The sequence below is a fragment of the Paenibacillus sp. FSL M8-0142 genome (assembly GCF_038597315.1).
GTDB classification, from domain to species: Bacteria; Bacillota; Bacilli; order Paenibacillales; family Paenibacillaceae; genus Paenibacillus_AQ; species Paenibacillus_AQ lactis.
In genome coordinates this window covers 6,452,658-6,510,328 of the sequence record NZ_CP152008.1, presented here as the reverse complement: position 1 = coordinate 6,510,328, position 57,671 = coordinate 6,452,658, and the positions used below count along the sequence as shown (strand labels likewise).

General features: G+C 52.7%; 54 protein-coding genes, 10 tRNA genes, 3 rRNA genes and 1 other RNA gene (2 of these 68 cut by a window edge). 61 read left to right on the top strand and 7 right to left on the bottom strand.

The annotated features are described in order from the left end of the window. From rpoE to trxB, 46 genes are all read left to right on the top strand, one after another. Positions 1 to 288: the 3' portion of a DNA-directed RNA polymerase subunit delta gene (rpoE, locus tag NSQ46_RS29420; protein ID WP_007133134.1), read on the top strand. Its footprint begins 270 nt before the window's first position; the window shows 288 of its 558 coding nt (coding positions 271-558); the start codon falls outside the window, past its left edge; it ends in the stop codon at positions 286 to 288. A 579-nt stretch (positions 289 to 867) separates the two neighbouring features. Then, on the top strand, positions 868 to 2,469 hold the full coding sequence (locus NSQ46_RS29415) for a CTP synthase (protein ID WP_007133133.1): 1,602 nt from the start codon (positions 868 to 870) through the stop codon (positions 2,467 to 2,469). A gap of 292 nt (positions 2,470 to 2,761) precedes the next feature. Next, positions 2,762 to 3,154, top strand: a complete 393-nt coding sequence (locus NSQ46_RS29410; RefSeq protein WP_007133132.1) for a response regulator — start codon at positions 2,762 to 2,764, stop codon at positions 3,152 to 3,154. 168 nt (positions 3,155 to 3,322) lie between these two features. After that, positions 3,323 to 4,177, top strand: coding sequence for a class II fructose-1,6-bisphosphate aldolase (fba, locus tag NSQ46_RS29405; protein WP_007133131.1), 855 nt, complete (start codon positions 3,323 to 3,325; stop codon positions 4,175 to 4,177). Positions 4,178 to 4,391: 214 nt separating this feature from the next. Further along, positions 4,392 to 5,651 (top strand): UDP-N-acetylglucosamine 1-carboxyvinyltransferase, encoded by a 1,260-nt coding sequence (locus NSQ46_RS29400; protein WP_007133130.1) that lies wholly within the window; start codon positions 4,392 to 4,394, stop codon positions 5,649 to 5,651. A gap of 173 nt (positions 5,652 to 5,824) precedes the next feature. Further along, positions 5,825 to 7,150 (top strand): transcription termination factor Rho, encoded by a 1,326-nt coding sequence (gene rho / locus NSQ46_RS29395; RefSeq protein ID WP_007133129.1) that lies wholly within the window; start codon positions 5,825 to 5,827, stop codon positions 7,148 to 7,150. A 35-nt stretch (positions 7,151 to 7,185) separates the two neighbouring features. Then, positions 7,186 to 8,463: a radical SAM protein gene (locus tag NSQ46_RS29390; RefSeq protein ID WP_007133128.1), complete on the top strand. Its 1,278-nt coding sequence runs from the start codon at positions 7,186 to 7,188 to the stop codon at positions 8,461 to 8,463. 266 nt (positions 8,464 to 8,729) lie between these two features. Continuing rightward, positions 8,730 to 8,927, top strand: a complete 198-nt coding sequence (gene rpmE, locus NSQ46_RS29385) for a 50S ribosomal protein L31 (protein WP_028406562.1) — start codon at positions 8,730 to 8,732, stop codon at positions 8,925 to 8,927. A 117-nt stretch (positions 8,928 to 9,044) separates the two neighbouring features. Next, an RNA gene (gene ffs, locus NSQ46_RS29380) (signal recognition particle sRNA large type) lies at positions 9,045 to 9,311 on the top strand. A 392-nt stretch (positions 9,312 to 9,703) separates the two neighbouring features. Continuing rightward, positions 9,704 to 11,431, top strand: coding sequence for a DNA polymerase III subunit gamma/tau (dnaX, locus tag NSQ46_RS29375; RefSeq protein ID WP_007133127.1), 1,728 nt, complete (start codon positions 9,704 to 9,706; stop codon positions 11,429 to 11,431). Positions 11,432 to 11,473: 42 nt separating this feature from the next. Further along, complete coding sequence (locus NSQ46_RS29370) at positions 11,474 to 11,785, top strand: YbaB/EbfC family nucleoid-associated protein (protein ID WP_007133126.1); 312 nt, start codon at positions 11,474 to 11,476, stop codon at positions 11,783 to 11,785. Positions 11,786 to 11,810: 25 nt separating this feature from the next. Then, the gene (gene recR / locus NSQ46_RS29365) at positions 11,811 to 12,410 is read left to right on the top strand and encodes a recombination mediator RecR (protein ID WP_007133125.1); all 600 of its coding nucleotides are present in this window, start codon (positions 11,811 to 11,813) and stop codon (positions 12,408 to 12,410) included. A gap of 339 nt (positions 12,411 to 12,749) precedes the next feature. After that, positions 12,750 to 13,040, top strand: a complete 291-nt coding sequence (locus tag NSQ46_RS29360; protein WP_028407137.1) for a DUF2508 family protein — start codon at positions 12,750 to 12,752, stop codon at positions 13,038 to 13,040. 49 nt (positions 13,041 to 13,089) lie between these two features. Further along, positions 13,090 to 13,356, top strand: a complete 267-nt coding sequence (locus NSQ46_RS29355; RefSeq protein ID WP_007133123.1) for a pro-sigmaK processing inhibitor BofA family protein — start codon at positions 13,090 to 13,092, stop codon at positions 13,354 to 13,356. Positions 13,357 to 13,721: 365 nt separating this feature from the next. Beyond that, a 16S ribosomal RNA gene (locus NSQ46_RS29350) occupies positions 13,722 to 15,275 on the top strand. A gap of 138 nt (positions 15,276 to 15,413) precedes the next feature. Further along, positions 15,414 to 15,530 (top strand): 5S ribosomal RNA (rrf, locus tag NSQ46_RS29345). 9 nt (positions 15,531 to 15,539) lie between these two features. Further along, positions 15,540 to 15,616: transfer RNA gene (locus tag NSQ46_RS29340), tRNA-Ile, on the top strand. Positions 15,617 to 15,642: 26 nt separating this feature from the next. Then, positions 15,643 to 15,718, top strand: a tRNA-Ala gene (locus NSQ46_RS29335). Positions 15,719 to 15,901: 183 nt separating this feature from the next. Beyond that, positions 15,902 to 18,828: ribosomal RNA gene (locus tag NSQ46_RS29330) — 23S ribosomal RNA — on the top strand. The 16S, 23S and 5S rRNA genes sit together here with 10 tRNA genes alongside, the layout of an rRNA operon. Before the next feature lie 210 nt (positions 18,829 to 19,038). After that, positions 19,039 to 19,130, top strand: a tRNA-Ser gene (locus tag NSQ46_RS29325). A 33-nt stretch (positions 19,131 to 19,163) separates the two neighbouring features. After that, positions 19,164 to 19,240 (top strand) — tRNA-Met (locus tag NSQ46_RS29320). Positions 19,241 to 19,249: 9 nt separating this feature from the next. Beyond that, positions 19,250 to 19,325, top strand: a tRNA-Val gene (locus tag NSQ46_RS29315). A 26-nt stretch (positions 19,326 to 19,351) separates the two neighbouring features. Then, positions 19,352 to 19,427 (top strand) — tRNA-Thr (locus NSQ46_RS29310). 10 nt (positions 19,428 to 19,437) lie between these two features. After that, positions 19,438 to 19,514: transfer RNA gene (locus NSQ46_RS29305), tRNA-Asp, on the top strand. A gap of 91 nt (positions 19,515 to 19,605) precedes the next feature. Next, positions 19,606 to 19,678, top strand: a tRNA-Phe gene (locus NSQ46_RS29300). A gap of 12 nt (positions 19,679 to 19,690) precedes the next feature. Further along, positions 19,691 to 19,776 (top strand) — tRNA-Tyr (locus NSQ46_RS29295). Positions 19,777 to 19,783: 7 nt separating this feature from the next. Beyond that, positions 19,784 to 19,856: transfer RNA gene (locus NSQ46_RS29290), tRNA-Lys, on the top strand. 193 nt (positions 19,857 to 20,049) lie between these two features. Further along, the gene (locus tag NSQ46_RS29285) at positions 20,050 to 21,276 is read left to right on the top strand and encodes a helix-turn-helix domain-containing protein (RefSeq protein ID WP_342575760.1); all 1,227 of its coding nucleotides are present in this window, start codon (positions 20,050 to 20,052) and stop codon (positions 21,274 to 21,276) included. A 104-nt stretch (positions 21,277 to 21,380) separates the two neighbouring features. After that, positions 21,381 to 22,505 (top strand): sn-glycerol-3-phosphate ABC transporter ATP-binding protein UgpC, encoded by a 1,125-nt coding sequence (ugpC, locus tag NSQ46_RS29280; RefSeq protein WP_007132960.1) that lies wholly within the window; start codon positions 21,381 to 21,383, stop codon positions 22,503 to 22,505. A 348-nt stretch (positions 22,506 to 22,853) separates the two neighbouring features. Continuing rightward, positions 22,854 to 23,792: an HPr(Ser) kinase/phosphatase gene (gene hprK / locus NSQ46_RS29275; RefSeq protein ID WP_007132961.1), complete on the top strand. Its 939-nt coding sequence runs from the start codon at positions 22,854 to 22,856 to the stop codon at positions 23,790 to 23,792. 19 nt (positions 23,793 to 23,811) lie between these two features. Then, positions 23,812 to 24,966: a prolipoprotein diacylglyceryl transferase gene (lgt, locus tag NSQ46_RS29270; RefSeq protein ID WP_007132962.1), complete on the top strand. Its 1,155-nt coding sequence runs from the start codon at positions 23,812 to 23,814 to the stop codon at positions 24,964 to 24,966. Positions 24,967 to 24,970: 4 nt separating this feature from the next. Then, a complete protein-coding gene (gene ppaX, locus NSQ46_RS29265) occupies positions 24,971 to 25,618 on the top strand; it encodes a pyrophosphatase PpaX (protein WP_007132963.1) in 648 nt (215 codons plus the stop codon). A 14-nt stretch (positions 25,619 to 25,632) separates the two neighbouring features. Beyond that, on the top strand, positions 25,633 to 26,139 hold the full coding sequence (locus NSQ46_RS29260; protein ID WP_007132964.1) for an acyltransferase: 507 nt from the start codon (positions 25,633 to 25,635) through the stop codon (positions 26,137 to 26,139). A gap of 181 nt (positions 26,140 to 26,320) precedes the next feature. Next, positions 26,321 to 27,544, top strand: coding sequence for an acyltransferase (locus NSQ46_RS29255; protein WP_007132965.1), 1,224 nt, complete (start codon positions 26,321 to 26,323; stop codon positions 27,542 to 27,544). 246 nt (positions 27,545 to 27,790) lie between these two features. Beyond that, complete coding sequence (locus tag NSQ46_RS29250; RefSeq protein ID WP_007132966.1) at positions 27,791 to 28,987, top strand: ATP phosphoribosyltransferase regulatory subunit; 1,197 nt, start codon at positions 27,791 to 27,793, stop codon at positions 28,985 to 28,987. 64 nt (positions 28,988 to 29,051) lie between these two features. After that, positions 29,052 to 29,693, top strand: coding sequence for an ATP phosphoribosyltransferase (hisG, locus tag NSQ46_RS29245; RefSeq protein ID WP_007132967.1), 642 nt, complete (start codon positions 29,052 to 29,054; stop codon positions 29,691 to 29,693). A 113-nt stretch (positions 29,694 to 29,806) separates the two neighbouring features. Further along, entirely contained in the window at positions 29,807 to 31,090 is a 1,284-nt protein-coding gene (hisD, locus tag NSQ46_RS29240; protein WP_040740360.1) for a histidinol dehydrogenase, read from the top strand. Between the two features lie 75 nt (positions 31,091 to 31,165). Further along, a complete protein-coding gene (gene hisB, locus NSQ46_RS29235; RefSeq protein WP_007132969.1) occupies positions 31,166 to 31,771 on the top strand; it encodes an imidazoleglycerol-phosphate dehydratase HisB in 606 nt (201 codons plus the stop codon). A gap of 5 nt (positions 31,772 to 31,776) precedes the next feature. Continuing rightward, positions 31,777 to 32,385 (top strand): imidazole glycerol phosphate synthase subunit HisH, encoded by a 609-nt coding sequence (hisH, locus tag NSQ46_RS29230; RefSeq protein ID WP_007132970.1) that lies wholly within the window; start codon positions 31,777 to 31,779, stop codon positions 32,383 to 32,385. Positions 32,386 to 32,704: 319 nt separating this feature from the next. Then, a complete protein-coding gene (hisA, locus tag NSQ46_RS29225) occupies positions 32,705 to 33,436 on the top strand; it encodes a 1-(5-phosphoribosyl)-5-[(5-phosphoribosylamino)methylideneamino]imidazole-4-carboxamide isomerase (protein WP_028406105.1) in 732 nt (243 codons plus the stop codon). Between the two features lie 145 nt (positions 33,437 to 33,581). Then, positions 33,582 to 34,340: an imidazole glycerol phosphate synthase subunit HisF gene (hisF, locus tag NSQ46_RS29220; RefSeq protein WP_007132972.1), complete on the top strand. Its 759-nt coding sequence runs from the start codon at positions 33,582 to 33,584 to the stop codon at positions 34,338 to 34,340. Continuing rightward, a complete protein-coding gene (gene hisIE / locus NSQ46_RS29215; protein ID WP_007132973.1) occupies positions 34,337 to 35,035 on the top strand; it encodes a bifunctional phosphoribosyl-AMP cyclohydrolase/phosphoribosyl-ATP diphosphatase HisIE in 699 nt (232 codons plus the stop codon). Before hisF ends, hisIE begins: the two co-directional genes overlap by 4 nt. A gap of 12 nt (positions 35,036 to 35,047) precedes the next feature. Further along, positions 35,048 to 35,902: a histidinol-phosphatase HisJ gene (gene hisJ, locus NSQ46_RS29210; RefSeq protein WP_007132974.1), complete on the top strand. Its 855-nt coding sequence runs from the start codon at positions 35,048 to 35,050 to the stop codon at positions 35,900 to 35,902. A 173-nt stretch (positions 35,903 to 36,075) separates the two neighbouring features. After that, positions 36,076 to 37,026: a ribose-phosphate pyrophosphokinase gene (locus tag NSQ46_RS29205; RefSeq protein WP_007132975.1), complete on the top strand. Its 951-nt coding sequence runs from the start codon at positions 36,076 to 36,078 to the stop codon at positions 37,024 to 37,026. A gap of 144 nt (positions 37,027 to 37,170) precedes the next feature. Continuing rightward, complete coding sequence (locus NSQ46_RS29200) at positions 37,171 to 38,853, top strand: tetratricopeptide repeat protein (protein ID WP_208604324.1); 1,683 nt, start codon at positions 37,171 to 37,173, stop codon at positions 38,851 to 38,853. 127 nt (positions 38,854 to 38,980) lie between these two features. Further along, positions 38,981 to 39,934, top strand: coding sequence for a thioredoxin-disulfide reductase (gene trxB / locus NSQ46_RS29195; RefSeq protein WP_007132977.1), 954 nt, complete (start codon positions 38,981 to 38,983; stop codon positions 39,932 to 39,934). 288 nt (positions 39,935 to 40,222) lie between these two features. Here trxB and NSQ46_RS29190 read toward each other — a convergent pair whose 3' ends face one another. After that, entirely contained in the window at positions 40,223 to 40,705 is a 483-nt protein-coding gene (locus NSQ46_RS29190; RefSeq protein WP_007132978.1) for a spore coat protein, read from the bottom strand. A gap of 92 nt (positions 40,706 to 40,797) precedes the next feature. Then, complete coding sequence (locus tag NSQ46_RS29185) at positions 40,798 to 41,250, bottom strand: GNAT family N-acetyltransferase (protein WP_007132979.1); 453 nt, start codon at positions 41,248 to 41,250, stop codon at positions 40,798 to 40,800. A gap of 393 nt (positions 41,251 to 41,643) precedes the next feature. Between NSQ46_RS29185 and NSQ46_RS29180 the strand changes: the two genes are divergently transcribed. The 5 genes from NSQ46_RS29180 (at position 41,644) to NSQ46_RS29160 (ending at position 44,962) form a co-directional block, all read left to right on the top strand. Next, positions 41,644 to 41,976 (top strand): DUF2642 domain-containing protein, encoded by a 333-nt coding sequence (locus tag NSQ46_RS29180; RefSeq protein ID WP_007132981.1) that lies wholly within the window; start codon positions 41,644 to 41,646, stop codon positions 41,974 to 41,976. Between the two features lie 319 nt (positions 41,977 to 42,295). Further along, positions 42,296 to 42,799: a GNAT family N-acetyltransferase gene (locus NSQ46_RS29175; RefSeq protein ID WP_007132982.1), complete on the top strand. Its 504-nt coding sequence runs from the start codon at positions 42,296 to 42,298 to the stop codon at positions 42,797 to 42,799. A 2-nt stretch (positions 42,800 to 42,801) separates the two neighbouring features. Then, positions 42,802 to 42,996, top strand: coding sequence for an HAD hydrolase-like protein (locus NSQ46_RS29170; protein WP_007132983.1), 195 nt, complete (start codon positions 42,802 to 42,804; stop codon positions 42,994 to 42,996). A gap of 281 nt (positions 42,997 to 43,277) precedes the next feature. Then, positions 43,278 to 43,685 (top strand): hypothetical protein, encoded by a 408-nt coding sequence (locus NSQ46_RS29165; protein ID WP_007132984.1) that lies wholly within the window; start codon positions 43,278 to 43,280, stop codon positions 43,683 to 43,685. A gap of 149 nt (positions 43,686 to 43,834) precedes the next feature. Beyond that, the gene (locus NSQ46_RS29160) at positions 43,835 to 44,962 is read left to right on the top strand and encodes a VanZ family protein (protein WP_040740355.1); all 1,128 of its coding nucleotides are present in this window, start codon (positions 43,835 to 43,837) and stop codon (positions 44,960 to 44,962) included. A 300-nt stretch (positions 44,963 to 45,262) separates the two neighbouring features. On the opposite strand, the gene NSQ46_RS29155 is transcribed toward NSQ46_RS29160, so the two are convergent. Then, on the bottom strand, positions 45,263 to 45,637 hold the full coding sequence (locus NSQ46_RS29155) for a cupin domain-containing protein (RefSeq protein ID WP_007132986.1): 375 nt from the start codon (positions 45,635 to 45,637) through the stop codon (positions 45,263 to 45,265). A 174-nt stretch (positions 45,638 to 45,811) separates the two neighbouring features. Here NSQ46_RS29155 and NSQ46_RS29150 point away from each other — a divergent pair, with 174 nt between their 5' ends. From NSQ46_RS29150 to NSQ46_RS29140, 3 genes are all read left to right on the top strand, one after another. Further along, complete coding sequence (locus NSQ46_RS29150) at positions 45,812 to 46,015, top strand: DUF4177 domain-containing protein (RefSeq protein WP_007132987.1); 204 nt, start codon at positions 45,812 to 45,814, stop codon at positions 46,013 to 46,015. Between the two features lie 19 nt (positions 46,016 to 46,034). Continuing rightward, complete coding sequence (locus NSQ46_RS29145) at positions 46,035 to 46,793, top strand: DUF3891 family protein (RefSeq protein ID WP_244152806.1); 759 nt, start codon at positions 46,035 to 46,037, stop codon at positions 46,791 to 46,793. 206 nt (positions 46,794 to 46,999) lie between these two features. Continuing rightward, a complete protein-coding gene (locus tag NSQ46_RS29140) occupies positions 47,000 to 47,179 on the top strand; it encodes a hypothetical protein (RefSeq protein ID WP_007132989.1) in 180 nt (59 codons plus the stop codon). A gap of 340 nt (positions 47,180 to 47,519) precedes the next feature. Here NSQ46_RS29140 and NSQ46_RS29135 read toward each other — a convergent pair whose 3' ends face one another. Genes NSQ46_RS29135 through NSQ46_RS29120 form a run of 4 tightly spaced genes read right to left on the bottom strand, consistent with a single transcriptional unit; the run spans position 47,520 to position 50,965 of the window. Then, entirely contained in the window at positions 47,520 to 48,125 is a 606-nt protein-coding gene (locus NSQ46_RS29135; RefSeq protein ID WP_050954105.1) for a response regulator transcription factor, read from the bottom strand. Beyond that, positions 48,052 to 49,269 (bottom strand): sensor histidine kinase, encoded by a 1,218-nt coding sequence (locus NSQ46_RS29130; RefSeq protein WP_007132992.1) that lies wholly within the window; start codon positions 49,267 to 49,269, stop codon positions 48,052 to 48,054. The genes NSQ46_RS29135 and NSQ46_RS29130 overlap by 74 nt, the downstream gene beginning before the upstream one ends. Positions 49,270 to 49,290: 21 nt before the next feature. Then, positions 49,291 to 50,037 (bottom strand): ABC transporter permease, encoded by a 747-nt coding sequence (locus tag NSQ46_RS29125; RefSeq protein ID WP_007132993.1) that lies wholly within the window; start codon positions 50,035 to 50,037, stop codon positions 49,291 to 49,293. A 1-nt stretch (position 50,038) separates the two neighbouring features. Continuing rightward, a complete protein-coding gene (locus NSQ46_RS29120) occupies positions 50,039 to 50,965 on the bottom strand; it encodes an ABC transporter ATP-binding protein (protein WP_028406093.1) in 927 nt (308 codons plus the stop codon). A gap of 406 nt (positions 50,966 to 51,371) precedes the next feature. On the opposite strand from NSQ46_RS29120, the gene NSQ46_RS29115 reads away from it, so the two are divergent. From NSQ46_RS29115 to NSQ46_RS29085, 7 genes are all read left to right on the top strand, one after another. Further along, positions 51,372 to 51,857 (top strand): hypothetical protein, encoded by a 486-nt coding sequence (locus NSQ46_RS29115; RefSeq protein WP_342575740.1) that lies wholly within the window; start codon positions 51,372 to 51,374, stop codon positions 51,855 to 51,857. Positions 51,858 to 52,181: 324 nt separating this feature from the next. Beyond that, on the top strand, positions 52,182 to 53,132 hold the full coding sequence (locus tag NSQ46_RS29110) for an ROK family glucokinase (protein WP_007132996.1): 951 nt from the start codon (positions 52,182 to 52,184) through the stop codon (positions 53,130 to 53,132). A gap of 43 nt (positions 53,133 to 53,175) precedes the next feature. Beyond that, the gene (rapZ, locus tag NSQ46_RS29105; protein WP_007132997.1) at positions 53,176 to 54,084 is read left to right on the top strand and encodes an RNase adapter RapZ; all 909 of its coding nucleotides are present in this window, start codon (positions 53,176 to 53,178) and stop codon (positions 54,082 to 54,084) included. Positions 54,085 to 54,141: 57 nt separating this feature from the next. Then, the gene (locus NSQ46_RS29100; RefSeq protein WP_186311136.1) at positions 54,142 to 55,083 is read left to right on the top strand and encodes a YvcK family protein; all 942 of its coding nucleotides are present in this window, start codon (positions 54,142 to 54,144) and stop codon (positions 55,081 to 55,083) included. Between the two features lie 5 nt (positions 55,084 to 55,088). Continuing rightward, on the top strand, positions 55,089 to 56,018 hold the full coding sequence (gene whiA, locus NSQ46_RS29095; RefSeq protein ID WP_028406089.1) for a DNA-binding protein WhiA: 930 nt from the start codon (positions 55,089 to 55,091) through the stop codon (positions 56,016 to 56,018). A 100-nt stretch (positions 56,019 to 56,118) separates the two neighbouring features. Continuing rightward, positions 56,119 to 56,388 (top strand): HPr family phosphocarrier protein, encoded by a 270-nt coding sequence (locus NSQ46_RS29090; RefSeq protein WP_007133000.1) that lies wholly within the window; start codon positions 56,119 to 56,121, stop codon positions 56,386 to 56,388. Positions 56,389 to 56,638: 250 nt separating this feature from the next. Then, on the top strand, positions 56,639 to 57,671 hold the 5' portion of the coding sequence (locus tag NSQ46_RS29085) for an ABC transporter ATP-binding protein (RefSeq protein WP_213613393.1). The gene runs 761 nt beyond the window's last position; 1,033 of the gene's 1,794 nt are visible here — the first part of the coding sequence; the start codon lies at positions 56,639 to 56,641; its stop codon lies off the right edge, out of view.

The following is a 57,671-nucleotide window of genomic DNA, read 5'->3' as shown; positions in this document are numbered from 1 at the left end:
GAGGATCCGATTGCGAACGCCAAGCGCCCTCGCATCATCAATGATGAAGACGATGACGACGATGACTTCACCGATGAAGAGGATACGTACAGCGTGGATGACGTCGAAGACGATTACGACAGCCTGGATGACGAAGATGACGATCTCTTCGCCGAGGACGACGATGCTGACGCTGACGTTGACGACGATGTCGTGATCGATGACGACGATTTGGACGATGAGGATGCCGAAGCGGAGGAAGAAGAGAATCTGGATGGCGAGGAATTCGAAGAGGAAGATCTGGATTAATCCGTGATCGAATACCTTGGAATATGACTTGCCGAGGCCAGTTTCAGCAGGTCGTGAACGGGATTGGGAAATAGGGGGATTTTAAGCCTGTTTCTTCCCTTGACAAGCAGACAAGGCACAGAGTAAACTATTGCTTGGGCTTATGATTGTGGATTAAAATATGTTTAATATAAAAGTGCCCCGTTACTACTCGGGGTCACTTTTTTTGTTTTTATGAGCAGGTGTAGGGGTGTCTTCGGAAGGAGGACGCATCCTTGCTCATAGGGATGTCTTCTACAAGACCTCATGATCGATCTGGATGTAGTCTTTGCAGAAGACAAGGATGAAGGTATCAGAACCTGTTCCTGCCCGAATACGCATGATCGGAAGATCTGTGTGCTTATCGTGGGCCGCCTGGATGGATTGCCCACGCGAAGAGGCGGGGACGGTTTGTAATAGGTCGGAGGTCAGCTCGCTCACCCTTAGGGAAGCGGGCCGTGCTTTTTGTTGGTCCCCTCTGATGAATCTGGGGAAAACGGGTTAGGATAAACATCATATGTCGCCTGAAGTTATGGAGATTATATAGGAGGGTTTTTAACAGTGACAAAGTATATTTTTGTAACAGGCGGGGTTGTATCATCTCTCGGGAAGGGAATTACCGCCGCTTCGCTCGGCCGATTGCTGAAGAACAGAGGACTCAAGGTAACGATTCAGAAGTTCGATCCGTACATTAATATAGATCCGGGCACGATGAGTCCCTATCAGCATGGCGAAGTATTCGTAACGGACGACGGTGCGGAAACCGACCTGGACCTCGGGCACTATGAGCGATTCATCGATATCAATCTGTCGAAGAACAGCAATGTTACGACAGGGAAAGTATATTCCTCGGTAATCAGCAAGGAGCGCCGCGGCGAATATTTGGGCGGTACGGTACAGGTCATTCCGCATATTACGAATGAAATCAAGGAGCGCGTATTCCGTGCAGGACGTGAAGCCGGCTCGGATGTGGTCATTACCGAAATCGGCGGTACGGTCGGCGATATCGAGAGCCTTCCGTTCCTTGAAGCGATCCGTCAGATCAAGAGTGATGTCGGCCGCGAGAACGTGATGTATATCCATGTAACCCTCATTCCATTTATTAAAGCTGCCGGCGAAGTGAAAACGAAGCCGACCCAGCATAGCGTGAAAGAGCTCCGCAGCATTGGCATTCAGCCGAATGTCATCGTATGCCGTACGGAGCATGAGCTTTCGACGGAGATGAAAGCCAAAATCGCGCTCTTCTGCGACATCGATCCGAACGCAGTTGTGGAATGCCGCGATGCGTCCTCTCTGTACGAGGTGCCGCTGAACTTGCGTGACGAGGGTCTTGACGAGATTGTCGTCAACCACTTGAAGCTGACTACGCCGGCGCCTGACATGAGTGAATGGGAGGCTCTGGTTGAGCGCGTATCCAAGCTGGAGAAGACGGTTGAGATTGCCATCGTGGGTAAATACGTGGCGCTTCATGATGCTTACCTCAGCGTGGTCGAATCTTTGTCGCATGCCGGATTCGATGCCAATGCCGAAGTGAAGATCCGCTGGGTGAATGCCGAGGAGATTACGGACGAGAACGTGGAAGAAGCTTTGAACGGAGTCGGGGGCATCCTCGTACCGGGCGGATTCGGCGATCGGGGGATCGAAGGCAAGATCAGCGCGATCCGGTATGCCCGTGAGCGCAACATTCCGTTCTTCGGCATCTGCCTTGGCATGCAGGTATCGGTAATCGAGTACGCCCGTTCCGTCTTGGGATTGCAGGGGGCGAACAGCTCCGAAATCGATCCGGCCACCGAATATCCGGTCATCGATCTTCTGCCGGAGCAGAAGGATGTCGAGGACTTGGGCGGAACGATGCGCCTCGGCTTGTATCCGTGCAAGCTGGCTCCGGGCTCGCTGGCCGAAGCCTGCTACAAGGACGAGCTGGTGTATGAGAGACATCGTCACCGGTATGAGTTCAACAACCAATACCGCGAGGACATTGAAAAGGCAGGATTGCGCATTTCCGGGACGTCGCCGGACGGACGTCTGGTCGAAATCGTGGAGATGCCGGGCCATCCTTGGTTCCTTGCCGTGCAATTCCATCCGGAATTCACATCGCGTCCGAACCGCCCTCAGCCGCTGTTCCGCGAATTCGTGAAAGCTTCGATTCAGCATCAGGTGTAATCGGCGAGCTATAGCAGACTGCGCCCATTCCAACGCATAATAGTCCCCTTTAAGCAGACCTTGAGGCGGTTTGCTTAAAGGGGATTTTTTATGCTGAGCAGGCATCATACCTTTTAACAGCAATGGGTATTTCTGTGTTTTGGCAGGGCATTATTTTCCAGAAATTTTTCGAAAGTAAGGAAGGATTTCGACTACAGCGGGCGAATACAGATAATGGTCGGTTTATGGGGCGTTAAGGGCTCTTAGATTTGCGTATCATCAATGCCATTTAAGGATCGGGAGGCTTTGAAGAATGAACGAACCAAGCAAACACAAAGTGTTGATCGTGGATGACCAGAACGGAATTCGGATTCTGCTAGTGGAAGTGTTCAGCAGCGAGGGATATGAAACGTTCCAGGCCGCCAACGGCAAGGCGGCTTTGGAGATCGTGAAGCTGCATGCGCCGGATTTGGTACTGCTCGATATGAAAATTCCGGGGATGGACGGGCTTGAGATTCTAAAGCATATTAAACAGATGAATCCGGATATCAAGGTCATCATGATGACGGCCTACGGCGAGCTGGATATGATTAAGGAAGCGACGGATCTCGGCGCGCTGATGCACTTTACGAAGCCCTTTGATATCGACGAGATGCGGCAGGCCGTCAATATGCAGCTGAAAGGCGCGGCGAACAAGATAGGTTAAGCTATGAATTCTGCTTCAATGGCGGAGTTCTTTTTTTTGCCAATATGTGATGCAGGGGATTCGGGAAATGCTTGTTTAGTATTTACGACGCGATGTGGTATAATATATGCGTATGTTATGTCGGCTTTAAACCATAGACAAACTAAGCATCTTTAGGAGGATGAAACCATGCCATTAGTATCAATGACAGATATGCTGAACAAAGCGCTCGAAGGCAAGTATGCTGTTGGTCAGTATAACATCAACAACCTTGAGTGGACTTACGCGATTCTGGAAGCGGCTGAGCAAGAGAAATCCCCGGTTATTCTCGGTGTTTCTGAAGGCGCAGCACGTTACATGGGCGGCTTCAGCACCGTTGTGCACATGGTTAAAGGTCTGATGGAAGACCTGAAAATCACGGTTCCAGTAGCGATTCATCTGGACCATGGATCCAGTGTCGAGAAATGTAAAGAAGCGATCGACGCGGGCTTCACTTCGGTCATGATCGATGATTCCCACAGCCCGATCGACACAAATATTGCAACAACGAAGCAAGTTGTCGAGTATGCTCATGCCAAGGGAGTATCCGTTGAGGCAGAAGTGGGCATGGTAGGCGGCCAAGAAGATGACGTAATCGGCGATGTTATGTACGCGAAGCTTGATGACTGCGTGCGCATCGTGAACGAGACGGGCATCGACACGCTGGCACCTGCGCTTGGCTCCGTACACGGACCATACAAAGGCGAACCAAACCTCGGTTTCAAAGAGATGGAGGAAATTCGCGATGCCGTGAAGCTTCCGCTCGTTCTTCATGGCGGAACAGGTATCCCGACGCATGATATCAAAAAAGCGATCTCGCTCGGTACTTCCAAAATCAACGTCAACACCGAGAACCAAATTTCGTTCACGAAAGTGGTTCGCGAAGTGCTCGCCGCTAAACCAGAAGCTTACGATCCTCGTACGTTCTTGAAGCCAGGCCGTGAAGCGATCAAAGAAACGGTTGTCGGCAAAATCCGCGAGTTCGGCTCCAACAACAAAGCTTAAATTCCATACCTATTCCGAATCCCTTATTGCCCTTGGCGGCTATAACAGTAGATTTGGAATCATCTAAGATATATGTTTAGGCTGTCTTATGCTGCACCTTGAATTGGAAAGGCACCGGTTTTCTTGCGGTGCACTTTCCTTTTCATTTACTTACGAACGACTGCCATCAGAACCATTTCCGGCTGCGAAGTGATGTAGGGGGACCCGAAAGCTTATGGAAAAATTGATGATCAGCGGTGGACGCCCACTGCGAGGCACAGTCACCATCAGCGGTGCCAAGAACAGTGCTATAGCGTTAATTCCTGCCGCAATCCTGGCGGATTCAGAAGTCATACTCGATAACTTGCCGCTGCTCAGCGACGTGGCGGTGTACGCCGAAATGCTGAGAGATATCGGCGGAGAGGTATCATGGGAAGGCAATCAGATGAGAATCGACCCTTCTGATATCAAGTCTATTCCGATGCCCAACGGACCCGTGAAGAAACTGCGCGCCTCCTATTATATGATGGGTGCTATGCTTGGAAGATTTAAAGAAGCCGTGATCGGCCTGCCGGGCGGCTGTAATTTTGAACCTCGCCCGATCGACCAGCACATCAAGGGGTTTGAAGCGCTTGGCGCAACCGTGACGAATGAGCACGGTTCCATTCATCTGCATGCCAAGGAGCTGCGGGGCGCTAAGATCTACCTGGATGTAAGCAGTGTCGGCGCGACGATTAATATCATGCTGGCGGCTGCCAAAGCCAAAGGCTCCACAATTATCGAAAATGCGGCCAAAGAGCCTGAAATCATAGATGTTGCTACCCTTCTAAACTCAATGGGAGCCGTCATTAAAGGCGCCGGAACGGAGACAATCCGGATTGAAGGCGTTACGGAAATGCACGGCTGCCGTCACTCGATTATCCCGGATCGGATTCAAGCCGGCACCTACATGATTGCCGCTGCCGCCACTCGCGGCGATGTTCTCATCGACAATGTTATTCCGAAGCATCTGGAAGCGTTAACCGCGAAGCTGATCGAGATGGGCGTCGGCATCGAGGAGCTGGATGAGAGCATCCGCGTAATCGGCAAAGACCGATACAATCACGTGGATGTTAAAGCCCTGATTTATCCCGGATTCGCAACAGATCTGCAGTCGCCGATGACCAGTCTGCTTACGCAAGCCGAGGGAGTCAGCGTTCTTAGTGATTTTGTATATAGCAACCGGTTCAAGCATGTGCCGGAACTGATTCGGATGGGCGCCAAGATTCGTGTGGAGGGACGCTCCGCGATTATCGAAGGAGGCCCGCTGAATGCAGCGAAGGTCAAAGCGACTGACCTCCGTGCCGGCGCGGCGTTGGTCATTGCCGGGCTTACGGTGCCGGAGGGCGTAACCGAGGTCAGCGGCGTACAATTTATTGACCGCGGCTACGACCATTTGGTCGAGAACCTCCGCATGCTCGGGGCCGACGTATGGCGCGAGACCGAAGAAGAATAATTTTCACCCAGGATGAGGGAAATATGCCGTCTTTACTGCATATCTCCCTCTAATTTGGGTAATGCTTATCTAGTAAAGTGTAAAGTAACTCATAGAATGATAGACTTTTTTTACAATCATATTGAAGGCTTGAACGTGAAAAGACACGAAAAAATTGAATAGGTGGTTATTAAATGGATTTACAAATATCCGATTTGGAAGGCATGAAGCTAACGGATCTATATAAGCTGGCCAAGAAATACCAGATTCCGTACTACGGGCAGTTGAAGAAGAAGGAACTGATTTTTGCCATTCTTCGGGCCCAGGCTGAACAGAGCGGTTTAATGTTCATGGAGGGCGTGCTTGAAATCTTGCCGGAGGGCTACGGATTTCTCAGACCGATCAATTACTTGCCGAGCACGGAAGACATTTATATTTCGGCATCCCAGATCCGCAAATTCGATCTGCGTACCGGTGATCTGGTTTCAGGCAAATGCCGGGCGCCTAAAGAGAATGAACGATACTTCGGTCTGCTTCAGGTGAATGCCGTCAACGGCGAGAATCCTGCGGTAGCGGCAGAACGACTGCACTTTCCAGCCTTGACTCCTCTATACCCGCAAGAAAAGCTTGTTCTCGAAACATCCCCTAATCAGTTGTCCACCCGAATCATGGATTTGCTCGCACCGGTAGGTCTAGGACAACGCGGTTTGATTGTGGCACCGCCCAAAGCAGGGAAAACGCTCCTCTTAAAAGAAATTGCCAACAGCATCTCAACCAATTATCCAGATATCGAACTGTTTGTTTTGCTTATCGACGAACGTCCGGAGGAAGTAACGGACATGCAGCGCTCAGTCAAGGGAGAGGTGGTTGCTTCCACGTTCGACGAGCTGCCGGAGAACCATATTAAAGTGGCTGAACTGGTGCTCGAGCGTGCATTGCGCTTGGTGGAACATAAGAAGGATGTCGTGATCCTGCTTGACAGCATCACCCGTCTTGCCCGTGCCTACAACCTGGTCATCCCGCCATCGGGCAGAACGCTTAGCGGTGGTATTGATCCTGCGGCGTTCCATCGTCCGAAGCGTTTCTTCGGTTCGGCACGGAACGTGGAGGAAGGCGGAAGCCTGACGATTCTGGCAACTGCGCTGGTCGATACCGGCTCGCGCATGGATGATATCATTTACGAGGAATTTAAGGGTACAGGAAACATGGAGCTTCATTTGGACCGCCGATTTGCGGAGCGCCGTATTTTCCCGGCAATCGACATTCGCCGCTCGGGCACACGGCGTGAAGAAGTGCTCTTGAACAAGGAGGAGCTGGATACGATCTGGGCCATTCGTAAGAACATGAACGATTCGGCCGATTTCGTGGAGGGCTTCTTGAAAAAAATGCGTGACAGCAAAAACAACGCGGAATTTTTGGCAGCATTTGATGTCAGTGCGAACAGCAGCGGATCGGGCAGCTCGGGCAATCCGGCCAGACGTCCGTCCCGTGCATCGCAGACGGCTGCCCCTCAAAGCTAATCCCGAGTACGAAAGCCGGAGAATAGGAGATCAACATGTATTTGGTTTACGCAGATGAACAAGGAAACGTCTATGATCATCCCGAGCTGTTCGGGTTAGCCCGCAGCGCAGATATGATCGTTGAAATATTGGAGGATGAATTAATTCCATTGCCGGAAGGGGCAACGCTGGTCGGACTGCCGAACACCCGCGCCATCGGAATGGATCCCGAGAGCGGTGAGATGCTGCCGCTGGAGGAGGGCTATACCGCGGTAGGTGCTCTGCTTCCGCAGGGCTTTACCCGCCTGTGCCTGCCTGGGTATGTAAAGACCGACAAGGAATACAAGCTCCCGCTCTTCGGATATTCCGCCGTCGTGTGGAAAGACGGAGCCTTCTATACAACGGCCCGGCTGTCCGATGATCCGGAGAAGTGGAATCCGGTTAATTGCGATCTGAATGAGCTTGAGCTTGGAGTAAAGCGGCTGACCGAGAAGTATCCTGATAACCGGTTGTACGAGCATCTCTCGAATTGTGCGCTCGGGTATGAATGCCTTACCGCCTCCAACACCTTCCTGAATCGCTGGGAGGGCGCTGTGCCGGTATCCTATTCCTGCAATGCGGGCTGTTTTGGCTGCATATCGGAACAACCGGATGACAGCGGCTTCGTTGCGCCTCAGACGCGGATGAACTTCCGACCACGGGTGGATGAGCTGGTGCAGGTTATGATGGAGCATCTCAAGACGCCGGATTCAATTATCAGCTTCGGCCAAGGCTGTGAAGGTGAGCCTTCCACGCAGGCCAAGATCATTATCGAGGCAATGAGAGAGGTTCGTTCCCGGACCGACATGGGTTATATCAATATCAATACAAATGCGGGTCTGACCGACTTTATCCGCGGCATTGTCGATGCAGGGCTTGATCTTATGCGGGTAAGTACGATCAGTGCGCTGGATGATCACTATAACGCATACTACAAGCCGCGGGCCTACACATTGGCTAATGTGGAAAAATCTTTGCGCTACGCATCCGATCAAGGCGTGTATACGTCGATCAACTACTTGATCTTCCCTGGCGTAACGGATCGCGAGGAAGAGCTTGAAGCGATGATCGAGTTTGCCCGCCGTACCGGACTTCGTCTCATTCAGCTTCGGAATCTGAACATTGATCCGGAGAGCTATCTTGAGCTGATTCCTCCGGCACGGGGAGAGATTCTTGGGATGAAGCAAGCCATTGAAATTATGCAGGCCGAGCTGCCTGATGTCGTGATCGGTTCCTACACGCATGTTCCTCCCGCCGGTCAGGCGCGGCCTAAGAAAAAGCCTTTAATGAGCTAATTAATGTAGCTGTCGGTAGAGATTTGTCCATCTTGTTCGTAGATGAAGGATGGTAAGCCATTCGTAAACGCTGCTTAAAAACGATGCTTGAGCAAGCATGTTTGCGAGGATCTCCTAAAATCAGGTCCTGGATCCAGTTTTGGGCTTGGCTGAGTATTTGTGTGCGGGCTATTGCGCAATGAAAAATGCCGTGATATACTGATTTTATGTGTCCATATAACTCTGGGTCCGCATGAGGCTCAGGGCGGAAAGAGGTGAAAGGTATAATGAAACAAGAGATTCAACCGAAATATCACGTTACTACAGTAACCTGCGCATGCGGTAACACGTTCGAAACAGGTTCTGTAAAGCCGGATCTTCGTGTCGAGATTTGCTCTAACTGTCACCCGTTCTTCACAGGTAAGCAGAAATTCCTGGATGCTGGCGGTCGTGTTGATAGATTCAAAAAGAAATACGGTATCTAATAACAAGCCCTTCGCCTTTACTGGCCGAAGGGTTTTTGTTTTATTATGGCAGGGCGGGGGTTAACAACTTCTTCCGTCGGTTGCATTTTTGGTGCCCATGCGCTATACTAAAGTTCGCCGTGCTAGATGGGGAGGTAGCGGTGCCCTGTAACTCGCAATCCGCTGTAGCGAGGTTGAATTCCTGTTAGAGGTATTGTCGATGTGAGGCTGGTCCCTGCGCACAATGTTGACGGTTGGGTCCTCCGCAATGAGCACTTGTGAACCTGGTCAGGTCCGGAAGGAAGCAGCCATAAGCAAGCCCGCTCTTGTGCCGGAGGAGTGCCTAGCCCGAGTTGCTGTTCAGGATTGCCGCTCGGATCGCAATTATCAATAACAGGTGCACGGTATTACATAGCATCTACTCTAACACCCTTGCCTAAGGCAAGGGTGTTTTTGGTTAGTGGATGAATAGACGATGAAGCTCTGTAAGGATATCCAGTGGAAGAAATGGTATTTTTCCAGGTACGGCGTGCAATTCTAGAACATGTTCTGTGCGTCGATCCATGTCGATTAATTTGGATAAAGATTTCCAATTAAACGTTTTGCTAAGGCAGGGGAAAGTAGTATAGAATGTAGTATAATAATATCCGTCAGCTGATGGCTGTTGATGCGTTGGTCTGATGAATCGAAGTAGCAAACAACGATGCGCGTATGTTTTCGATACGGGTTAGTCCGGATGATGGATCCGTCCGTTCGAAAAACAACGTGAAGTGGAAGTTGAAAGAGGGTAAAGCACAGTGGAACATATCGCGCTATATCGTGCATGGCGGCCGCAGTCGTTCAGCGACATGGTGGGCCAGCAGCATATCATCCAAACCCTGCAGAATGCTATTCGCGAGCAGCGGGTGTCCCATGCCTACCTGTTCAGCGGTCCGCGGGGCACAGGTAAGACCAGTGCCGCTAAAATTTTGGCCAAAGCCGTGAACTGTGAGCATGGTCCGGCTGAGGAACCCTGCAATACATGTGAAGCCTGCCGGCGAATAACCGCAGGAGCTGTCATGGATGTCCAAGAGATCGACGCGGCTTCCAACCGCGGCGTTGAAGAAATCCGGGATTTGCGGGAGAAGGTCAAATATGCACCAACTGAGGTGCGGCGCAAGGTTTATATTATCGACGAAGTACACATGCTGACAACAGAAGCGTTCAATGCGCTCTTGAAGACGCTCGAGGAGCCGCCGGCACATGTGATGTTTATACTGGCCACCACGGAGCCGCATCGGCTTCCTGCCACCATTATTTCGCGTTGTCAGCGGTTTGATTTCCGGAGAGTTTCGCTTGATGAGCAGACGGGTCGGCTGGAGCGGATCTGTACGGAAGAAGGGATTACGGCTGAGCCCGAGGCGCTCTCGTATATTGCCAGACTTTCCGACGGCGGGATGCGCGATGCGCTGAGCATCCTGGACCAGATCGCTTCCTTTACCGGCGGCACGGTATCCTATCAGCAGGTGCTGGACATGACGGGTGGCATCGCCTCCGAACAGTTCGGCCGATTGGCCGCAGCCCTGAAGCAGGGCGATGCGGGACTCGTGCTGCAGATCGTGGAGCAGTTCATGCAGGAAGGGAAGAGCGCTGACAAGTGCATGGAGAACCTTCTGTACTATTTCCGCGACCTGCTGATGATCAAGATGGTTCCGGATGCCGACAAGCTGACGGATCGTGTGCTGAATCCGGCGGAGTTTCAAGAGATGGCAGGCGCCTTTAGCCGTGAAGAGCTGTTTCAGATGATCGATACGCTGAACCGCTATCAGGGGGAGATGAAGTACGCTTCGCAGCCGCAGACGCTGTTTGAAGTCGCTCTGTTGAAGTTATCGGGCATCGCTCAATCGGCAGGAGCTTCGGCTCAGAGCTCCGCGCAAGCCGGCAGTGCTGCTGACGCGGGCGAGGTGGCCAAGCTGAAGCAGCAGGTTGCCGCGCTGGAGAAGAAGCTGGAGCGTGTCATGCAGAACGGAGTGCCTGCTGGTGCCGGACGTGAAGCTGCCAAGCCGGCAAGAACGCCAGCGCCGAAGGTAGCGTCCACCGCCAAAATACCGCAGCATATGGATCAGTATGTCGCTTCCCGAAGCAGTGAGGCCTTTACTGCCGTGCAGCGGCAGTGGCCGCAGATTTTGCAGAATGTTAAGGAAACGAAGGTTACGGTCCATGCTTGGCTGATGGATGGGGAGCCGGTCTCCGTATGGGAAGACAATGTGCTTGTCGGGTTTAAAAACAACATCCACCGCGAAACGACCGAGAAGCCGGCCAACAAGCAGGTGATCGAGAGTGTGCTGGAGTCTTGCCTCGGCAAGCCGTACAGGCTCGTTACGATGATGCTCCGGGACTGGAGTGAAGCGGTGGAGGGCGTAGGAAAGCCCCAGGCCGAAGAGCTGAAGCTGGAGCATGAAGAGGCCGGAGAGAACGGAGAAAAACCTTGGATTGATGAGGCGATCCAGCTTTTTGGTGAAGACCTCGTTGTCATAAAAGACTAGTACGCTTAATCGCGTGCACCCTATATGAAGGAGAGATGACTCATGAATAATATGAACCAAATGATGAAGCAGGTTAAGAAAATGCAGGAGCAAATGCTGAAGGCACAGGAAGAACTCGCCACGAAAAAGGTGGAAGGCACTTCCGGCGGCGGCGTTGTTACGGTAGAGGCTAACGGACATAAGCAAATTCTGTCCATTAACATCAAGCCGGAGGCCGTTGATCCTGATGATGTGGAAATGCTTCAGGACTTGGTATTGACCGCGGTGAACGATGCGCTTGCGAAAGCGGAAGAGCTGGCTAATGCAGACATGGGCAAATTCACAGGCGGCATGAAAATCCCGGGCTTGTTCTAATCTAACCTAGAAGGAGTAGTTACATTTGTACTATCCCGAACCGATCGCGAAGCTCATCGACGCCTTTACGCGACTGCCGGGTGTGGGGCCGAAGACGGCTGCCCGCCTGGCTTTTCACGTTTTGAATATGAAGGAAGACGATGTCATTGATTTTGCCAAAGCGCTGGTGAGCGTCAAGCGGAATTTGCATTACTGCTCGGTATGCTGCAACATTACGGATACGGATCCGTGCCGGGTATGCCAGGACAAGACGAGGGACGCATCCGTGATTTGCGTCGTGCAGGATGCGAAGGATCTAGTGGCTATGGAGCGCACGAAGGAGTTTGACGGTTACTATCATGTGCTGCATGGAGCGATATCGCCAATGGAGGGGATCGGGCCGGATGAAATCCGCTTGAAAGAACTTCTCACCCGGCTTAGCGATGAAAGGGTGAAGGAGCTGATTCTGGCAACGAACCCGAATATCGAGGGGGAAGCCACGGCGATGTATATATCGCGACTGGTTCGTCCTTTTGATATTAAAGTAACCCGGATCGCGCATGGGCTGCCTGTCGGCGGTGACTTGGAGTATGCGGATGAAGTGACGCTATCCAAGGCACTTGAGGGACGGCGCGAGTTGAATTGACCTCATACATTATTATTATGGCTGTCAGCCTGCAGGTTCATCCAAAATGTCATGGTGCCATTTAGCCTTAAATAGGCGGAAGCTGCAGAGCGTTAGTTACACATGCCAAATTAACGGGAGGGGTCCCTAAGGGGTCTCTCCCGTTGGATTGTTGCGATTTTAATACAGGCGGGTATCCGGTTTAAACCGGATGCTCGCTTTTTTTATGTAATTAGGCTGGTTACCGAAGATGGCTTGTTCAAGTGCTCGCAGGTTTATGTTCTAAGTTTGTCCTCCCCTTTATATGAATGTTACAGACGGTCTGATCAAGCTGTGACCAATAACGAAGGGGTGAGCCAGATGAGAGTATGGTGGAGACCAGCGAAGAAAGACGAACAGGAAGTATATATAACGGCTGAGGAGCAGGAGCGGATGTGGCATGTGTTTATGGACGTCCGCAAGTCCCAGATGGAATGGGAGCGGGCACATATGATGTTCCAGGAGGCGACAGGACAGGATCAGATTGATTACGCCATCTATATGCTGGAAGCGGCAGAACGGAAGTATCAGATGAATTTAAAACAGGCTAAGCAGTTGAATATTAACTCTGTATTTATGCAGAAGCTTGAACAGCAGCGGGGGAACGGGTAAAGGTAGGCGCAACCCGAGGATCGATTAAGAGGAAAGGAGTTGGACTTAGATGAAGCTGATTGTTCTAGCTGTGCTGTGCATATCATTACTGCTGCTCGTTTATATCATCTTTCGGAGGAAGCTCGGTTTTGGTTGGATGACGGTATTCGGTGCGCATCTGGCCTTGTCTGCACTAGGGATCTACGTCGTGAATTTCTCAGGGATCTTTACGGAAGTCTATATACCGCTGAATCCGATGACCATTGGTACGGTTATGATATTGGGGCTGCCGGGAGTTGCTCTGCTGATCGGATTAAAATTAACGATATTTGGGTAGTTGACGCGGCGCTCGAATCTATGATACATTAATGTTCGCCCGTTTGATTCGGGTTGCTAGCAGGGTGGATGGCAAGACAAAGATTGGTTATGAAATAATTCAAAAAAAGTCTTGACCAATAGCAAGCTAGTATGATATATTATAAAAGTCGCCGCTGAGATGCGGATGACGAAAAGAAACACTGATTGATCTTTGAAAACTGAACAACGAGTGAGTGAGGATTTTACTTGTAAAATCCATTGCGGCATCATTGGACAGGCTTCGGTTTGTCGGATGGTGAAGCATAAATGAGAATTGAACGAATTCTCGTCAGTTTTTCTAAATGAGCTTAATCGCTCTTTCAATCGATCATCCTCGGATGATCCTTATTGGAGAGTTTGATCCTGGCTCAGGACGAACGCTGGCGGCGTGCCTAATACATGCAAGTCGAGCGGACTAATGGTTTCCTTCGGGAAACCGTTGGTTAGCGGCGGACGGGTGAGTAACACGTAGGCAACCTGCCCTCAAGACTGGGATAACTACCGGAAACGGTAGCTAATACCGGATAATTAAATCTGCTGCATGGCAGAGTTATGAAAGGCGGAGCAATCTGTCACTTGAGGATGGGCCTGCGGCGCATTAGCTAGTTGGTGAGGTAACGGCTCACCAAGGCGACGATGCGTAGCCGACCTGAGAGGGTGAACGGCCACACTGGGACTGAGACACGGCCCAGACTCCTACGGGAGGCAGCAGTAGGGAATCTTCCGCAATGGGCGAAAGCCTGACGGAGCAACGCCGCGTGAGTGATGAAGGTTTTCGGATCGTAAAGCTCTGTTGCCAGGGAAGAACGTCTCATAGAGTAACTGCTATGAGAGTGACGGTACCTGAGAAGAAAGCCCCGGCTAACTACGTGCCAGCAGCCGCGGTAATACGTAGGGGGCAAGCGTTGTCCGGAATTATTGGGCGTAAAGCGCGCGCAGGCGGTTCTTTAAGTCTGGTGTTTAAACCCGAGGCTCAACTTCGGGACGCACTGGAAACTGGGGAACTTGAGTGCAGAAGAGGAGAGTGGAATTCCACGTGTAGCGGTGAAATGCGTAGATATGTGGAGGAACACCAGTGGCGAAGGCGACTCTCTGGGCTGTAACTGACGCTGAGGCGCGAAAGCGTGGGGAGCGAACAGGATTAGATACCCTGGTAGTCCACGCCGTAAACGATGAATGCTAGGTGTTAGGGGTTTCGATACCCTTGGTGCCGAAGTTAACACATTAAGCATTCCGCCTGGGGAGTACGGTCGCAAGACTGAAACTCAAAGGAATTGACGGGGACCCGCACAAGCAGTGGAGTATGTGGTTTAATTCGAAGCAACGCGAAGAACCTTACCAAGTCTTGACATCCCTCTGAATCCTCTAGAGATAGAGGCGGCCTTCGGGACAGAGGAGACAGGTGGTGCATGGTTGTCGTCAGCTCGTGTCGTGAGATGTTGGGTTAAGTCCCGCAACGAGCGCAACCCTTGATCTTAGTTGCCAGCACTTTGGGTGGGCACTCTAAGGTGACTGCCGGTGACAAACCGGAGGAAGGTGGGGATGACGTCAAATCATCATGCCCCTTATGACTTGGGCTACACACGTACTACAATGGCTGGTACAACGGGAAGCGAAGCCGCGAGGTGGAGCCAATCCTAAAAAGCCAGTCTCAGTTCGGATTGCAGGCTGCAACTCGCCTGCATGAAGTCGGAATTGCTAGTAATCGCGGATCAGCATGCCGCGGTGAATACGTTCCCGGGTCTTGTACACACCGCCCGTCACACCACGAGAGTTTACAACACCCGAAGTCGGTGGGGTAACCCGCAAGGGAGCCAGCCGCCGAAGGTGGGGTAGATGATTGGGGTGAAGTCGTAACAAGGTAGCCGTATCGGAAGGTGCGGCTGGATCACCTCCTTTCTATGGAGTACCTCGCTTCCGTAGCGAAGCGGTACAAATACGGTCAGCGCAAGCTGCCGGATAAATAGGCTTTACGAAGTAAAGTCAACCAACTCACTCGTTGGTCAGTTTTGAGAGGTCAATCCTTTCATACATACGTTTGGTGATGATGGCGGAAGGGTTCCACGCGTTCCCATACCGAACACGACCGTTAAGCCTTCCAGCGCCGATGGTACTTGGACCGAAGGGTCCCGGGAGAGTAGGACGTTGCCAAGCGTATGATATGGGCCCTTAGCTCAGCTGGTTAGAGCGCACCCCTGATAAGGGTGAGGTCGGTGGTTCGAGTCCACTAGGGCCCACCATAACAACTTTATATACTTCCTAATATGGGGCTATAGCTCAGCTGGGAGAGCGCCTGCCTTGCACGCAGGAGGTCAGGGGTTCGATCCCCCTTGGCTCCACCATATTTATTCTTAACGCTTCCATAAATTGCAGGTTGTACTGTGATGGAGGTTGTGGTAAGATAGTCTTCCGGTCGAAAGACTGGCATTGATCCTTGAAAACTAGATAACGAAACGAATTTGCGTTTTAGAAATATCCTTTTAGCTGAACTTGTGTCAAAACAAGTTTCAATAAAAGTAGCATAAGGTTAAGCTACTAAGAGCACACGGAGGATGCCTAGGCGCTAGGAGCCGATGAAGGACGTGGCGAACAACGATACTGCCTCGGGGAGCTGTAAGCAAGCTTCGATCCGGGGATGTCCGAATGGGGAAACCCAGCTGGTGTAATAGCCAGTTACCCGTATCTGAATACATAGGATGCGAGGAGGCATACCCAGGGAACTGAAACATCTAAGTACCTGGAGGAAGAGAAAACAAGAGTGATTCCGTCAGTAGCGGCGAGCGAACGCGGAACAGCCTAAACCAGAGAGCTTGCTCTCTGGGGTTGTGGGACGTCTCACATGGAGTTACAAAGGTTTAGATTAGACGAACAGGTCTGGAAAGGCCGGCCATAGAAGGTAAAAGCCCTGTAATCGAAAATGTGAACCCTCCGAGACGGATCCCGAGTAGTGCGGGGCACGTGAAACCCCGTATGAATCCAGCAGGACCATCTGCTAAGGCTAAATACTCCCTAGCGACCGATAGTGAAGCAGTACCGTGAGGGAAAGGTGAAAAGCACCCCGGAAGGGGAGTGAAATAGAACCTGAAACCGTGTGCTTACAAGAAGTCAGAGCCCGTTATAGGGGTGATGGCGTGCCTTTTGTAGAATGAACCGGCGAGTTACGTTCCCATGCAAGGTTAAGGCGAGAAGCCGTAGCCGCAGCGAAAGCGAGTCTGAATAGGGCGACTTAGTATGTGGACGTAGACCCGAAACCGTGTGATCTACCCCTGTCCAGGGTGAAGGTGCGGTAACACGCACTGGAGGCCCGAACCCACGTACGTTGAAAAGTGCGGGGATGAGGTGGGGGTAGCGGAGAAATTCCAATCGAACTCGGAGATAGCTGGTTCTCCCCGAAATAGCTTTAGGGCTAGCCTCGGAATTGAGAGTCGTGGAGGTAGAGCACTGATTGGGTGCGGGGCCCGCAAGGGTTACCAAGCTCAGTCAAACTCCGAATGCCATAGACTTATATCCGGGAGTCAGACAGTGAGTGCTAAGATCCATTGTCAAAAGGGAAACAGCCCAGACCATCAGCTAAGGTCCCCAAGTGTGTGTTAAGTGGGAAAGGATGTGGAGTTGCACAGACAACCAGGATGTTGGCTTAGAAGCAGCCACCATTTAAAGAGTGCGTAATAGCTCACTGGTCGAGTGACTCTGCGCCGAAAATGTAACGGGGCTAAACACACCACCGAAGCTATGGCTTGATGCTTGCATCAGGGGTAGGGGAGCGTTGTATGTAGGTTGAAGGTGTACCGTAAGGAGCGCTGGACAGCATACAAGTGAGAATGCCGGTATGAGTAACGAAAAGATCAGTGAGAATCTGATCCGCCGAAAGCCCAAGGTTTCCTGAGGAAGGCTCGTCCGCTCAGGGTAAGTCGGGACCTAAGGCGAGGCCGAAAGGCGTAGTCGAAGGACAACAGGTTGAAATTCCTGTACCACCGTAAACCGTTATGAACGATGGGGTGACGCAGGAGGGTAGTGACGCGGACTGATGGATGTCCGTCCAAGCAGTGAGGCTGATGTGTAGGCAAATCCGCACATCGTAAGGCTGGGCTGTGATGGGGAGTGAAAATTACAGTAGCGAAGGTCATGATCTCACACTGCCAAGAAAAGCCTCTAGTCAGGTGAAGGTGCCCGTACCGCAAACCGACACAGGTAGGCGAGAAGAGAATTCTAAGGCGCGCGGAAGAACTCTCGTTAAGGAACTCGGCAAAATGACCCCGTAACTTCGGGAGAAGGGGTGCCTCGGTAGGGTGAATAGCCCGAGGGGGCCGCAGTGAAAAGGCCCAAGCGACTGTTTAGCAAAAACACAGGTCTGTGCGAAGCCGCAAGGCGAAGTATACGGGCTGACGCCTGCCCGGTGCTGGAAGGTTAAGGGGAGCGGTTAGGAGGTAACTCCGAAGCTGTGAACCGAAGCCCCAGTAAACGGCGGCCGTAACTATAACGGTCCTAAGGTAGCGAAATTCCTTGTCAGGTAAATTCTGACCCGCACGAATGGCGTAACGACTTGGGCGCTGTCTCAACGAGAGATCCGGTGAAATTTTAATACCTGTGAAGATGCAGGTTACCCGCGACAAGACGGAAAGACCCCATGGAGCTTTACTGCAGCTTGATATTGGATTTGGGTACGATCTGTACAGGATAGGTGGGAGCCTTTGAAGCATGAGCGCCAGCTTGTGTGGAGGCGACGTTGGGATACCACCCTGATCGTATCTAGGTTCTAACCTGGTACCGTGATCCGGTACGGGGACAGTGTCAGGCGGGCAGTTTGACTGGGGCGGTCGCCTCCTAAAGAGTAACGGAGGCGCCCCAAGGTTCCCTCAGAATGGTTGGAAATCATTCGAAGAGTGCAAAGGCATAAGGGAGCTTGACTGCGAGACCTACAAGTCGAGCAGGGACGAAAGTCGGGCTTAGTGATCCGGTGGTACCGCATGGAAGGGCCATCGCTCAACGGATAAAAGCTACCCTGGGGATAACAGGCTTATCTCCCCCAAGAGTCCACATCGACGGGGAGGTTTGGCACCTCGATGTCGGCTCATCGCATCCTGGGGCTGAAGTAGGTCCCAAGGGTTGGGCTGTTCGCCCATTAAAGCGGTACGCGAGCTGGGTTCAGAACGTCGTGAGACAGTTCGGTCCCTATCTGTCGTGGGCGTAGGAAATTTGAGAGGAGCTGTCCTTAGTACGAGAGGACCGGGATGGACGTACCGCTGGTGCACCAGTTGTTCCGCCAGGAGCATGGCTGGGTAGCTACGTACGGACGGGATAAGCGCTGAAAGCATCTAAGCGTGAAGCCCCCCTCAAGATGAGATTTCCCAGTATGTAAGACCCCTTGAAGACGACGAGGTAGATAGGTTGGAGGTGGAAGTGCAGTAATGCATGGAGCTGACCAATACTAATCGGTCGAGGGCTTATCCTAAAAGCTTTACGAAGTAAAGCTCGCTACGGAAGCATGAACATAAACCCACCAAAGTGAAGAAGAGCTTCGAAGCTGATTCCGATTACTTTGGCGGGGCCCGGAAAGATCTGAGGATCTGAAGGGATAACGCTACGGATTCTAAACAACGCAAAGACGTTTCGTATCTAGTTTTCAGGGTTCAATCTCTGAAACTGCATAATAAGTTATGATGGAGAGATACCCAAGTGGCTATAAGGGGACCCTCTGCTAAGGGGTTAGACTGCGTAAGCGGTGCGAGGGTTCGAATCCCTCTCTCTCCGCCATTGATATAACTTGAATGCATAGGAATTTGTTATGGCGGCGTAGCTCAGCTGGCTAGAGCGTACGGTTCATACCCGTGAGGTCGGGGGTTCGATCCCCTCCGCCGCTACCATACATATTCGGAGGCTTAGCTCAGCTGGGAGAGCATCTGCCTTACAAGCAGAGGGTCGGGGGTTCGATCCCCTCAGCCTCCACCATGAATATTTTGTGCGTCCTTATATGCGCCGGTGTAGCTCAATTGGTAGAGCAACTGACTTGTAATCAGTAGGTTGGGGGTTCAAGTCCTCTCGCCGGCACCATCTAAAATGCGGAACTGTGGTGTAGAGGCCTAACATGCCTGCCTGTCACGCAGGAGATCGCGGGTTCGAATCCCGTCAGTTCCGCCATTTTATTTACCAGCATAAAAGTGAATCGGTTTCCACAGATTAAAGTGGGAAGTGTTACACTCCGCACTTTATTTTTATGCCAATTACATATGGCTCGGTAGCTCAGTCGGTAGAGCAGAGGACTGAAAATCCTCGTGTCGGCGGTTCGATTCCGTCCCGAGCCACCTTTATATTTTGGAGGATTAGCGAAGTGGCCAAACGCAGCAGACTGTAAATCTGTTCTCGTACGAGTTCGGTGGTTCGAATCCATCATCCTCCACCAGTATTACGAGCCATTAGCTCAGTTGGTAGAGCACCTGACTTTTAATCAGGGTGTCGAAGGTTCGAGTCCTTCATGGCTCATCTCAAAAGTCGTCAACATTGTTGGCGGCTTTTTTGTTATATTCTCCTATTTTGTTTAGAAAATGAGGCTAGCGATGCTTGGACGGGAAGGGTAAGCTTTCCCGTGATTTGTGGAGGCTTCCGGCATGAAATTGTCGTTCCCGGCGGTTCGTGTGCTAAAATAAGAAAAAACGATAAAGTGGTGGGGACATCAATGGTGGAGATGGAGCACATCGTTCAGCAGCTGGAGCAGACCCTGGGCATATCCCTGAGATTGAAAACATTGAATGAGCAAGAATATGGAGAACTCGCTAAGGCGCTAGCGGCTTCTCAAGATGATGCGGTGAGTATCGGCGGGTCACAAGGCAAGCGGTCGACTCAATCCAAGGCGAAAAGTCCTCAATTTCAGCACGGACAAGCCAGGTCCATGACGCTAACGGCAGCCGGTGCCTATGACAACGAAGCACTCGGTGAGATTTGGATCCCGATCCAAATGCAGAAACCGGGTATCGTGATTGCAGCGGCCCGGGGGGATTTAACCGTTTCGGAAATCCGGCTCATTGAGCTATGGCTCTCCACACTGCGAGGAGCCTCATCTTTAAATGCCAAGAGCGGTTCTAAAGCTGAGGAGGAGCGTTCTGCACAGCAGCTGGGCGCATGGCTGAAGGAGTGCTTGGAAGCAGGTGAGCAGGTTGCCGAGCTGCCTGAAGAGCTGCCGATCCGTTCAAGCCTGTCGGCGGATATGGTGCCGTTTCTGCTCCTGAATGAAAGCGAACATGCCCCGGCCCCGAGCTATAAGGCATTGCAGCGACTATTACGGAGCTATTTTGACGGAGACATTGTACTTGTGCCGCTGCATGAGAAGGAATGGCTCATTCTGGCAGAGCAGCAGCTGCTGGTGGGCATTGTGGATGATAAAGAAGAGCTTACTGCCGAAGGGGAGCAGGACTCGCTGGCCTTATTCTGTATGGGGCTATACGAGCTGATCTCTACGGAATGGGTCGGGGACTTTCATATATCGGCCATACCTTCCGTAAATGCCTTACACGCCCTTCCGCAGGCGGTGAACATGCTGAGGGAAACGATGACCATCGGGCGTACGTTTCAGGTTAAGGAACATATACACCTGTCGACCGGGCTTCATTTAGAACGTTTGGTATACAGTATTCCCGAATACCAGCGCAATTTATTTTTACGAGAGTATGCCGCCGGTCATACCGATCTGTTCGAGGATAGCGAGACGTTATCGACGCTGGAATCCTTCTTCGAGCTGGACTGCAACGTCAGTGAGACGGCCAAGCATCTGTATATCCACCGGAACACGCTGCTGTACCGCCTGGATAAGATCAAGCAGGAAACGGGGCTGGACGTTCGAAGCTTCAGCGATGCGGTATTAGTGAAAATAACACTGCTATTGTATAAAGTGACGAAAAGGAAATAGGTTTTTTGTGCAGATTGTGTATAGCAAGTCAGGTGCCCATCAGGTAATATAATATTATAAATTGTATTCGATTTCATAACTTTCCTAAGAGGGGGCAAATGCACATGGCAGGTGTACGCTTAGAGCATATTTACAAGAAGTATCCAGGTGCGGATAAAGCAACGGTAATCGACGTGAATCTTGATATTAAAGATAAAGAATTCTTGGTATTGGTAGGTCCGTCCGGTTGCGGTAAGTCCACAACGCTGCGTATGATCGCAGGTCTTGAGGAAATTTCCGAAGGTAAACTCTACATTGGCGACCGCGTCGTTAACGATGTAGCTCCTAAAGATCGTGACATCGCGATGGTGTTCCAGTCCTACGCGTTGTATCCGCATATGAACGTATATCAGAACATGGCATTCGGCCTGAAACTCCGTAAAGTGAAGAAAGACGAAATCGACAAGCGTGTACGTGAAGCAGCAAAAATTCTGGATATCGAGCATTTGCTGGACCGCAAGCCGAAGGCTCTCTCCGGTGGTCAGCGTCAGCGCGTTGCCTTGGGCCGTGCGATCGTCCGCGATCCGCAAGTCTTCCTGATGGACGAACCGCTTTCCAACTTGGATGCGAAGCTCCGCGGTCAGATGCGTGCAGAAATCACAAAGCTGGTTAAGCGCCTTGAAACCACTTGTATCTACGTAACGCACGACCAGACAGAGGCCATGACGATGGGTGACCGTATCGTCGTTATGCAGGATGGTATCATTCAGCAAGCCGACTCTCCGGAGCAGCTGTACAACAACCCAAGAAACCTGTTCGTTGCAGGCTTCATCGGTTCCCCAACCATGAACTTTATTAACGGTAAGCTGTCCGAGCAGAACGGCGGCGTATACTTTACTGCCGATGGACTGAATGTACAGGTTCCAGGCGGTAAGGCACAGCTTCTGAAGAATAAATCGATGATCGGCAAGGAAGTTATTATGGGTGTTCGTCCAGAAGATATCCATGAAGAGCCAGTATTCCTGGAAGCTTCCCCGAACACAATCTTCACGGCTAAAGTTGACGTTACAGAGAACCTCGGTCACGAGATGCTCTTGTACCTGAGCGGACTTGGTACGGATACCGTAATCGGCCGCGTTGACGGACGTTCCACTACTCGTGAAGGCGACAATGTGAAATTGGCTATCGACATGAACAAAGTTCATATCTTTGATAAAGAGTCCGAATTGAACGTATTGGTGGAGGACTAATCCCCAAGGCAGAAACGGCTAACTCTTGAAAAACCGCCCCTCAAGGGCGGTTTTTTTAGGTATTCGATGAGGGTGACCATGATATGAAATCAGCAGCATGAGCGATAACCTGAATTGCAATCCTTGGTTTTTTTCGATAAGATAAGCACAAAGCAGGGCCTACATCACGAATGCTAAGAATAGGATTGAGACAGCTGCGTACTAAGGCCACATCATTGCATGATGAAGTTTGGCATCGCCGTAAAACCGGCGACAACCGATGAAACAAATCATGGATAACGGGTCTTTCAGCCTATTAAGGCAGGCTTCGTTATGATGTTTACATACTGGATGAAGAGGGGTAAGACCATGGCCAAGAAAGTAAAAGTGTCCGAGCTGGTCCAACAATTCCAGCTGGAGGTCATTTCGGGCGAGGAGGGCTTGAAACGTCAGATTACAACGGATGATCTTAACCGCCCGGGTCTAGAGATGGCAGGTTATTTCGAATACCATCCGCGTGAGCGCGTACAGCTTTTGGGACGGACAGAGCTGGCATTTTTCGGTATGCTCAAGCCTGAGGAGCGAAAGGAGCGGATGCGCAGCCTGTGCACGGATGAAACACCATGCATTGTCGTAACCCGTTCCCTGGAAGTGCCGGAAGAGTTAGTTGAAGTCAGCAAAGAGAAGGGCTTGCCGGTGCTGCGGAGCAGTATGGCAACTACCATTTTAACAAGCCGATTTACGAGCTTCCTAGAGCGTCGACTGGCTCCGACGACTACGATCCACGGCGTATTATGCGATGTGTATGGCGTAGGGATGCTTATCACCGGTTCAAGCGGGATCGGGAAAAGCGAGACCGCCCTGGAGCTGGTGAAGCGGGGACATCGCTTAATTGCGGACGATGCGGTGGAGATTCGCCAAACCTCCGATTTTCAGCTTCATGGCACGGCGCCGGAGTTAATCCGTCACCTGCTGGAAATCCGCGGAGTCGGCATTATCAACGTCATGACATTGTTCGGCGCCGGTGCCGTCCGGAACAACAAACGAATCACGCTGGTCGTTCGTTTGGAGGCCTGGCAGCAGGATAAGCAGTATGACCGTTTGGGATTGGATGAAGAGACGACACGCATTATTGATACCGACATTCCTCTAGTGACCATTCCGGTTCGTCCTGGGCGTAACCTTGCGGTTATTATTGAAGTTGCGGCAATGAATTACCGATTGAAGCAAATGGGACTCAACGCGGCACTTCAGTTTACGAACAAATTAACAGCAACGATTAACGAAGATATGGATGACTTGGATTAGGACTAGGGGAGGTTAAGTTATGACGCAAACATTACTTATCGATCCAGTGGCGTTCTCCATTGGATCGCTGAGTGTTCATTGGTATGGCCTGATTCTGGGCTTAGGCGCATTGGTCGGGCTGCTCTTGGCCATTCGGGAAGGGAAACGGTTCGGTATTCCGCAGGAATTTTTCATGGATCTGCTGCTGCTTGGGGTTCCATCCGCAATCATTGCTGCACGTATTTATTATGTGGCTTTCAAGTGGGAAGACTACAAGGATAATTTCCTGGACGTGTTCAAAATTTGGAATGGCGGGATCGCCATTTATGGTGCGCTGATCGGCGCCGTTATTTGCGCTGTCATTTATGTGCGCAGGAAAGGCTATTCGTTCTGGCGGATTGCCGATATCTGTGCGCCGTCCTTGCTCGCCGGTCAAATTATCGGACGCTGGGGAAACTTTGTGAACCAGGAAGCGTACGGCGGACCGGTAGAGGAGTCCTTTTTGCGCAACACGCTGAACCTGCCGGATTTTATCGTCAATCAAATGAATGTGCAGGGAGTCTTTCATCACCCGACCTTCCTGTATGAGTCGTTATGGAACGTTGTCGGCATCATCCTGGTCCTGATTATACGGAGACTTCGGTTTCTGCGGGCCGGCGAGCTGTTTATCGGTTACTTTATCTGGTATTCCATCGGGCGGTTCTTTATCGAAGCTGTTCGAACGGACAGCTTGGCGTTCCAGGGAGCACAACCCGTGGCAGACTTCATCAACAATACGCTGTGGGCTCCAATGAGATGGATGGGCTTCGAGCTCGGGTATCTGGACCCGGCTTATGGCAACATCCGGATATCGCAGCTCTTGTCGATCCTGCTCGTGATCGGGGGCATTGTGCTCATTATCGTGCGGCGGGTGACGGGAAAAGCCAACGAACGGTACCTGGACCCGATTGTCTCCACAAAGGCAGTCTCCGAAGCGCCAGAAGCCGACCCGCAAGCCGGGAAGAGTCCGGTTTCGGCTGCCAAGGCTTCTGAGCCGGTGTCCGCAAACCGAACCGATAAGGTGCAGGAAGACGCTAACGTCAAAATCCAGGAGGAGGATCGCCCCGCAACCCCGCGCGATTCGGGCAATGGGGAGTCTGATTCGTATACAGAGGATCCGGCCTTGAAGCCGGACACGGAGGATAAAAAGGAGTAGCAGCATGATTGAAACCGTACTGTTTGATTTGGATGGCACCATTATCGATACCAATGAATTGATTATTTCATCTTTTCTCCATATCTTCGAGTCCCGACAGACGGGTCCACTGACGCGGGAACAAATCATTCCCCATATGGGGACGACGTTGGAGCAGCAGCTTCAGGCTTTCTCCGGCGCGGAGGATGTGAGTTCCTTCGTTCAAGCGTACCGCTCCTACAACGCGCTTCATCATGATGAGATGGTGCGAACGTTCCCTCACGTAAACGAAGTGGTGGAGCGACTCTATAAACATGGACTTGCACTGGGCGTCGTTACCACGAAGATCCGGCCATCGACCATGATGACGCTGGAGAAATATGATCTGGAGCGGTTTATGTCTGCGATTGTGACGGTAAACGACGTGGAGCATCCGAAGCCGCATCCCGAGCCCGTGCTGACTGCGGTGGAGCGGCTGGGAGCAAACCCGGAGACGACCCTCATGATCGGCGACAGCCCGGTGGACATCCAGTCCGCCAAAGCGGCAGGCGTGAAGGCCGCAGCCGTGGCCTGGTCGCTTAAGGGGGAGCAGCAGCTTCAAGCATACGAACCGGATTACATCATTCGGGATATGAGAGACCTGTATGACATCGTAGGACTTCCTAAAGAATAGGAGTTTGGGGCAGCATGGCCAGAAAGTTAACCCGTTACCCGGTCGAGGGACCGAATGCGCTGTGGCAGATCTATCGCACGGTCAGTCCGTTTAAAGGTGTCAAGAATTTCATTTTCATTCAGCTTGCCCGTTATTGCCCGATTCTTCCAATGAAGAACTGGATCTATCGCCGTATGCTGGGCATGACGGTCGGCAAGCATACCGCTTTCGGATTGATGGTTATGGTGGATGTGTTCTTTCCCGAGAAAATCACGGTCGGCGAGAATTCGGTGATCGGGTACAACACGACGATCCTCGCGCACGAATACCTGATTAAGGAGTACCGTCTTGGCGAGGTGCGGATTGGAGAGAATGTGCTGGTCGGTGCCAATACGACGATTCTGCCGGGCGTTACGATCGGGGACGGCGCGGTAGTTGCAGCCGGTTCCGTTGTACATAAAGACGTTGCTCCCGGGGCATTCGTAGGGGGAAACCCGCTGCGAGAGCTGGGAAGGGCAGCAGCGGAAAACGAGTCAATATGAGGCAATGCGGCAGGAATGGTTCCCATTCGACAGGATTTATTGTAGAATGATAGAGGATCGTCAAGAAGCGAACTTATAGTCCCTTGGGTATGATGCGCCTTGAGGGACTTTTTTGTCGGTTCCGAAGCGTGATACATGTAAAAAGATATGAAAAAATGGATACAAGGAGGCGACGCTCGACATGTCTGCTACGCTGATCAAGAAGGAGCGGCTGCCGCAGTTGGATATTTACCGCGCGTTAGCGATTCTGGGCGTGCTGCACGTTCATGCGACATCCTTTGCCACGGTCGATGCAATTGATTCGAGATTTTACTATATTATTAACTTCATCAATATCTTCTTTAAATATGGAACGCCTTCGTTTATATTTCTGAGCAGCTTCGTTCTGTTCTATAACTATGCGGACCGACCATTGACTAAAGAATTAATCGGGAACTTCTATAAACGGCGTTTGTTGTACATTCTGCTCCCGTATTTGCTGTTCTCGATCCTGTATTTCTTTGTCCGGATGTATCAAAACGGCTACTTGGGCCCGTCATTTGATTTGTCGGCACAGCTGCCGGTCTTTTTCGAGCGATTGATTCGCGGTCAGAACTACACGCACTTATACTTTGTGTTTATCAGCTTACAGTTCTACATTCTGTTTCCGATCTTCCTGGCACTGTTCAAGTCTTCCCGTTTTCTGGTCCGGTGGGCCGTGCCGATCGGATTCCTGCTGCAGTGGGCGTTTATTATCTGGAATAAATACGAGCTGCGGTACGAGTTTAAAGGAAGCTTGGCCATTTCCTATTTGGCTTATTATATGCTTGGTGCATTTCTTGCTATGCATTATGACAAGTTTAAGGACTGGCTTACCTTATCCTGGTGGAAGCAAAGTGCAAGGCAGAAAGCCGGAACGGTTGTGCTATGGGGAGGCTGGCTGTTCATGGCGCTGACGCATGTGCAGATCTGGTACAACCAACGCTTGCACGGAGCCAAATACGATTCCCTGCTGTACGAGCTGCTCTGGAACCTGCATACCATCTTCTCCGCACTCGTCCTGATGCAGCTGGCCAACTGGCTGTACCACGGCGGCTGGAAGTGGCTCGTGAAGCTCTTAACACGAATCGGCGAGCTGTCTTTCGCCATCTACCTGGTTCACCCGTTGTGGCTGTTCCTTTATCGGGAGCTCGATCCGAAGCTGAACCCGGTAACCGACGATTATTTGATCTGGGTCTATGGCGGAATGGTAACCGCGCTGATCGTAAGCGGGCTGGCCGTACAAGCCTTTATGCGGTGGATTCCTGGGGCTTGGGTGCTGCTCGGAAGCATTCCGCGTTCGCTCAAGCGGGCTCCTAAGACACCGGCGCCGTCCCATTCGAAGGACACCGTTACCGGTGACAGCCGAAAATCGGTGGATCTCTAATCCGAATACTGAACTGCGAAGTAAAGAGAATGCTGCACTCATGCGAACCGTCCGGGAATCCGGACGGTTTTTTTTGCGAGTATATGGGGTAAAAAAATCGTGCGCCCGAGTAATGTGTTTGCATTCCATTGACGATAAGGTTACATTCATGGTAATATAGCCAATATTATTCTTTATCTTATTAGCAAGTTAACACTTTACCATATTGAAGTAAATCGCAAAACGGACTGAATTTGAGGTGGGATCATGTCTAAACCGAAGGGCTTCGAGAAACCGGCAGGCGTCCGGGATTATCTCCCGCATGCGGTCGCCAAGCTGCGCCGGATCGAGCGTGAGGTGCTGGCTTGCATGGATCGCTGGGGATACCGGCAAATTATGACGCCGACGATGGAATATTACGATACGGTAGGCGTGGCTAGCTCCACGTCGGACCAAAAGCTGTTTAAGCTTCTCAATAAACGGGGCACCACGATGGTGCTGCGGTCGGATCTGACTGCGCCCATCGCCCGGGTTATGTCTTCGCTGCTGAAGGATGAGCCGCTTCCGGTTCGACTGTCCTACCATGCGAATGTGTTTCGGGCAATCGAGGAGGAGGCTGGGAGAGAGGCGGAATTTTTCCAGACCGGCGTTGAGCTTGTCGGCGACGACTCACCGGAAGCGGATGCCGAGGTTATCGCGCTGGCGATTGAATCATTGCGGGCTGCCGGGGTAGAACGGTTCAAAATCGCCATGGGACATATGGGGTTCCTGAACGGTCTGCTGCAGGAGGTACTCCCGGAACGGACGGAGGATCAGGAAAATCTGAAGCAGGATCTGCTCAATCGCGACTACGTCGGCTACAGGGGAACCATCGCCGGGTTGAAGCTGGAGGCACGGCAGCAGGAGCAGCTGGAAGGCATTCTCCGGCTTCGCGGAGGCAAAGAGATCGCCGAGCAGGCATTGGAGATTAGCAGCAATCCGCTAGCGCGCTCCTCCATTGAGCACATGGGTCATGTGTGGGAAGTGCTGGAGGCTTACGGGGTATCGGGACATGTAATGATCGATTTGACGCTGCTCGGAGACTTCTCCTATTACACAGGGATCACGTTTGAAGGGTATGCCGCAGAGCTGGGATCGCCTGTGGCGAACGGCGGTCGTTATGACAAGCTGTTGAAGCAGTTTGGCCGCGATGTTCCGGCTACCGGATTTGCGCTGAAGACCAATCGGATTCTGGATGGCGTTCCAGGCGCGGCGATGGAAGAGCCGCTCCCGATCCTGGTCCGCTATACGGCGGAGTGCCGGGAGGAAGGCTTGGCCAAAGCGGCGAAGCTGCGGGCAGAAGGCCTCACGGTAGTAACATCGTTGATTCGTGAGAACGATCAGACCGAGCACGTCGGAGGCTCATCAGGCGCAGCAGGCAGCTTACTGAACAAAGGCTACCGGGAAATCATTACACTAAAGTAGTCCCGGCGGAGTAGAATATGCGAGATTTAGAGCTTCAATCAAGGTTAAGTCAGGAGGATTGAACGTGACGGAAACGTTGAAAGTAGCGATGCCCAAAGGGCGTATATATAAAAAAGCCTCCGCGCTGTTCCGTTCAGCCGGACTGCCGATTCCCCTCGATGTGGATGAGACGCGGAAGCTGGTCATCCCATTGCCGGAAGCCGACATGGAATTCATTCTGGCCAAGCCGGTCGATGTGCCGACCTATGTCGAGTATGGCGTAGCCGATATCGGCATTGTCGGCAAGGATGTGCTTCTGGAGGAGAACAAGGATGTCTACGAGCTTCTTGATTTAGGCATTGCAAGATGCAGGATGTCCATCATCGGGCTGCCGGACTGGAAGCCCGGCATTCACCAGCGGGTCGCAACCAAGTATCCGAATGTGGCCTCCCAGTATTTCCGCGAGCAAGGACAACAGGTTGAGGTTGTCAAGCTGAACGGCTCGATTGAACTCGCGCCTCTGATCGGTCTGGCAGACCGCATCGTGGATATGGTGGAGACCGGACAGACGCTTAAGGAGAACGGATTGGTTGAAATGACGAGCCTGTTCGAAATTACAAGCCGTCTTATTGCGAACCGCGTCAGCTACCGAATGAAGAATAATGAAATTCAGGCATTGTGCGACCGGCTGCAGCAGGTTATAACGGAAGGGCAAGTTAACCGCTAAAACGGCTTGGCGTATAGGCAGCAGGGTATACGAATCGATAAAGAAGAAACACCACGTAAGAAATCGGACATCAGCGTTACGTCAGGAATCAAGCGGGATAGGGGGAGATCATGGTGAAGGTAGTATCAGCATCCGACTTTCAATTGAATCGGGAAAATGACTATGGCACACCGGAGCAGAATGAAATCGTCAAAACGATCGTACAGGCGGTGCGGACCGAAGGCGATGCCGCGCTGCTGCGGTATACCGAGCAGCTGGACCGGATCCGGTTGACGGCCGGGCAGCTCCGCGTTACGGACGAAGAGCTGCAGGCCGCTTATCAGAAGGTAGAGTCATCGTTCGTGGAAGCGATCCGGGCGGCGGCGGACAATATTCGCGCCTTCCATATGAAGCAGAAGCGGAATTCATGGATGGACGTTCAACCGGACGGAAGCATACTCGGGCAAATTATCCGCCCTTTGAAGCGGGTCGGAGTATATGTACCCGGGGGCAAGGCGGCATATCCTTCGTCGGTGCTGATGAACGTCATTCCGGCTCAGGTGGCCGGCGTTCCCGAAATCGTCATGGTAACCCCGCCATCCACCGGGGGAGAGGAAGGGATCAACCCTTATATTCTGGTAGCTGCCGCGGAGGCCGGCGTTACGGAATTGTACCGCGTAGGCGGCGCTCAGGCGATTGCCGCATTGGCCTACGGCACCGATAGCATAGCTCGAGTGGACAAAATTTGCGGACCGGGCAACATATTTGTGGCGCTGGCGAAACGCGAAGTGTATGGCGCCGTCAACATTGACAGTCTTGCCGGACCGAGCGAGATTGCCATTCTGGCGGATGACACGGCGGAGCCTGCTTATATCGCGGCTGATCTGCTGTCTCAGGCCGAGCACGACGAAATGGCCTCGGCTATCCTGGTGACGCCGTCCCGCAAGCTTGGCGAGGCGGTCGCCGCTGAGGTGGAGAAGCAGCTGAAGCTTCTGCCGCGGCGCGATATCGCCAGAGCATCCATCGACCAATATGGCGCGGTCGTAGTTACGGAGTCCCTGGCTGAGGGGATCGAGCTTATCAATCGCCTGGCGCCGGAGCATTTGGAGATCGTCACCGAGGAGCCGATGTCGCTGGCCGGGCGGATCGAGAATGCCGGAGCCATATTCCTCGGCCCGTACAGCTCGGAGCCGGTGGGGGATTATTTTGCAGGACCGAACCATATCATTCCGACCAACGGCACGGCGAGATTCGCGTCCCCGGTGGATTTGGACGACTTCATTAAGAAGTCGAGCCTGATTTATTACAGCCGGGAGGCGCTGCTTGCTAACTGCGAGCAGATTATGGAGCTGGCAAGGCGCGAGGGGCTGGAGGGCCATGCCCGGGCAATCGCCATCCGGCTCGAGCAGGAACGCTAATTATACCGGTTATAGCAGGGATGCTAATTATACCGTATAACGATCATGACACAAGACTATATAGGGGGTATCATCGTGAGCAGTTTTGAAGCGGTAGGCCGCACCGCCAGTGTGAGCCGAACAACGAATGAAACGGACATTACCTTAAAGCTGAACGTAGACGGAACCGGAGTTTCCGAGCTGGAGACGGATGTTCCCTTCCTTAACCATATGCTGGATTTGTTTACGAAGCATGGCCATTTCGATCTCAGCGTGAAGGCCAAGGGCGACATCGAAATTGATGATCACCACACGGTTGAGGATATCGGCATCTGCCTTGGACAGACCTTGCGGGAAGCGCTCGGGGACAAGCGGGGCATTAAACGATACGCGAGCGTATTCGTGCCGATGGATGAGGCGCTGGCGCAGGTGGTCGTTGATATCAGCAACCGTCCGCACTTCGAATACCGGGCCGAATACCCATCCGGGCAGGTAGGGTCGTTCGATACCGAGCTGGTGCACGAGTTTCTCTGGAAGCTGGCGCTTGAGGCGCGGATTACGCTGCATGTCATCGTTCATTACGGACAGAATACCCATCATATGATCGAAGCGGTGTTTAAAGCGCTCGCCCGTGCCTTGGACGAAGCGACCAGCATCGACCCGCGGGTGACGGGCGTGCCATCCACGAAGGGAGTGCTCTAACCTCTATGGCAATTGCAATCGTCGATTATGGCATGGGCAATCTGCACAGCGTCAGCAAGGCAGTGGAGCGGCTCGGCTTCGAGCCGCTTGTCACGGGGGATCGTGAGGAGCTTCTGTCTGCAGATGGCGTAATTCTCCCGGGGGTCGGCGCGTTCGGAGATGCGATGGAGCAGCTGCGGCAGACCAGGCTGGATGCGGTCATGAAGGAAGCTGCCGCTGTTGGCAAGCCGCTGCTTGGAATTTGTCTCGGCATGCAGCTTCTGTTCAGCCGGAGCGAGGAGCATGGGAACCATGAAGGGCTTGATATGCTGCCCGGCTCGGTTGTCCGGTTTGCCGGAGGCGATTATAAAGTGCCGCATATGGGATGGAATGCCCTGCAGTTTCAGAAGCCGGAGCACCCGCTGCTGGCCGGGCTTGAGGAAGGGCATGTGTATTTTGTTCACTCCTACCATGTCCTCCCTGAGGCGCAGGAGGATCTGCTGGCGGTAACCGATTACGGGCAACCGGTAACGGCGATTGTCGGCCGGGGCTCCGTATACGGCATGCAGTTTCATCCGGAGAAGAGCGGGGAGCTCGGCATGAGCCTGCTCCGTAATTTCTTAGCTTTAACCTAAAGTGGGAGTTCAAAAAGTCGGATTTTCAGCACCGAAGCGCATGCTTCCGAAGTGCGTTTCTTCAAAACGCTTTAGGTTAGATGAAGGTAGGGACGTCAGGAGCAGCGCTACACGTTTTCGTAGAAAACGACATCGAAAGCACCTGCTGTTTTGTGTACGTGAGCACCTAAAATGTTTCTGCAGGAAACATGCTTCGGAAGCATAAGCTTAGGCCCGGCTGAATTCAAGATTCGATGCCGAGTTTGCTTCTTAAGTCCCTTCGTGATCAAAAGACGACTTTTTGAACAACCTCTAAATTGAATGGAAAGTGGGTATGGGGATGTCCTCTTTTATCATATATCCGGCCATCGATATTCGCGGCGGAAAATGCGTTAGGCTTGTACAGGGCGATTACAACCAGGAAACGGTGTACAACGACAATCCGCTGGAAGTGGCCAAGTCTTGGGAGTCGCAGGGCGGAGCATTCATCCACCTGGTCGATTTGGACGGAGCCAAAGCCGGCCATCCGGTCAATGATGAAATCATCGGAAGCATTGCGTCGAGCGTCAATGTGCCGGTCCAGGTCGGCGGCGGTCTTAGAACCTTGGCGGATGTGGAGCGGCTGCTGGGACTCGGCGTCAGCCGGGTGATCATCGGTACGGCAGCGATTGAGGACCGCGCTTTCACAGAGGAGGTGCTCGGCCGGTACGGCGACAAGGTGGCCATTGGTATCGACGCTCGGAACGGGTATGTCGCAACACGGGGGTGGCTTGAAACATCCGAGGTGCAGGCGGAAGTATTGGCGAAGGAGCTTGCAGCCAAAGGCGCGGAGACATTCATCTTCACGGATATTTCCCGCGACGGCATGATGCAGGGCCCGAACGTAGAGGCCATTGTATCGCTCGCTAAGGCCAGCGGCCGCTCGGTCATTGCCTCGGGAGGCGTAACCCGGCTTGAGGATTTGCTGGCGCTGAGCGCACACCGCGAAGATGGCGTTGGCGGTGCCATTGTCGGCAAAGCGCTGTATACGGGCCATATTGACCTGGCCGGGGCGGTTCAGCGAATCGGGTAAGGCTCGCGCTGCAGGGCGATGGAGGGATTCGGTGGATTTTGCCCAAAATTAAAAGCCAAGTGATTCTGATGGGTGATCGGTTCATAGGGATTCGAACGCCATGGTATCGATCATATGTTGGTTAACAGGGGGAGGAGACGAAACCATGCTGGCAAAACGGATTATCCCTTGCCTGGACGTAAAGGACGGGCGGGTTGTAAAAGGCGTTAACTTTGTAAATCTCCGCGATGCGGGAGATCCTGTGGAGCTCGCAGCGCTGTATGATCGCGAAGGTGCAGATGAGCTGGTGTTCCTGGACATTTCGGCCTCGGTGGAAGGACGGGCGACGATGGAAGAGGTCGTGCGGCGGACGGCCGGGGAAATCGCGATTCCGTTTACGGTTGGCGGCGGCATCTCCTCCGTTGATGATATGAAGCGGATCCTTCGCGCAGGTGCGGACAAAATCGGGATTAACACGGCGGCGGTCAAGCAGCCGGAGCTGATCTCGGCCGGGGCACGCAAATTCGGCTCCCAGTGTATCGTGGTGGCAGTCGACGCCAAATACAACGAAGACTGGGACGAATGGGAGGTCTACACGCACGGCGGCCGAACGCCAACCGGCATCAAGGCGCTGGATTGGGTGAAGCAGGCGGAATCCTTAGGCGCAGGCGAAATATTGCTGACGAGCATGGACGCGGACGGAACGAAGGACGGCTTCGATCTGGCCTTAACCTCAGCCGTATCATCGGCCGTTCGGATTCCGGTGATCGCCTCCGGCGGTGCCGGAGATGAGGAGCACTTCTACGATGTGTTTACGAAGGGCAAAGCCGATGCCGGACTGGCGGCAACCATTTTTCACTATAAGGAAATTTCCATTCCCGATTTGAAGGGGCAGCTTAGAGTAAAAGGAGTGAATGTACGGTGAGCGAGGATATAGGAAAGGATCTGATCCTGGAGCAGGCAAGCGAATATATTCGCTGGGATGCGGCCGGCTTGGTGCCGGCGATCGTGCAGGATGCAAGCAGCAAGCAGGTGCTGATGATGGCTTATATGAACCGGGAATCGCTCAAGCGGACGCTGGAGAGCGGCGAGACCTGGTTCTGGAGCCGTTCCCGCGGGGAACTATGGCATAAGGGCGCCACTTCGGGCAATACTCAAACGGTGGTCTCGATAGCCTATGATTGTGACGGGGATACGCTGCTGGTGCAGGTGGAACCGAAAGGGCCTGCCTGTCATACCGGGGAAACGAGCTGCTTTTATCGGGAGATAAAGGCCGGAGATTCGATCCGCGGCCAGGTTAATAGACAGGAAGCCGCAGGTGATCGGTTCGCCGTGCTGGCCGAGCTGGAAGAAGTCATCGCGCAGCGTGAGGTGGAACGGCCGGAGGGTGCATATACGACCTATCTGTTCGATAAAGGCGTGGACAAAATCTTGAAGAAGGTCGGCGAGGAAGCCTCCGAGACGATTATCGCTGCTAAAAATAAGGATAACGCCGAGCTGAAGCTGGAGGTCAGCGATCTCATCTATCACCTGTTGGTTCTTCTGCAGGAGCGGAAGCTTCCGCTTGATGAGATCATGGCCGAGCTGAGCCGCCGTCACGAACGTCCGCGCCGCGATTAGGGGGGAGTATCGATGCATATCGATTATCATACGCACCATGTCCGCTGCGGACATGCAGAGGGACGACTCGAAGAATATGTGCAGCGTGCGATTGAGCTTGGCTACGATCAGCTTGGCTTATCGGATCATATGCCGCTCATTCACGTTGACCCTGCTTCCTATTATCCCGAAATGGCGATGCCCATGGAGGAGCTCCCCCGATACGTAGAGGAGTGCCTCCTTCTAAAGGACCGTTACCAAGGGCAGATCGATATCCGGGTCGGGCTGGAAGGGGACTATATCGAAGGCTATGAGGAGCAGATCGAACGGATCATCGCCGAGTATCCTTGGGATTATGTCATTGGTTCGGTTCACTTCCTGGGCGAGTGGGACATCACGGATTATCGCCAGACCCAAGGCTGGGAAGGGAAGGACCCGCTCGAGGTGTACCGCCAATATTACGATGCGGTGCAGAAGGCCGCAGCGACCGGATTCTATGATATTATGGGCCACCTGGATGTGATCAAACGGTTCGGCTACGGACCGGGCAAGGAGCAGGCGGACGAAGTGATCGCTTTGGAAAACGCTGCGCTTGCAGCCGTCGCCAAAAGCGGCAAGGCGATGGAGCTGAATGCTTCCGGCCTATCCAAGGCCTGCGAGGAGATGTTTCCGAGCAGCCGTATGCTGGAGGAAGCGATTGCGCTTGGCATTCCCCTGACGCTGGGCTCGGATGCGCATCAGCCCGGGAAGCTCGGGGAGCATCTGGATAAGGCACGGGCGCTGCTGGCTGACCTGGGGGTACGGCACATTGCGACCTTCCGCGGGCGAAAGCGGGAGATGGTGCCTTTGGATGGTCATTTTTTGAGTGATGAAGAAAACGATGTATAATAAGATATATAGATATTGATCGGGACATGCTCGTACGGACGGCTGTTCTCCTCCCCGATGCTCGCGAGGTGCGGGCCTTGCAGGGAGGGGGCAGCCTGATTTCGCGACAGCGCTTTCCTAATCGACGGGTGTGCAGCATGCGCCTAAACCATTTATTGTGTCAGGAGGTCTCCATGTATCGTACCCTTCGATTGTTCGCCGGAACGTCCAATCCGCAGCTAGCCGAAAGCATCAGCCGGCAGCTGGGCGTGGAGCTGGGCAAGATTAAAATTTCCCGCTTCCAGAGCGGCGAAATCTACGTTCACTACGAGGAGAGCATCCGCAATTGCGATGTGTTTCTCCTGCAGTCTTTTTCCCAGCCTATCAATGAAATGTTCGTTGAGCTGCTGGTCATGATCGATGCGGCCAAGCGGGCTTCGGCAAGAACCATCAATATTATCGTACCCTACTACGGGTATGCGAGACAGGAGCGCAAGTCGGCTCCGCGTGAGCCGATCTCCGCTAAGATGGTGGCTGATGTGCTGACGACAGCCGGGGCAAACCGGGTGATTACGATCGATCTGCATGCCCCGGCCATCCAGGGCTTCTTCAATATTCCGGTGGATCATCTGACAGCGCTGGATCTCATTACGGAGTATTTGAAGACGAAGAACATCGAGCAGCCGGTTATCGTGTCCCCGGACGCAGGCCGGGCGAAAACGGCGGAGAAGCTGGCCAGCAGGCTGGGATCCCCATTCGCGATCATGATCAAACAGCGGCCGGCCCATAACGAGTCGGTCATTACGCACGTGATCGGAGATGTGGCCGGCCGCACGCCTATCATCATCGAGGATCTGATCGATACCGGCACCACCATCGTCCAGGTCGTGGAGGGACTTAAGGAGCGCGGGGCGAAGGATGCGATCGTCTGCGCGACGCACGGCCTATTCTCCGGCGAAGCGCTGGACCGGCTGGATCATGGCCATATTGCAGAAATTGTCGTAACGGATTCGATCGTGCTGCCGGAGCATCACTGCCGGATGCGGCTGAAAGTACTGTCGGTTGCGCCGATGCTGGCGCAGGCTACCCAAATTATACTTGAGGGCGGATCCATCGCCACTTTATTCAAAGACGCCGGTGTGTAAGCTGGTGTCTTTTTTCTGCAAATGATGTTGTAACTTGTGTTATACTGTTCTGGATAGAGGAGCAAGTTAAAAGGAGGTGCCTTGCTTTTCGTGAATGGAAATCCATACGGGTCGAGTGACCCTCACAACATTATATCTATCGAAATGAACGCGAACTTTTTCTTCGATCGGGCGGTTCGCTCGCTGGATCGTTACCAATATGAAAAGGCGCTTAAATATTTTCGCAAAGCTGTTGAATATGAACCGGATAATCCGGTGAATCATTGCAATATGGCGGGTATATTATCAGAGACGGGAGATTATAAAGCTTCGAACGAGGTGCTTGCCCACATTTTGGAGCAGGTCGATCCGTCGATGACCGAATGCTATTTCTATATGGCCAACAACTATGCCAATATGGAGCAGTTTGAGAAAGCGGAGGAAGCGCTGGTCACTTATCTGGAAGAAGACCCGAACGGGCAGTTTCTGGATGAGGCGGAGGAGATGATGGAGCTGCTGCAGTATGAGCTCAATCGTCCTGCCAAGCTGAACCGCATCAAGAGTCGGGAAGGCGTCGTTGAGCATGAGCATGCCCGCGCTTTGCTGGAAGAGGGCAAATTCGCGCAGGCGGTGAAGCAGCTGGAGGAGATTGTGAAGGAGCATCCGGATTTCCTTGCCGCGCGCAACAACCTGGCGCTTGCCTATTATTATATGGGACGATTCGATTCGGCGAAACGGACGATCGGCGAGGTGCTGGATCAGGAGCCGGGGAATCTGCACGGCTTGTGCAACCTGGCGATCTTCTATCAGCATGAAGGAGACGTGGAGCAGCGCGACCGTCTGATGGACATGCTTCGCATCACGGTGCCGTTTCACCTGGAGCATGTATTCAAGCTGGCAACGACGATGGGCATTCTTGGGCAGCATGAGGTGGCGTACGGACATTTCCGGCGGCTGCTGAAGCATGAAGAATTTAGTTCCGATCCGAGCTTGTATCATTATACCGCTGTGGCTGCCTGCAATATCGGCCGCTACGAGAAGGCGGAGCAATATTGGCGCCATGCCGCGAAGCTTGATCCCGAGTCGGTCATTCCCGATTTCTACCTGGCTCAGCTCCAGAAACGCAAGGAGACGGGAACCGATCAAATGAAGGTCAGCTATCACTATCACTTGCCGTTTGAGGAGCAGTTCAGACGGTGGGAGCAGGATGGGGATCAATTGACCGAGGAGGCGAAGCAGAATCCGCTGATCCGTTCTTCATTCTTCTGGGCGCTTCGGCATGGTGATCCGCAGACGAAGCTGCAGGTTATCCGTACGCTCGAGCTGATTGCCGATGAAGAGGTGCAGCATGCGCTGCAATCCTTCCTTCAGGAGCCCGGAGAGAACGCGGAGCTGAAGACGGCTGCCCGCCTTGTGCTGCAGCATATGGAGTCGGCAAGCAACCGGATTGCGGACCGCAGGGAAGACCGCGACGCCGCTCCGGTCAAAACCCGAGAAGTGCTGCCCGACTGGCTGCTTTCCTGGAAGGCCGTTCTGGAGAGAGCGGAGCAGGCGATGGACATGCGATCCGATGCCTTCTTGAAGAAAGAGATGGAGAATCTCTGGACCGACTTTCTCAGCCGTCTGTATCCGGACATCCCGAACATCCGAAACGTAGAGGGCTGGGCAGCGGCGCTGGAATATTGGACCGCGAAGAAGCGTGGACGCAACCTGACGTACGAGGAGGTTGCCGTCCGTTACGGGATTTCGCCTTCGACGGTCAGCCGGTATGCACGTCAAATTAACAGTGTTTGCGGGGACGAGGCGCAATCGGATCATAATTTCCGCCCATTTACAGAGAATATTTAAGTATGGGTTAGCGAATCAGTGGATCAGAGGACAGGAAAGCGTTCCCTGTTGCATCATGGAATCGCGGTTAAGTCATGAATAGGATGTAGAAGCATTCAATCACCCTATATACTAGGAGGCTGTATCTATGTATAAATCCATCGTAATCGGAACCGGGCCTGCCGGATTGACGGCAGCCATCTACTTGGCACGCGCAAACCTGAAGCCGCTCGTCATCGAGGGCATGCAGCCCGGCGGGCAGCTGACAACCACGACCGAAGTTGAGAACTTCCCAGGGTTCCCGCAAGGTATCATGGGCCCGGAACTTATGGACAATATGCGCCAGCAGGCGGAGCGCTTCGGAGCCGAATTCAAGAGCGCTTGGGTGGAGTCCGTTGATTTCTCCGAGCGGCCGTTCAAGGTGAACGTTGAAGGAATGGGTCAGCTTCTGGCAGAGTCTGTAATTATATCCACCGGCGCATCCGCCAAATATCTGGGCATTCCGGGCGAACAGGAGAATGTGGGCCGCGGGGTAAGCACCTGCGCGACTTGCGACGGCTTCTTCTTCCGCGGCAAAAAGATCATCGTCATCGGCGGCGGCGACTCCGCGATGGAGGAAGCGAGCTTCCTGACGCGCTTCGCTTCCAGCGTTACGGTGGTTCATCGCCGTACGGAGCTGCGAGCTTCGAAGATTATGCAGGATCGCGCACGAGAGAACCAGAAGATCGAATGGGCGCTCGATCGTACGCCGCTTGAAGTCGTGACCAGCGAAACGGGCGTGAAAGGCCTGAAGGTAAGAAACAATGAGACCGGCGAAGAAGAGCTGATCGAAGCCGAAGGCGTGTTCGTGGCGATCGGCCATACCCCGAATACCGGCTTCCTCGGCGGTCAGATTACAACGGATCCTACCGGCTATATCCTGGTTAAGCCAGGTACGACCGAGACGAATATTCCAGGCGTATTTGCCTGCGGCGACGTGCAGGATACGCGTTATCGTCAAGCAATCACTGCAGCAGGCACTGGCTGCATGGCTGCGATGGACTGCGAGAAATTCCTCGAAGGCCATATGGTGCATGACTGGAGCGAAACGCTCAACCCATAATAGAGGTTGTTCAAACAGTAGGAAGTGCGAAGAAGCCCCCGAGCTTACAGCGCCTTACGGATGACGACGATAAACCGTCATGTCCGGGGGGCTGAAGCCGGGGGCTTTATTGTACAAGATGCAGATCTCAAACTTGTGGATCCATCTGTAAGTCATTGCCTGAGCAAACTTGCAGTTGGACCTTAACTTAACCCGTAAACCGTCGCATTTCCAATGTCCGATGAAAGCCGTGGAGAAGGGGTCCGGGCCAGGCAGGGTAGAGTAAAGCCGAGCCCGCCGGAACTCCAATTACAAGCTGATCGCTTTATTGGCGTTCTTGACGTCGTTCGAAAGCAGCTGCTTCAGATTGTAGGAAGGGTACAAGCCCCGTTCATACATGAAGTAGTACACTTTCCCGTGCAGCTCAATCGCCTTGTTCAGCTGCTTCTGCAGCGTCTCGCGAAGGCTTGGGGTCGCGGTTTCGGTAATGGCGATCGCGTAATTGCGGACCGACGTTTTGGCGAAGCCGAGCAGATGGCCGGCATAATAGGCGGTCAAATCAGCCTCGGACAGCTTGCGGGTGCCGACAGGGGCTTCCGGGAAATATTGAAGCAGCTCTTTCAGGTTGTTTTCCACGCCTTGGATCGCTTCGATGTACAGGCTGTGCAGCTGCGGGTCTTGAATATCGCCGAGCGCCATCTTGAACCCCATCAGGTTGTTAGCTTGGAAGGCCGTTAATTCGTGCATCTCGAGCGTCTCATGCCACGCCAGATGCTTGGGATTATGCTTCATATCCTCTCTTGTCTCCTCCATGTGATGAAATATGTGATAGCCTATTCAATCACGCGGGGGAAGGTGCCTATCCTGCCGGAGTTCTTAGGAGTTTATAGATCCTGGGATAGCCGTACCATATCCCGCAGCCGCATCCCGTTCTCGTAAATCTCCTCTTCATAATGCCGGACGAAAAAATCCCGGTCGATCGCCGTCATGCGGAAGCCGCATTTTTGGTACAATGCGAGCTGGGCGACACCGGTGCTTCCTGTACCGACCTCAATGGTGGCGAATCCGAGCTCTTTAGCCTGACGGACCGCATGGTTGACCAGCTGCTTGCCGAAGCCTTGGCCGTGCCGCTCTTCCGCTACGGCGACATTGACGAGTTCGACGGTATCGGGCCGCGTAGGCAGCAGAACATATACGCCGATAACTGCGGAATCGACTTCGCCGATGTAGCAATGTCCCCGATGGATATAGTCCTCCACCAGGCGCTTTGAAGGGTCCGCGAGCAGCAGCAGATCCATGGGAGGCGGTTCACCAGGAATAAGCCGTCGGATGTTCATAGCGTCGTCTCCTTTCATCTTCCACTTCCAATCTCGAAATCGAAGCATTATATTTGCTATTTTATCACAAAAAAGGGCTCGCTCACGCTTCTCATGGAAGCAGCGGCCCGCCCCGTGGTTCCTTGTGCGAGTGGAACAAGCGCATGGCTTGTCGTCCGAGCGTCGACGCTGATCATCGTACCAGCAGTGATCATTACATCACGCGCGGGAGAGGCACGCGGTAAGAAATCCCAATTAGCGCCTCCACACTCGGCTGCAAATGGAAATCGGGAAAGGCGCTAACTCTTGTATCGGAGCGGATTCCCTCGAAAAAATACACCAGGATAAACATAGCGATCCGAATTCGCTCATACATAAGGTGTAAGATGATTTATGACAAGGGAGGACTTGCGCTTGAACAACTATGGATTTTACGGATACCCGCCGCCGACCGGATATTCGCCGAGCAGCTTCTATTCTGCACCCCCTACGACTCCTGGGCACCTTGCACCGCGAGCATCGGCTGTTCCGCTGCATGTCAATTACGTAACCCTTGTAGAGCCAATGTTTATGGACCATCTGCTCAAGCATAAGGGGGCGAAAATTACCGTCGTAACGACAGCGGGAAAAGTAGAGGGCATCCTCTCCGGGGTCACCGCAGATCATATCCAGCTGACCGTCGGGGATAACAAGGCGCTGCATATTCGGTTGGCACAGGTGGTGTACTTTGAAGGGGTTCCCTATTAGCAGGGGCCTTACGTCATCTTAGTTTGGCTATAATTGAATTTTACCGCTGTTGCAGGCAGGATCGGGCGGTATAAACCGCCAATATGTATACATGGATCCGGAAGGCGTCTATCGTAGACGCCTTTTATAAACGACAGATCCGGCTTCGTTTGTTCTCATGGCAGCACCAGCTATGGGGCAGGCCTGTGTCGGATTTCCATATTACCTAAGCTTTTCGTTCTCAACCGACGATAAGTAGGAAGTGTATCCGGTGATATTTCGACCGTTTTTTATAGATCCAGAGACTAAGGTGCGGGATAGCAAGAGAGGTGGATTTTTCATGACTTCATTAAATTCGTATAACATTCGAGTGGCGACGGCACAGGACGAGCCCTTTCTATGGGATATGCTGTACGAATCCCTGTATGTGCCTGATGGGGCGGAGCCCTTTAGCAGGGATATCCTCAACGAACCCTTCATGAGGAAATATGTGGAGGGCTGGGGCCGAGAGAGCGATCTGGGCTATATCGCGACCAACGGGGAAGGAAAGCCGATGGGCTCGATTACCCTGCGGTATTTTGACGAGGCGAACAAAGGATTCGGCTACGTCAGTGACGAAATTCCGGAGCTTGGCATGGCCCTGCTGCCGGAGAGCAGGGGACAAGGGATTGGAACGGCGCTGATGAGGGCGTTGCTTCAAGGAGCGAAATCCAGAGGCATCTCCCGGTTATCCCTAAGTGTAGCGCCGGAGAATACGGCAGCAGTGAAATTATATAGGCGCTTTGGGTTTCAAGAGGTTGGCGTATTTGGCACATCCATTACAATGGTAGCGGACGTCGTATAAAAATGAGAGTGATCCATATCGGCGATTCTTTAACGAGCGACATCCGGGGTGCGCAGAGCCTGGACATTGCGGCGATGTGGCTCAACCGGCTGGGCAAACCGCAGGCGGAAGGGATCGAGCCCGATTACATTTGCACAACCTTGGATGAGGCTCAGCAGGTGCTGCATGGCCATCATAAGGAAGAGGCAAGGACGTGAGGCAACGAAAATGCCATATATGGACTGTGTTCGCTAAAATCCAGCGGCTTCTGAACTAGAAAGCTTTAACAAGCCATGACAAGTTAGAACAAGCTAGAACAAGCTAGAACAAGCTAGAACAAGCGTCCCGGGCTAACCGAAGACGCTTGTTTTTTCGGCTAAAGGAGTCCGGCTCGGATAGGAAGCAGGTTTGGAGAATTCGGTTACGGTAACCCCAAACCTTTTACCCCGAAACTGCGTTATAGCTACGTACTGATCACAAGGTTAAAGAAGGTGCGGGCATGAATCGAACGAAAACGATGCAGTTTGCCGGCAAAGGTGCGGCGTGGAAGGCGGACTATACCGTTACGCATAAGGATAAGGTTAATGCGAAGCAGACCGTATTTCAGGACGAGCTTGGCGGGAAATTAAAGCTTCAGTATGTCGGGAAGGTGCCGCTAGGCAGCGGTAGAATTACCTACCGGCTGGAGGATCGAAAAGGACGCTTCTCGGAAGGCGAGATCATTGCGGGGACGGACGATGCCGGCATGAAAGAAACCCTCTCCACCCTGGACTACAGTTCTTTGCTCGATATGTTGGATCCTGATAAGGAACTGATCCTCACCATAGACTGGGAGAGAGGAAGCGAACAGTTTCTGCTGACCCTTCCACCCTCAATCGGCTTCGGCAGAGTTCCCCGTAAACGGTGAGGTCTATACCTGTCCAAGAACCGTCCATCTTCAAGAAGAAGGGACGGAGCTGGTGGATTTTAACCCTTTTTTAAACGAAGGCGCTCCCCCGATTTAACCTGGACCTTGTAAACTATAAATAGAAACCTCATGAAGGGAGTGAACGGGGCGTGCTGGAGGCGTATTTGTTCCCGATATCGTATGCATTTTTGACTTTTCCCATAGCAGCCTTGCTGTGTGCGGTCCCGTTTCTGATCGTGCAGTACCGCAAGTATGGCTATTTCAATAAATTTCGCGGGTTTCTTCTGTATCTGTTCCTGCTCTATCTGCTCAATGCGGTGTACCTGGTGCTGCTCCCGCTGCCGGCATCTCGACATAATGCACCGATGGACGTGTCCTCGGTGATCCAGTGGATTCCGCTCAATTTTATTCACGATATTGTGAAGGAAACCCAGGTGGTTCTGTCGGAGCCTGGGACGTATATACACTTGATTAAGGAGCGGGCTTTTCTGCAGGTGGTGTTCAACATCCTGCTGGTCGTGCCGTTCGGCATGTTCCTCCGTTATTATGCCCGGGTGAATTGGCGTGCGTGCCTGGTTGCTTCATTCGGTCTGTCGCTGTTCTTTGAGGTAACCCAGGTTACCGGGATCTACGGCTTCTATGACCACCCTTATCGGCTGTTTGATGTAGATGACCTGCTGACCAATACGCTCGGCGGGATGGTTGGCTTCGTGCTGGCCGACTGGATGAAGAACCATCTGCCACGGATGGATCGGTTGGATGAGAAGGTGGATCTGTCCAAGAAGCGGGTCAGCTATACAAGAAGAGCAATCGCTTTTGGCATCGATGCGATGATTACGTTGCCGGTCATCGGGATTATGTCCGTGGTGCTGAACGTGAAGGCCGCGTATTTCATCGTTGTCATTCTGTACTATATCGTAATTCCGTATATGCTGGAGGGGCAGACGGTAGGCAAATGGATTGTACGGATTCGCATCCAAGGGCAGGGCGAACATCTGAAGCTGAAAGAGATCATTATCCGGAATGGGCTGCTGTACGTCGTGTGGGGCGGCATTCATGCCCTGCTGATAACGCTGAGCTTCCCGGGCTCTGGCTTTCTGTATGCCTTGTATGTCATGGGAATGCTGCTGATCGACGGGGTTGTCATGGTCCATCTGCTGCGGTGCCTCTTCAACCATGAACGGACGCTGCTGCATGAGGCGAAGAGCGGAACCAGACAGGTGATCGCGGAGAAAAGACAGCCTGCGGCGGGGCGAAGCGAAGGGAATACTGTCTGATCGTTACTTCTTTCAAGAAGAAGCTCGATAAAGCCAAGGATATTATCGATATTGGCCGTTGTGCCTGCACTCGATTCATACCATGGCATGCGGCAGGAGCCGGGGATGGAGATTCAGGTCGGCGGAAGAAGCAAACAAATCCAATGAAATCGTCCATGAAGGACAGATCAAGAAGTACGGCCGGTGTATAAGGTTAAGCCCAAGACACCGGCTTTTATATTTATGTCGGCCAACCGGTAGGTTCAGCAGGGGCAGCCGGATGCTATATCAATAGCGGTCGAAAGTATGGAAATCAATCATTCAACCTATATAAACGTCAGCTTCGGGCATATCGGGCTCAATCAAGGGCCCTTCAACAACGATGACGGTCATGCCTAGCTCGGAGCCGGATTCATGCCACTCCCCTTTTTTCCACAGCACGGCCTGTCCAGCAATCACCTTCGTTCTCGGTCCATGATTGGCGGTAACCCAGCCTTCTCCTTCAACAACGATAAACAATTGGTCCGACGATGCCGGATGCTCTCCGACCACGCCCCCGGCGCCGATGTGCATGCAGCCGATGTGGTGAATGGGGATGGCTGCTTGACTCATGAGTATTTTCGACATAATCAGATGCTGGCTGCCGTATACGGAAATCGGGCGTCCGGCGTCCATGTCAAAGCGGAATATCTTCAAAGCCTCATCTCCTCTTGGAAAATTCATCAAAAACGATCTATTGTATGATAACATAAGGTGAATAGCACCACGGTGAATTCTCGCATACAAGCGAGAGATCCGTACTCGCGAACCACACATGTCAAAGCGGATTTGATGGAAGCCTTGAAGAACAACATACAGGAGTGACGTTTCATGGATAAATGGGAGTATAAAACTTTGAAATTTAAGACACGGGGATTTCTCGGGGGCAAGGTTGATGAGGAGGAATTCGAGGATTTACTGAACAGCTACGGGATCGACGGTTGGGAATTGGTGTCGTGCTTCGATACAAGCATGTATCAGGGCCAGTCCAATGATATTATTGCTGTTCTGAAGCGGAAAGCATATCTCGAGTAGTGACCAAAGGAAAGAGGGAGTGGATCCAGTGATCATTCGGGAGACGGAAGATGCGTTTGTGATGACAACTCAGGACGATCATGGCCGGTTCTCCGGGGACGTTGCCCGGGGCTTCCGGAAAGAGCTGTTCCTGGATGAAACGGTAGTGGAAGAAGTGCTGCTCGCAATCGCCGAGCATGATCGGGCCTGGCTGCCAATGGATGATACGCCCATCTGGAATGATGCGGTCGGGGTACCCTTTACTTTTGTTGATTATCCGACATTGCCGAAATTGCTGATGTATGCCAAGGGGGTTGACGAAACGGAAGCGATGAACCCCTATGCAGGGTACTTATGCAGCCTTCATTATGCGTCGTTTATGAAAAATGCGACCGAAGCGCCCTTCGTGGAGTTTTATCATGCGGAGCTGGAGCGCCAGGAGAGGCTGAAGAGTCAGCATCCTTTTCCGGATGAGGAGACAATCCAGCGGCAGTTTGCGCTGCTTCAGCTGTGCGATGACCTCTCGCTTTATGTATGCATGAACGCTCCCGGCGCGACCAAGGAAGAGGAGCACCCGTGGTTCAGGGATGGCTTTGATATGTCCGTGGATGGACAGCGGGTTGCGGCTGAATGGCTGGGCGGCGAAGAGATCAGGCTGAGCCCGTTTCTGTTCGAGCGGGAGTGGCCGGTTGTGCTTAAGAATAAGCATGTGCGGAAAGCGCAGATTAAACAAGAAGGCATCGCGAAGGCATTTGAGCATGCTCCATGGACCGAGCAGAAGGTTCTCTTCGTTCCGTAGCCGGAAGTGTGCAGGGCTATACGTATTTTTGAAGATATCAGACAATAACTACTTCGGAGGATCTGCTGCCCGATACCGTAAGAAAAACTAACCGTTTAACGCGGTCTGTATTCTGTGAGTACGTCGAGAGACATTTTTCTTATGGAATATGGTATGATCCGGTTTGAAGCCATGGAAAAATCCCGTCAGATTGTAGAGGTTGAAGGATGAAGAAAAAAGAGTTTTTGATCGTAGCCATGTTGAATTTTTTAGCGGCGATAGCCTTTTTGGTCGTGGTGATTATCACCGACCGCAGCTCATGGAAGTGGGGATTCGGCCTCGTGTCGCTGCTGTTCGCGCTAGGCGGGATAGGCAATATCGTCCTCCATTTTAAAAATAAATCGTAGGTGCAGCACTCGATGCAAGTTATAAACAGCATACATTACTGGGGGCTCCATGCCCCCGAATTGAACTTGCGTCAATGGTGCTCCTTCCCAATCATTGATATGAATGTGATAGTATTCACTAAATCTAAAATAGGGGCCTAGCCAAGCCTTCCACTCGTAGGATAGGAGAGGACGTGCAGGCGTCAAAGGCGCTGACCGCTGCCGCTTCGAAGGGACAGAACCCAGGACAACCGGTGGAGAATTGGCGGGGAGCCGGGGAGGACGAAAGTTCCACGCCAGAGGTCTTTTGGCGAAGAGCAACGTTCAGACTCAGGACCCAACGCGGCCCGGCAGAATTCCTTCAAATCCATCCCTTTTCCTCCGCAGTCGTAATCGCCTCGATTCGATTCTTCGCCCCCAGCTTGCTCAAGATTTCAGACATGTAGTTGCGGACCGTGCCGTAGGATAGATGCAGCTTGGCGGCAATCTCGCTCGAGCTGCTTCCGCCGGCAGCCAGACGGAGCACCTCCCGTTCACGTTCCGTAAGCGGGTTCGCATCTCGCATCGTCCCGAAGACAAGCTCGGGCGAAACCTCCCGGCGGCCGTCCATGACGCGGCGGATCGCTTCCGCCAGCCGCTCGCTCGGCTCATCCTTCAGCAAGTATCCTTGAACGCCTGCTTGGACCGCCCTCTCGAAATAGCCCGGCCTTGCGAAGGTGGTCAGGATGATGACCCGGCATTCATAGCCAAGACGCTTGATCTCCTCAGCCACCTCCAGGCCGCTGCGAACCGGCATCTCGATATCCAGCAGGCAAATATCGGGACGGTGGGCTGCAATCAGAGACAGAGCCTCATCTCCATTGCCTGCTTGCCCAATCACATCGATATCCTCCTCAAAATCTAGCAAAGAAGCCAGTGCGCCCCGAAGCATGCGCTGATCCTCGGCGATCACCACTCGGATGCTCATGTGTATCCTCCTCCTTCCGGTTCTCGTTTTTGATGACGATCGGTACGCGAATGGTAATGATCGTTCCTTGGTTAGAGCGGGCTTCGATCGTCCCTCCGATCAACGACAGCCGTTCCGCCATTCCTTTCAGGCCGTTGCTCCCCTCAGCGGGAAGCGGACTGTCGTTCGGGAGACCAACCCCATTATCGGCGACGATCATCCGCCACTCATTCTCCAGCGTTTCCATCCGAATCCGGCATTGGCTGGCCTTGCTATGCTTCACCACATTCGTTACGGACTCGCGCAGGCAGAGGCTGAGAATATTATGAGCCAGATCCGGAATTCCTTCCAGCCGCTCATTTCCTTCACAAACCAGCTCAATCCCGGCGCTGTCCAGAATCATGCGGGCATCCCGGATTTCTTCGGGGAGCGTGGCTGTCCGCATTTCAGCGACAAGCTCGCGCACCTGGCGCAAGGCCGCACGGGACGTATTCTGGATTTCGCGCGCTTCCGCCTGGGCCTTCATCGGGTCCTTCGTCACCAGCTTCTCCACGAGCTGGCTCTTTAGCGTGATGAGCGACAGCGTATGGCCAAGCGTGTCATGAAGGTCGCGGGCGATGCGCATCCGTTCTTCGCCTTTAATCAAATTGCGGATTTGCTCATTGGCTTTCGCAAGCTCCTGTTCCAGCTTCTGCCGCCTGCTCAGAGAACGGAAGCCGAGCGGCGACAGCAGCATGATCAAGAAGAATGGAATGAGCACCAAGAGATCGGCGGTTTCGAGCGTTGGTGCATAGAGCGCCAGCGGGATCGCTTCGACAAGGAAGAAGATCAGCATAGCCGTTTTGAATCGGCGGTCATCAATGTACCAGCCGATGAAGTTGGCGGAGAAGAAGCCCATATACATAAAGGTAGGGTGATACCAGGTGGACAAGATGAAGATGACGGCAAGCTGGACTAACAGCCAATACATAAACGATCGCTTCTCTACTTCAAAATACAGCTGACGGTACGTAAAAAGAAATACCGCTAGCAGGAAGAAGCCGATGCCCATTTTCCACGAATCGAATTTGAACATGTTGTAGATCGGCAATATTACATACACCAGCCACAGATAGGGGAAGAATCCCATGTGGCGCGGAAACACCTCGAATCTTTGTCCTCTCATATATCCATCACACTCATCCCCTTAATCGGCTTGTTGTTTTTTCCGAATATAGGTGGATAGTATCATAAATACGAGCAAATATCCCGTCAAAATCAGGATGTGATCCCAGCCTGGTGCCTCGCCGCGCGTAATGGCCCATGCCCCGCCGCCGAAATGGTAGGAAGGCATCCACTTGCCGATCGCTTGCATGAAGCCTGGCATGGCCTCGATCGGGAACCACATGCCGCCGGTCACGGCCAGCGCCAGATAAATGCCGTTGCTGACGCCGCTGGCCGTATCGACGCGCCTCATGGCTCCAATCAGCGTACCGAGCGCGAGGAAAGGAATGGAGGCGATAAGGATCCACAATCCGCTGAACAGCCACTGCCAGAAGGAGAGCGAGACGCCGTTGATGAGATAGCCGGCAGTGAAAATAACAACGATGCAGAGCAGGTGCATGATCGCCTGCACGAACATTTTGCCGAAGAAATAGACGCTGCCCGGAAGCGGCGTTACCCGCATATAGATCGACCACCCCTGCACCCGCTCCTGAACGAGCCGGATGCCAAGCGACATAATGGCCGTGCCCATGACGCTGAAGGAGGTCATCGACATGAGGTAATGCGCCTGCCACTGGCCAGCCTCGGCTGCGCCGGTATCCACGATGCGGGTGAAGATGAAATAGAACAAGATCGGCATGGCCAAAGACCAGAATATATAGTACGGATTGCGAATCATCCGCAGCAGTTCCATCCGGCATTGAATCGTAATCAACTTCAGGTTTTTCATGTTAACCCGCCTCCCCTTGACTCATCGTTAACTGATCGAATGCTTCATCCAGACTGCCCTGATCGATCCGGATATCGCGAACGGCGAGTCCGGCACGGAACAGTGCCGCCAGCGCTGTGTCCGTATCACTCGTGACGGCGATGAGCCGCCCGTCCTGCTCGTAGACATCCGTTACGCCCGGCACCTCATGAAGCAGCCGTATCACCTGCTGGCCGTCCGCATCCGCGATGAAGGAAACCGTGCGCCGGGTAAGCTTGGATTTGATGGCTTCAGGCGTACCGTCGGCCGCCACTTGGCCTTGGTGAAAGAGCACGATGCGTTCGGCTATATCGTCAGCCTCCTGCAAGTAATGCGTGGTGAACAAAATGGTCTTGCCTTGGGCCTTGAGACCTCGGACAGTCTGCCAGAACAGCCGGCGGGCGGACGTGTCGAGACCCACCGTCGGCTCGTCGAAGAACAGCAGCTCGGGGTTGCCTGCGATAGCCAGCGCGAAGCTGAGCTTGCGTTTCTGGCCGCCGGACATTTTCACCGCCCATTTGCCGAGTTCCTCGGGAGTGAGCCCGCTGAGCGCTGCGATTTCCTCGAGCGTCATCGGATTCGGATAATAGCTGCGGATCAGGTTGATGATCTCCCGCGTCCGCAGGCCGTCCATGACGCTCACCTCTTGGAGCATCGCTCCGATCTTTTCCCGAACCTTGAGATCTTTCGGGCTCTGGCCGAAGAGAAGGACCTCGCCTTCGCTTGTGTCCTTGAGCCCCAGCATCATGGAGATCGCGGTCGATTTGCCCGCGCCGTTAGGCCCGAGAATGGCCGTAATGGATCCACGCTCAATCGTAAAGGATACTCGGTTCACGGCTTTCTTGCTTCCGAACGTTTTGGTCACCTGCTTCAGCTCGACGATCGGTTCGCCGCTTAGCTGTTGTATCATAGGTTACGCACCTCCGTTTTCGTTATCGTGATCATGATTCCATGATATCGGGAGCGGGAAAGGCGCGTTAGTAAAGGATGTCACCGGTTTGAAATGACTTTTGTCATGTTGCAGGGAGACAGCTGGACGATTGGTTTAGTGATGGAATTCATGCCAAACATTTTCCCATATAACTTTTACCATTCTTAGAGCGTCTACTATATATCAATCAGCTGACATTCTTACCAAGAACGGACAATAGAAATGCAATAAGGCCAATGGGGAGAATAGATGGAAGGGGGAAGTTCTCATCAAAAAAAGCACGATATTTTTAGTAGCTGTATCTATTCTTGCTGCATCATCTTTATACTTTGCAACGAGTGCAGGGAATCCGGATAAAGATCGTCCAATAACAGGAACAGTTAATATGGATGCCAAATATATCGCATTCGACACGATCGAGGAACTCGATCAAGCCGCGGACGTGATCGTTATCGGTTCCCCGATTAAGGATTTTGAGGATCGGGAACATATGGCGCAATATTTTGAAGATGGAATGATCCAGGATTTCTATACAATGACCGAGCTGAGGATCGAGAAGGTTATCAAACAACCGGACGGGATAGACATCGGCGAGATGATGGAGCTCATTGAACCGTTAAGCATTATAGAAGAGTCCGGGAACCAAAAGACGAAAATCATTATGGATGATTACCGCGAATTGAAGAAGGGCAGCAGGTACATTCTTTTTCTAAAAGACAATACGTTCGGCCAGTACAGCATCATCAACATGAACAACGGTAAATTTAACCTGGATAATACCGATGATTCCGATATGCCTATGGGGCAGCAGGACCTTGCGTTTAAAACTTCCCTGAAAAACCAAGTTTTGCGGAAATACGACCTGTATTGATTGCGAGTAAGAATACCGGAGTTAGATTCGGTGTTCTTTTTTCGCTATCCAACATTTCTGCAGCCTTTAGCCCACATGCCCAGTACCGGATGATTTGAGGGTTGGCGCGATCAATTCGTTAGTGACGCTGGCAATAGGTATAAAAAATGAAACGGTGCCTGTTTTTGTTAAGGGGGTCATGAGCACCTTGGACATCCCGACTTTCTGCGGCCTATAAGGGATTTCTATCCCCTTGTCTTCTCTTGACCGCAGGGGTGCCTTCAATTATAGTGGGTACAGTAGGAGCAATCTATAAATTATAGAAGGAAAAAGGTGGCTTGTAACATGTCTGAGAAGATCTACGTCGGTGTCGACCTGGGCGGAACGGCAATCAAAGTCGGAATTTGCGACGAGGAAGGGCATCTTCTGCATAAGTTTGAGGGGCCTACGGAAACAGCAAAGGGCGTTGACACGGTAATTGACAACATTGAAAAATATGTGCGTCACATTGTGGAGGAATCGCCATACACCTGGGATCAGCTGGCCGGAGTGGGAGCCGGATTCGCAGGCTTCACGAACATTCGTGAAGGCATCATTATTCTGGCACCGAATGTAGGATTCAAGGATGTACCGATTCGCGCCATTTTGGAGGAGCGTCTTGGCAAGCCGATCAAAATAGACAACGATGCGAATGTAGCGGCGCTTGGAGAAGCATGGAGCGGCGCGGGCCGCGGAGTTGATAACTGCGTATGCTATACCCTGGGAACCGGCGTAGGCGGCGGCATCATCATTAACGGCAAAATTTATCAAGGCTTCGGGGGAATGGCCGGCGAGCTCGGACATATTTCGGTTGTCCCTGATCTGGAAGCCATCCAATGCGGCTGCGGGAAAATGGGCTGCCTGGAGACCGTATCCTCCGCTACCGGCATCATTCGCATGGCGAAGGACGCCGTGGAGCGCGGAGACCGCACCTCCCTGTCGCTCGTGCAGAACATCGCGGCCAAGGAAGTGTTCGACGCGGCGAAGGCGGGCGACGAAGTGGCGATCCGCATCGTAAATCGCGCAGCGTATTACCTGGGCAAATCGATGGCTGCCGTATCGGCTGTCCTGAACCCGGAAGCTTATATTATCGGCGGCGGCGTGTCCAAAGCCGGCGACATTCTGTTCGATGAGGTGAAGGCGGTATTCGCGAAGCTGACACCGGAGCCGCTGCAGCGCGGCGTGCGTATTGTGCCGGCCGAGCTTGGCAATGATGCCGGCGTCGTCGGCGCTGCCGGACTTCACCTGCGCTCGTAGTTAATTCATCATTCGATTTTAACTTATAAGGGAGGGAAAGCTGATGCTGGAAGCAGCCGAACGAGGCAGCAACACATCATCGATGGCCACCCTGATCATCATTACCGGGATGTCGGGAGCAGGTAAAACATTGGCCGTGCAAAGTCTGGAGGATCTTGGGTTCTTCTGCGTGGATAACCTGCCCCCGGTGCTCATCCCGAAATTCGCGGAACTGATCGATCAGTCCAAGGGCAAGATCGGCAAGGTTGCGCTGGTCATCGACCTGCGCGGACGTGAATTCTTCACGGCCTTGTCGGAATCGCTAAATTATATTAAGGATCACTTCACGATTCACTGTGAAATTCTGTTCCTCGATGCGACCGATTCCGTACTCGTTCAGCGTTATAAGGAGACCCGTCGCCGCCATCCGCTCGCTCCGGAAGGCATGCCGCTTGACGGGATCCGACTGGAACGGAAAATGCTCGAAGAGCTGAAAAACTCGGCAACACAAGTGATCGATACGAGCAATATGAAGCCGCTCAAATTAAAGGAGAAAATCATCTCGCGTTTCACGCATCTTGAAAGCAGCATTCTGTCGGTCAACATTACGTCGTTCGGGTTTAAATACGGCATTCCGATTGACGCAGACCTGGTTTTTGACGTCCGGTTCCTGCCGAACCCTCATTACGTCGAGCAGCTCCGCCCGAACACGGGCCAGGACAGCGACGTGTACGACTACGTAATGAAATGGCCGGAAACCCAGGCTTTTCTGACAAAACTGCTGGATATGCTGCATTTCTTGATCCCCCAGTATCGCAAGGAAGGCAAGAGCCAGGTCATCATCGGCATCGGCTGCACCGGCGGCAAGCATCGTTCGGTAGCGATTGCGGAGTACCTCGGCAAGATGCTGGGCGTAAGCGAGACGGAGTCCGTATCGGTGAGCCACCGGGATTCCGAGCGGGATCGGCATTAATTAAGGGAAGTGATAGATGTGGCTGTGCAAGCTAGAAAGCGCCCCCGCATTGTCGTAATGGGCGGAGGCACCGGGCTGTCCGTTATGCTTCGGGGCCTTAAGGAAAAACCGCTCGATATAACGGCCATTGTCACGGTCGCAGATGACGGAGGAAGCTCCGGCATATTGCGAAGCGAGCTGCAGATGCCTCCCCCCGGAGACATCCGCAATGTGCTTACGGCGCTAGCCGACGTGGAGCCGCTGCTATCGGATATACTGAAATACCGTTTCAAGTCAGGGTCGGGACTGGCCGGCCACAGCCTCGGCAATCTGATCCTGGCTGCCATGACGGATTTGCACGGAGATTTTGTCACGGCAGTCAAGGAGATGAGCCGGGTTTTTGTTGTTCGCGGACAGGTGCTGCCCGCAGCCGGTGAAGCCGTCATCCTGCACGCGGAGATGGAGGATGGCACCATTGTCACCGGTGAATCCAAAATCCCGGAGGCCGGAGGCCGCATCAAGCGGATATTCCTGGAGCCGGAGCATGTCGAGCCGCTGCCGGAGGCGCTGGAAGCGATTCAGCAGGCGGATGCGATATTGATCGGTCCAGGGAGCTTATATACGAGTATTTTGCCAAATCTGCTCGTTCCGAAGCTGTCCGAGGCGATCGTCGCCTCGGAGGCGATTAAAATTTTCGTCTGCAATGTTATGACGCAGCCCGGCGAGACAGATAATTATACGGTGAGCGATCATCTCCAGGCGGTGTATGACCATATTGGTCTTCACCTGTTCGATTATGTTATTGTTAATGATGGAGAGATTCCGCCTCAGGTTCAGGATAAGTATGCCCAGAAGGGTGCCAAGCCCGTCTATTTGGACCGTGATGAGGTGACCAGCCGTGGATATAAACTTATTGCGGATAAGCTTGTGCTATTTCGAACATACTTGCGGCATGATGCCGACAAGCTGAGCAACCATATTTTCCAGCTGGTGCAAGACTGGATTTCACGAAAGGGGTGAGTACCTTGTCCTTTGCGGCACAAACGAAGAAGGAACTAACGATGGTCGAAAGCCAAAACTGCTGCGAGAAAGCCGAGCTGTCCGCGTTGATCCGGATGAACGGTTCTGTTCAGCTGTCCAACAAAAAGGTGATTTTGGATATTTCGACGGAAAATGCCGCGATTGCAAGGCGTATTTATTCCTTAATTAAGAAGCATTTCCAGGCGCATACCGAGCTTTTGGTGCGTAAAAAAATGCGTTTGAAGAAGAATAACGTATATATCGTCCGGATTCCGGCCCAGGTTCAGGAAATTTTGAAGGAGCTTCGCATCGTGTCCGAGGGATTTCTGTTTCAGTCCCGGATCGATGAGAAGATCATCCGGAAAAATTGCTGTAAACGGGCGTATCTCCGCGGTGCCTTCATGGCGGGCGGATCGGTGAACAATCCGGAAGGTTCTTCGTATCATCTCGAGATTGCTTCGATGTATGAGGAGCACTGTCAGTCCCTCGTTGAGCTTGCTAACCAGTTTCGCCTGAATGCGCGCTGCATCGAACGCAAGAAGGGCTTTATCTTCTACATTAAGGAAGGCGAGAAGATCATTGAGTTCCTCAATCTGATCGGCGCTCATCAAGCGCTGTTTAAATTCGAGGATGTCCGCATTATGCGCGACATGCGCAACTCGGTGAATCGGATCGTGAACTGCGAGACCGCCAATCTCAACAAAACGATCGGTGCCGCTGTTCGTCAAATCGAGAACATCAAGCTGCTTCAGAAGGAAGTAGGACTTGAGAATTTGCCGGACAAACTGCGGGAGGTCGCCGAAATCCGGCTGGCTCATCCCGATATGAACCTCAAAGAGGTCGGGGAACTCCTCAAGGGGACCGTCAGCAAGTCGGGCGTCAACCACCGTCTGCGCAAGATCGATGAAATGGCCGAAAAGATCCGCAATACCTGACATTTTTTCTTCTAGTGTCCTGTATGCTAAAATGGTATAATATTATAAAATGTCAAGACGCTTTCAATACCGCAGATTTATAAGATAGGGGGTAATTTTCATGACAAAGCACCCGGTAGTCGTTCGGTTGAAGACGGGGCTCCATGCTAGACCGGCCGCGCTGTTCGTTCAGGAAGCGAATAAATACTCATCTGAAATTTTTGTTGAGAAAGATGATAAAAAAGTAAATGCCAAAAGTATCATGGGAATTATGAGCCTTGCAATCAGCTCGGGTACGGAAGTGCATATTAGCGCTGAAGGAGCCGATGCCGAGCAAGCGGTTACTTCTCTGGTTAATCTTGTGAGCAAAGAGGAACTCGAGAACCAATAAGCCATCCATGTTTAAGAAAAGTCTTGTGTTTGCAAGGCTTTTTTTAATATATGGGCGAGCGACGTGCCCCATACCCAAGTATGCATCGCGCGGAGCATGTTAGATCTACATATGACTTTACAGAAAAGGGGAAGCGATTCCGCCTTTTTTTGTTTCTGACCCGGAAAGCTGTTGTTTAACTTCAGTTTAACTTGTTGTTTTATTCTGACCTTACACCATAAATAATCGGACGGGGAAGGGAAGAGAAACAATGAGTGTACTGGAAAATACGGCAGACGATCTTCAGGCGTCACAAGACGAGAATCGAAAAGCAGGCTCGCAGGCGTTTTTCCGCCTGTTGAAAGAGACCAAGCCGCCGATGGCCCTGCTCGTGGGCGCCATTCTGCTCAATGTCGTCTCGACGCTGGTCGGGCTGGTCATTCCGATGTTTACGAAAAACCTGGTGGATGGCTTTTCCTTAACGGATATGAACCGGAGCCATATCATAGGGCTTGGCATCGCATTTATCGTGCAGACGATCGCCGCAGGCTTCTCGATCTATTTGCTGAGCTATACGGGACAGAAGATGGTGGCCGCCCTGCGGGACCGGCTGTGGAAGAAGCTGCTGGTGCTGCCGGTAAGCTATTACGATCATAACCGGTCAGGGGAAACGGTCAGCCGAATGACGAATGATACAAGTGTCATTAAGGGCCTGATCTCCGATCATGCAGCCGGCTTCGCCAGCGGGATCGTGTCGATCGTCGGATCCATCGGGGTGCTGCTGTATCTGAACTGGAAAATGACGCTGACCATGTTCGTCGTCATTCCGATTGCTGCGCTGATCCTCGTTCCTCTGGGACGCAAAATGTATAAAATATCGCTGGGCATGCAGGATGAGACCGCATCGTTTACGGCGAATATCAGCCAGGTGCTGTCCGAGATCCGTCTGGTCAAGGCCTCCAATGCGGAGAATCGGGAGTACGCTAACGGCAGCAGAGGCATAAGGAATCTGTTGAGATTCGGCATTAAGGAAGGCATCGTATCCGCCTGGATCGCGCCGCTGATGTCCTTTGTGCTGATGATGCTGCTCGTCGTCGTCATCGGCTACGGCGGATTGCAGGTGTCGACCGGGGCGCTGACGGCAGGCGAGCTCGTGGCGTTCATTCTATACCTGATTCAGATCGTCATGCCGATGACGCAGCTGACAACGTTCTTCACCCAGCTTCAGAAGGCAAAGGGGGCTACCGAGCGGATCTTGGAGGCGCTCGATGCCGAGGAAGAGGCGTTCGAGGATGGGATGGATG

Bases quoted from the DNA above. Each gene is read 5' to 3' on its own strand.
- NSQ46_RS29410 (WP_007133132.1), top strand. From the start codon at position 2,762: ATGAACGAACCAAGCAAACACAAAGTGTTGATCGTGGATGACCAGAAC.
- fba (WP_007133131.1), top strand. From the start codon at position 3,323: ATGCCATTAGTATCAATGACAGATATGCTGAACAAAGCGCTCGAAGGC.
- NSQ46_RS29400 (WP_007133130.1), top strand. From the start codon at position 4,392: ATGGAAAAATTGATGATCAGCGGTGGACGCCCACTGCGAGGCACAGTC.
- rho (WP_007133129.1), top strand. From the start codon at position 5,825: ATGGATTTACAAATATCCGATTTGGAAGGCATGAAGCTAACGGATCTA.
- NSQ46_RS29390 (WP_007133128.1), top strand. From the start codon at position 7,186: ATGTATTTGGTTTACGCAGATGAACAAGGAAACGTCTATGATCATCCC.
- rpmE (WP_028406562.1), top strand. From the start codon at position 8,730: ATGAAACAAGAGATTCAACCGAAATATCACGTTACTACAGTAACCTGC.
- NSQ46_RS29370 (WP_007133126.1), top strand. From the start codon at position 11,474: ATGAATAATATGAACCAAATGATGAAGCAGGTTAAGAAAATGCAGGAG.
- NSQ46_RS29360 (WP_028407137.1), top strand. From the start codon at position 12,750: ATGAGAGTATGGTGGAGACCAGCGAAGAAAGACGAACAGGAAGTATAT.
- NSQ46_RS29355 (WP_007133123.1), top strand. From the start codon at position 13,090: ATGAAGCTGATTGTTCTAGCTGTGCTGTGCATATCATTACTGCTGCTC.
- NSQ46_RS29285 (WP_342575760.1), top strand. From the start codon at position 20,050: ATGGTGGAGATGGAGCACATCGTTCAGCAGCTGGAGCAGACCCTGGGC.
- ugpC (WP_007132960.1), top strand. From the start codon at position 21,381: ATGGCAGGTGTACGCTTAGAGCATATTTACAAGAAGTATCCAGGTGCG.
- hprK (WP_007132961.1), top strand. From the start codon at position 22,854: ATGGCCAAGAAAGTAAAAGTGTCCGAGCTGGTCCAACAATTCCAGCTG.
- lgt (WP_007132962.1), top strand. From the start codon at position 23,812: ATGACGCAAACATTACTTATCGATCCAGTGGCGTTCTCCATTGGATCG.
- ppaX (WP_007132963.1), top strand. From the start codon at position 24,971: ATGATTGAAACCGTACTGTTTGATTTGGATGGCACCATTATCGATACC.
- NSQ46_RS29260 (WP_007132964.1), top strand. From the start codon at position 25,633: ATGGCCAGAAAGTTAACCCGTTACCCGGTCGAGGGACCGAATGCGCTG.
- NSQ46_RS29255 (WP_007132965.1), top strand. From the start codon at position 26,321: ATGTCTGCTACGCTGATCAAGAAGGAGCGGCTGCCGCAGTTGGATATT.
- NSQ46_RS29250 (WP_007132966.1), top strand. From the start codon at position 27,791: ATGTCTAAACCGAAGGGCTTCGAGAAACCGGCAGGCGTCCGGGATTAT.
- hisH (WP_007132970.1), top strand. From the start codon at position 31,777: ATGGCAATTGCAATCGTCGATTATGGCATGGGCAATCTGCACAGCGTC.
- hisA (WP_028406105.1), top strand. From the start codon at position 32,705: ATGTCCTCTTTTATCATATATCCGGCCATCGATATTCGCGGCGGAAAA.
- hisF (WP_007132972.1), top strand. From the start codon at position 33,582: ATGCTGGCAAAACGGATTATCCCTTGCCTGGACGTAAAGGACGGGCGG.
- hisJ (WP_007132974.1), top strand. From the start codon at position 35,048: ATGCATATCGATTATCATACGCACCATGTCCGCTGCGGACATGCAGAG.
- NSQ46_RS29205 (WP_007132975.1), top strand. From the start codon at position 36,076: ATGTATCGTACCCTTCGATTGTTCGCCGGAACGTCCAATCCGCAGCTA.
- NSQ46_RS29200 (WP_208604324.1), top strand. From the start codon at position 37,171: ATGAACGCGAACTTTTTCTTCGATCGGGCGGTTCGCTCGCTGGATCGT.
- trxB (WP_007132977.1), top strand. From the start codon at position 38,981: ATGTATAAATCCATCGTAATCGGAACCGGGCCTGCCGGATTGACGGCA.
- NSQ46_RS29190 (WP_007132978.1), bottom strand. From the start codon at position 40,705: ATGAAGCATAATCCCAAGCATCTGGCGTGGCATGAGACGCTCGAGATG.
- NSQ46_RS29185 (WP_007132979.1), bottom strand. From the start codon at position 41,250: ATGAACATCCGACGGCTTATTCCTGGTGAACCGCCTCCCATGGATCTG.
- NSQ46_RS29175 (WP_007132982.1), top strand. From the start codon at position 42,296: ATGACTTCATTAAATTCGTATAACATTCGAGTGGCGACGGCACAGGAC.
- NSQ46_RS29170 (WP_007132983.1), top strand. From the start codon at position 42,802: ATGAGAGTGATCCATATCGGCGATTCTTTAACGAGCGACATCCGGGGT.
- NSQ46_RS29165 (WP_007132984.1), top strand. From the start codon at position 43,278: ATGAATCGAACGAAAACGATGCAGTTTGCCGGCAAAGGTGCGGCGTGG.
- NSQ46_RS29150 (WP_007132987.1), top strand. From the start codon at position 45,812: ATGGATAAATGGGAGTATAAAACTTTGAAATTTAAGACACGGGGATTT.
- NSQ46_RS29140 (WP_007132989.1), top strand. From the start codon at position 47,000: ATGAAGAAAAAAGAGTTTTTGATCGTAGCCATGTTGAATTTTTTAGCG.
- NSQ46_RS29135 (WP_050954105.1), bottom strand. From the start codon at position 48,125: ATGAGCATCCGAGTGGTGATCGCCGAGGATCAGCGCATGCTTCGGGGC.
- NSQ46_RS29130 (WP_007132992.1), bottom strand. From the start codon at position 49,269: ATGAGAGGACAAAGATTCGAGGTGTTTCCGCGCCACATGGGATTCTTC.
- NSQ46_RS29125 (WP_007132993.1), bottom strand. From the start codon at position 50,037: ATGAAAAACCTGAAGTTGATTACGATTCAATGCCGGATGGAACTGCTG.
- NSQ46_RS29120 (WP_028406093.1), bottom strand. From the start codon at position 50,965: ATGATACAACAGCTAAGCGGCGAACCGATCGTCGAGCTGAAGCAGGTG.
- NSQ46_RS29115 (WP_342575740.1), top strand. From the start codon at position 51,372: ATGGATGCCAAATATATCGCATTCGACACGATCGAGGAACTCGATCAA.
- NSQ46_RS29110 (WP_007132996.1), top strand. From the start codon at position 52,182: ATGTCTGAGAAGATCTACGTCGGTGTCGACCTGGGCGGAACGGCAATC.
- rapZ (WP_007132997.1), top strand. From the start codon at position 53,176: ATGCTGGAAGCAGCCGAACGAGGCAGCAACACATCATCGATGGCCACC.
- NSQ46_RS29100 (WP_186311136.1), top strand. From the start codon at position 54,142: ATGGGCGGAGGCACCGGGCTGTCCGTTATGCTTCGGGGCCTTAAGGAA.
- NSQ46_RS29090 (WP_007133000.1), top strand. From the start codon at position 56,119: ATGACAAAGCACCCGGTAGTCGTTCGGTTGAAGACGGGGCTCCATGCT.